The 51125-nt window shown below is 64.3% G+C and carries 47 protein-coding genes and 1 tRNA gene; 39 read left to right on the top strand and 9 right to left on the bottom strand.

From position 1 onward, the window contains the following. Positions 1-244 precede the first annotated feature (244 nt). Both RAD16_RS39150 and ruvX read right to left on the bottom strand, forming a co-directional pair. Positions 245-1168 carry an AEC family transporter gene (locus RAD16_RS39150; protein WP_458163221.1) on the bottom strand — a complete coding sequence of 308 codons (924 nt, stop codon included), beginning with the start codon at positions 1166-1168 and terminating at the stop codon, positions 245-247. A 4-nt stretch (positions 1169-1172) separates the two neighbouring features. Then, positions 1173-1652 carry a Holliday junction resolvase RuvX gene (gene ruvX / locus RAD16_RS39145; protein ID WP_458163219.1) on the bottom strand — a complete coding sequence of 160 codons (480 nt, stop codon included), beginning with the start codon at positions 1650-1652 and terminating at the stop codon, positions 1173-1175. A gap of 46 nt (positions 1653-1698) precedes the next feature. Between ruvX and RAD16_RS39140 the strand changes: the two genes are divergently transcribed. Continuing rightward, positions 1699-1914 carry a hypothetical protein gene (locus tag RAD16_RS39140; RefSeq protein WP_458163217.1) on the top strand — a complete coding sequence of 72 codons (216 nt, stop codon included), beginning with the start codon at positions 1699-1701 and terminating at the stop codon, positions 1912-1914. A gap of 70 nt (positions 1915-1984) precedes the next feature. Here RAD16_RS39140 and RAD16_RS39135 read toward each other — a convergent pair whose 3' ends face one another. Both RAD16_RS39135 and RAD16_RS39130 read right to left on the bottom strand, forming a co-directional pair. Continuing rightward, positions 1985-2920 carry a cyclase family protein gene (locus RAD16_RS39135; protein ID WP_458163215.1) on the bottom strand — a complete coding sequence of 312 codons (936 nt, stop codon included), beginning with the start codon at positions 2918-2920 and terminating at the stop codon, positions 1985-1987. 323 nt (positions 2921-3243) lie between these two features. Beyond that, the gene (locus tag RAD16_RS39130; RefSeq protein WP_458163213.1) at positions 3244-4134 is read right to left on the bottom strand and encodes a LysR substrate-binding domain-containing protein; all 891 of its coding nucleotides are present in this window, start codon (positions 4132-4134) and stop codon (positions 3244-3246) included. Between the two features lie 114 nt (positions 4135-4248). On the opposite strand from RAD16_RS39130, the gene RAD16_RS39125 reads away from it, so the two are divergent. From RAD16_RS39125 to RAD16_RS39085, 9 genes are all read left to right on the top strand, one after another. Further along, on the top strand, positions 4249-5274 hold the full coding sequence (locus RAD16_RS39125) for an NAD(P)H-dependent flavin oxidoreductase (protein ID WP_458163211.1): 1026 nt from the start codon (positions 4249-4251) through the stop codon (positions 5272-5274). Between the two features lie 126 nt (positions 5275-5400). Continuing rightward, positions 5401-6477 (top strand): NAD(P)H-dependent flavin oxidoreductase, encoded by a 1077-nt coding sequence (locus RAD16_RS39120; protein ID WP_458163209.1) that lies wholly within the window; start codon positions 5401-5403, stop codon positions 6475-6477. Positions 6478-6553: 76 nt separating this feature from the next. Beyond that, the gene (gatC, locus tag RAD16_RS39115; protein ID WP_007611211.1) at positions 6554-6841 is read left to right on the top strand and encodes an Asp-tRNA(Asn)/Glu-tRNA(Gln) amidotransferase subunit GatC; all 288 of its coding nucleotides are present in this window, start codon (positions 6554-6556) and stop codon (positions 6839-6841) included. Positions 6842-6862: 21 nt separating this feature from the next. After that, positions 6863-7075 (top strand): hypothetical protein, encoded by a 213-nt coding sequence (locus RAD16_RS39110; protein WP_458163207.1) that lies wholly within the window; start codon positions 6863-6865, stop codon positions 7073-7075. Then, positions 7072-8547: an Asp-tRNA(Asn)/Glu-tRNA(Gln) amidotransferase subunit GatA gene (gatA, locus tag RAD16_RS39105; RefSeq protein ID WP_458163205.1), complete on the top strand. Its 1476-nt coding sequence runs from the start codon at positions 7072-7074 to the stop codon at positions 8545-8547. Before RAD16_RS39110 ends, gatA begins: the two co-directional genes overlap by 4 nt. Further along, positions 8538-8840 (top strand): hypothetical protein, encoded by a 303-nt coding sequence (locus tag RAD16_RS39100; protein WP_458163203.1) that lies wholly within the window; start codon positions 8538-8540, stop codon positions 8838-8840. Before gatA ends, RAD16_RS39100 begins: the two co-directional genes overlap by 10 nt. Continuing rightward, positions 8837-10315 carry an Asp-tRNA(Asn)/Glu-tRNA(Gln) amidotransferase subunit GatB gene (gene gatB / locus RAD16_RS39095; protein WP_458163201.1) on the top strand — a complete coding sequence of 493 codons (1479 nt, stop codon included), beginning with the start codon at positions 8837-8839 and terminating at the stop codon, positions 10313-10315. Before RAD16_RS39100 ends, gatB begins: the two co-directional genes overlap by 4 nt. A 1528-nt stretch (positions 10316-11843) precedes the next feature. Beyond that, on the top strand, positions 11844-12110 hold the full coding sequence (locus RAD16_RS39090; protein ID WP_128951400.1) for a hypothetical protein: 267 nt from the start codon (positions 11844-11846) through the stop codon (positions 12108-12110). 195 nt (positions 12111-12305) lie between these two features. Next, positions 12306-12527, top strand: coding sequence for a hypothetical protein (locus RAD16_RS39085; RefSeq protein WP_458163199.1), 222 nt, complete (start codon positions 12306-12308; stop codon positions 12525-12527). 134 nt (positions 12528-12661) lie between these two features. Here the strand turns inward: RAD16_RS39085 and RAD16_RS39080 are convergent. Beyond that, positions 12662-12754 (bottom strand) — tRNA-Ser (locus RAD16_RS39080). Positions 12755-13618: 864 nt separating this feature from the next. On the opposite strand from RAD16_RS39080, the gene RAD16_RS39075 reads away from it, so the two are divergent. Further along, positions 13619-15208 (top strand): porin, encoded by a 1590-nt coding sequence (locus RAD16_RS39075; RefSeq protein WP_458163197.1) that lies wholly within the window; start codon positions 13619-13621, stop codon positions 15206-15208. Between the two features lie 371 nt (positions 15209-15579). Here RAD16_RS39075 and RAD16_RS39070 read toward each other — a convergent pair whose 3' ends face one another. Continuing rightward, positions 15580-18003, bottom strand: coding sequence for a transglycosylase SLT domain-containing protein (locus RAD16_RS39070; RefSeq protein WP_458163195.1), 2424 nt, complete (start codon positions 18001-18003; stop codon positions 15580-15582). Positions 18004-18298: 295 nt separating this feature from the next. Here RAD16_RS39070 and dapA point away from each other — a divergent pair, with 295 nt between their 5' ends. The 4 genes from dapA to RAD16_RS39050 all read left to right on the top strand — a co-directional run bounded on the left by dapA (position 18299) and on the right by RAD16_RS39050 (position 20789). Continuing rightward, entirely contained in the window at positions 18299-19189 is an 891-nt protein-coding gene (dapA, locus tag RAD16_RS39065) for a 4-hydroxy-tetrahydrodipicolinate synthase (protein ID WP_458163193.1), read from the top strand. Between the two features lie 26 nt (positions 19190-19215). After that, entirely contained in the window at positions 19216-19656 is a 441-nt protein-coding gene (gene mscL, locus RAD16_RS39060; protein WP_458163191.1) for a large conductance mechanosensitive channel protein MscL, read from the top strand. A 73-nt stretch (positions 19657-19729) separates the two neighbouring features. Beyond that, complete coding sequence (gene smpB, locus RAD16_RS39055) at positions 19730-20203, top strand: SsrA-binding protein SmpB (RefSeq protein ID WP_326900012.1); 474 nt, start codon at positions 19730-19732, stop codon at positions 20201-20203. Positions 20204-20207: 4 nt separating this feature from the next. Continuing rightward, positions 20208-20789, top strand: coding sequence for a peroxiredoxin (locus tag RAD16_RS39050; protein ID WP_458163189.1), 582 nt, complete (start codon positions 20208-20210; stop codon positions 20787-20789). On the opposite strand, the gene RAD16_RS39045 is transcribed toward RAD16_RS39050, so the two are convergent. Both RAD16_RS39045 and RAD16_RS39040 read right to left on the bottom strand, forming a co-directional pair. Continuing rightward, complete coding sequence (locus RAD16_RS39045) at positions 20786-21460, bottom strand: uracil-DNA glycosylase (RefSeq protein ID WP_458163187.1); 675 nt, start codon at positions 21458-21460, stop codon at positions 20786-20788. The two genes, RAD16_RS39050 and RAD16_RS39045, sit on opposite strands and share 4 nt — an antisense overlap. Then, the gene (locus tag RAD16_RS39040; protein ID WP_018644573.1) at positions 21441-22088 is read right to left on the bottom strand and encodes a LabA-like NYN domain-containing protein; all 648 of its coding nucleotides are present in this window, start codon (positions 22086-22088) and stop codon (positions 21441-21443) included. The genes RAD16_RS39045 and RAD16_RS39040 overlap by 20 nt, the downstream gene beginning before the upstream one ends. 329 nt (positions 22089-22417) lie before the next feature. Between RAD16_RS39040 and rpoZ the strand changes: the two genes are divergently transcribed. The 10 genes from rpoZ (at position 22418) to RAD16_RS38990 (ending at position 30939) form a co-directional block, all read left to right on the top strand. Further along, positions 22418-22810, top strand: coding sequence for a DNA-directed RNA polymerase subunit omega (rpoZ, locus tag RAD16_RS39035; protein ID WP_008133017.1), 393 nt, complete (start codon positions 22418-22420; stop codon positions 22808-22810). Between the two features lie 211 nt (positions 22811-23021). Continuing rightward, positions 23022-25307 carry a RelA/SpoT family protein gene (locus tag RAD16_RS39030; RefSeq protein ID WP_458163184.1) on the top strand — a complete coding sequence of 762 codons (2286 nt, stop codon included), beginning with the start codon at positions 23022-23024 and terminating at the stop codon, positions 25305-25307. Between the two features lie 45 nt (positions 25308-25352). Beyond that, positions 25353-26105 carry a pyridoxine 5'-phosphate synthase gene (locus RAD16_RS39025; RefSeq protein WP_458163182.1) on the top strand — a complete coding sequence of 251 codons (753 nt, stop codon included), beginning with the start codon at positions 25353-25355 and terminating at the stop codon, positions 26103-26105. Then, positions 26102-26521 (top strand): holo-ACP synthase, encoded by a 420-nt coding sequence (gene acpS / locus RAD16_RS39020; RefSeq protein ID WP_458163180.1) that lies wholly within the window; start codon positions 26102-26104, stop codon positions 26519-26521. The genes RAD16_RS39025 and acpS overlap by 4 nt, the downstream gene beginning before the upstream one ends. 249 nt (positions 26522-26770) lie before the next feature. After that, a complete protein-coding gene (gene lepB, locus RAD16_RS39015; protein WP_326900025.1) occupies positions 26771-27535 on the top strand; it encodes a signal peptidase I in 765 nt (254 codons plus the stop codon). After that, positions 27532-28353: a ribonuclease III gene (rnc, locus tag RAD16_RS39010; protein WP_458163179.1), complete on the top strand. Its 822-nt coding sequence runs from the start codon at positions 27532-27534 to the stop codon at positions 28351-28353. Before lepB ends, rnc begins: the two co-directional genes overlap by 4 nt. Continuing rightward, positions 28343-29269 carry a GTPase Era gene (gene era / locus RAD16_RS39005; RefSeq protein WP_458163178.1) on the top strand — a complete coding sequence of 309 codons (927 nt, stop codon included), beginning with the start codon at positions 28343-28345 and terminating at the stop codon, positions 29267-29269. The genes rnc and era overlap by 11 nt, the downstream gene beginning before the upstream one ends. Positions 29270-29290: 21 nt before the next feature. Continuing rightward, positions 29291-29671, top strand: a complete 381-nt coding sequence (locus tag RAD16_RS39000) for a hypothetical protein (protein ID WP_458163177.1) — start codon at positions 29291-29293, stop codon at positions 29669-29671. A gap of 138 nt (positions 29672-29809) precedes the next feature. After that, complete coding sequence (recO, locus tag RAD16_RS38995; protein ID WP_458163176.1) at positions 29810-30562, top strand: DNA repair protein RecO; 753 nt, start codon at positions 29810-29812, stop codon at positions 30560-30562. A 98-nt stretch (positions 30563-30660) separates the two neighbouring features. Continuing rightward, positions 30661-30939: a hypothetical protein gene (locus RAD16_RS38990; RefSeq protein WP_458163175.1), complete on the top strand. Its 279-nt coding sequence runs from the start codon at positions 30661-30663 to the stop codon at positions 30937-30939. A 120-nt stretch (positions 30940-31059) separates the two neighbouring features. Here RAD16_RS38990 and RAD16_RS38985 read toward each other — a convergent pair whose 3' ends face one another. After that, positions 31060-32043, bottom strand: coding sequence for a helix-turn-helix domain-containing protein (locus RAD16_RS38985; RefSeq protein WP_458163174.1), 984 nt, complete (start codon positions 32041-32043; stop codon positions 31060-31062). Between the two features lie 502 nt (positions 32044-32545). Between RAD16_RS38985 and RAD16_RS38980 the strand changes: the two genes are divergently transcribed. The 14 genes from RAD16_RS38980 (at position 32546) to RAD16_RS38915 (ending at position 50974) form a co-directional block, all read left to right on the top strand. Continuing rightward, a complete protein-coding gene (locus tag RAD16_RS38980; protein WP_458163173.1) occupies positions 32546-33559 on the top strand; it encodes a formylglycine-generating enzyme family protein in 1014 nt (337 codons plus the stop codon). Positions 33560-33569: 10 nt separating this feature from the next. Further along, positions 33570-35378: an arylsulfatase gene (locus tag RAD16_RS38975; RefSeq protein ID WP_458163172.1), complete on the top strand. Its 1809-nt coding sequence runs from the start codon at positions 33570-33572 to the stop codon at positions 35376-35378. Positions 35379-35453: 75 nt separating this feature from the next. Continuing rightward, positions 35454-36470 carry an HAD family hydrolase gene (locus RAD16_RS38970; RefSeq protein ID WP_458163171.1) on the top strand — a complete coding sequence of 339 codons (1017 nt, stop codon included), beginning with the start codon at positions 35454-35456 and terminating at the stop codon, positions 36468-36470. A gap of 351 nt (positions 36471-36821) precedes the next feature. Beyond that, the gene (locus RAD16_RS38965; RefSeq protein WP_458163170.1) at positions 36822-37046 is read left to right on the top strand and encodes a hypothetical protein; all 225 of its coding nucleotides are present in this window, start codon (positions 36822-36824) and stop codon (positions 37044-37046) included. 33 nt (positions 37047-37079) lie between these two features. Continuing rightward, a complete protein-coding gene (locus RAD16_RS38960) occupies positions 37080-37319 on the top strand; it encodes a DUF3302 domain-containing protein (RefSeq protein WP_458163169.1) in 240 nt (79 codons plus the stop codon). Then, the gene (locus RAD16_RS38955) at positions 37319-38260 is read left to right on the top strand and encodes an HlyD family secretion protein (protein WP_458163168.1); all 942 of its coding nucleotides are present in this window, start codon (positions 37319-37321) and stop codon (positions 38258-38260) included. The genes RAD16_RS38960 and RAD16_RS38955 overlap by 1 nt, the downstream gene beginning before the upstream one ends. A 13-nt stretch (positions 38261-38273) precedes the next feature. Beyond that, a complete protein-coding gene (locus tag RAD16_RS38950; RefSeq protein WP_458163167.1) occupies positions 38274-39293 on the top strand; it encodes a DUF1254 domain-containing protein in 1020 nt (339 codons plus the stop codon). A 17-nt stretch (positions 39294-39310) separates the two neighbouring features. After that, positions 39311-40738, top strand: coding sequence for a DUF1254 domain-containing protein (locus RAD16_RS38945; protein ID WP_458163166.1), 1428 nt, complete (start codon positions 39311-39313; stop codon positions 40736-40738). Between the two features lie 77 nt (positions 40739-40815). Further along, a complete protein-coding gene (locus tag RAD16_RS38940) occupies positions 40816-41832 on the top strand; it encodes a SphA family protein (protein WP_458163165.1) in 1017 nt (338 codons plus the stop codon). Between the two features lie 23 nt (positions 41833-41855). After that, a complete protein-coding gene (locus tag RAD16_RS38935) occupies positions 41856-43961 on the top strand; it encodes an adenylate/guanylate cyclase domain-containing protein (RefSeq protein WP_458163164.1) in 2106 nt (701 codons plus the stop codon). Then, entirely contained in the window at positions 43958-44965 is a 1008-nt protein-coding gene (locus RAD16_RS38930; protein WP_458163163.1) for an ABC transporter substrate-binding protein, read from the top strand. Before RAD16_RS38935 ends, RAD16_RS38930 begins: the two co-directional genes overlap by 4 nt. A 229-nt stretch (positions 44966-45194) precedes the next feature. After that, complete coding sequence (gene parC / locus RAD16_RS38925) at positions 45195-47453, top strand: DNA topoisomerase IV subunit A (RefSeq protein ID WP_458163162.1); 2259 nt, start codon at positions 45195-45197, stop codon at positions 47451-47453. 421 nt (positions 47454-47874) lie between these two features. Then, complete coding sequence (locus RAD16_RS38920; RefSeq protein WP_458163161.1) at positions 47875-49425, top strand: ABC transporter substrate-binding protein; 1551 nt, start codon at positions 47875-47877, stop codon at positions 49423-49425. 4 nt (positions 49426-49429) lie between these two features. Continuing rightward, positions 49430-50974: a GMC family oxidoreductase gene (locus tag RAD16_RS38915; protein WP_458163160.1), complete on the top strand. Its 1545-nt coding sequence runs from the start codon at positions 49430-49432 to the stop codon at positions 50972-50974. Positions 50975-51125: the final 151 nt, after the last annotated feature.

Here is a 51125-nt window from a genome sequence, read left to right as displayed (position 1 = left end):
CGGTCTTGACCTGATCTGCGCGCGCCATCCCAAACTTCCCGCGGTCGGGACGAAGAGCTGGCCTGCAATCGAACAAAAAGCTGACCATAAACCTTGACACACCAAATCCCCATGTGAGCAATCCAGAGCCTTTCCATAGAGGCAGTCTGGATTGCTTCGTCGCAAGCGCTCCTCGCAATGACGAGGGGAGAGAGCTGCGCTCGCAAGGGTAATGGTGGGGGAGATGGGCTCGTAACGACGAGCTCTACGCTACCAGCGCGATCGCGATCGGCATGGTGATCGCCGCCAAGATCGTCTGCAGCGTGATGATCTGCGCCAGCAGCGGCGCATCGCCGCCCATCTGGCGGGCCAGCACGTAGGCGCTGGGCGAGGTCGGCACCGCCGCGCAGATCGCGACGATCGCAAGGTGGATGCCTGACAGCCCGAACCAGACGGCGAGCGCCACCCCGAGCACCGGCATCAGCGCCAGCTTGAGCGCGACGCCGATCGCCGCCCCTGTGCTCGGGCGGAACAGGCCCTTGAGCTGCAAGCCGGCACCGGTGACGAGCAGGCCGATGGCGAGCGAGGAGCGGCCGAGCGCGTCCGCGACCTCGTGCCAGATCCTAGGCAGCGGCAGATGGATGACGTTGATGACGACGCCGATGACGCAAGCCCAGATCAGGGGATTGCGGATCACCGTCATGACGATGGCGCGCGCGGACTGCTTCTTGGGCGAGGCATATTGCGCGAGCACAGCGACGCTGAACACGTTGACCAGCGGAATGATCGCGACCATGGCCACGGAGGCCAGCGCCAATCCGACGTCGCCATACAGATTGGCGGAGACGGAGAGCGCCACATAAGTCTGCCAGCGCGTTGCGCCCTGGAAGATCGAGGTGAAGGCGGGGCCGTCGATATCGAGCCGCGACAGGGCCGGGCGCAGCGCCAGGCAGAGCAGCGACATCGCGAGCGCCGACAGCAGCAGCGCGCCGCCGACGCCGGCAACCGGCACCTTCGAGAGGTCCGCCTTCACCAGCGTCTGGATCAGCAGCATCGGAAACAGCACGAAATAGGTCAGCCGCTCCAGCCCGTGCCACTGCGTATCGAGCCGCATCAGGCTGTGCCGGAGCACCACGCCGAGCACGATGAGGATGAAGACCGGCAGCAGTGCCGCGATCACGACGGCCATGGGATCAGCCGGCGCGCAAATTGGCGAGGCGGTCGAGTGCGCCTTGCAGGATGAAGATCGCGGCGTGCTCGTCGATCACCTCGGCGCGCTTGGCGCGGCTGACATCCATGCCGATCAGTTCGCGCTCGACCGCTGCGGTCGACAGGCGCTCGTCCCAGAGCCCGATCGGGAGCCCGGTCAGGTTGGCAAGATTGCGGGCGAAGGCGCGGGTGGATTGCGCGCGCGGGCCCTCGCTGCCGTCCATGTTGATGGGCAGGCCGAGCACGAAGCCGGCCGCCTTGCGCTCGGCGGCGATCGCGAGCAGCCGGGCGGCGTCCTGCTTGAACTGCTTGCGCTGGATCGTCTCGACGCCGGTCGCAAGACGCCGGTCCGGGTCGGACACGGCGACACCGATGGTCTTGGTGCCCAGATCAAGCCCGACCAGCGCACCGCGTTCGGGCCAGTGGGTTGCAGCATCGACGAGAGGCAGGATAAGAGCCGGCATGGATTTAGCGCATATCATGCGTCGCGCTGCGGAGTGAACCCGGAACATGGATGCGCTGACACTATTCGGCCTGTTTGCCGTGACGGCGATGCTGGTCTGCTATGCCCTGGAGGATCGCAGCCACTGGTTCGTGCTGATGTTCGCTGTGTCCTGCGCGCTCGGCTCGGCTTACGGCTTTCTGCAGGGCGCCTGGCCGTTCGGCCTCGTCGAGGCGATCTGGGCTTTGGTTGCGCTGCGGCGCTGGCATCTCAGGCCGCGATGACTGAGAGATCGGGCGAGGGGCCGCAGCGGCTCCTCGCCCGGGTCTTGAGATCAGCGGAGCGCGATCGGGATCAGCGGATCGCGATCGGATTGATCATCGCCTGCACGCCGCCGCTCCAGCGCGGCTGTCCCAGCACGAACAGGAATTCGTAGCCCTTGTCCCTGGCGAGCGCGGCCGTGTCCATGTTCTCGAGGATGTAGGTCCCGTTCATGGCGAGCAGGATCTGGTGCACCTCGAACACGTTCTTGGACTCGAACGGCAGCACCTCGAGCGCCCAGGTGTCGGCGCCGATGGCGACGACGCCCTTGCCGGTCAGGTACTTCGCGCCTTCGACGCCAAGGCCGGGCTCGCCAGCCGAGTAGCGCTTATCGTCCTTGCCGATCAGGCTGAGCCAGCCGGTGTGGAAGAGCACGACGTCGCCCTGGCGGATCTCGACGTTCTGCTGCTTGGCGGCTTCCTCGATCTCCTTGACGTTGAAGGCGGTGCCTTCCTTCACGATGTCGGTCTTGAAATAGGCCGCCATGTCGAGCAGCACACCGCGCGTCACCATCGGCGGCACCTTCTCGATGCCGAGCTTCTTCAGCCCGTTCGGATCGGCGAAGTCGGCGAGCTTGTTGCCGTTGTAATAGACGTGCTCGACGCCGAGATGGCCGAGGCCGTCGAGCTGGCTGCCGATGCCGACCCAGGTGTCGAGGATGTCATCGTTATAGGTGGCTTTGTTGGGGCCGAGGCCGGGGCTGCCGGCCTGTCCGGGTTGCACGATGGTCAGCTTGAATGCGCGCGGCGGATAGGCGGGCGTCTGCGGCGTGACGGGAATGCCGAGGGCGTAGGTCTTGCCGGTCTTCACCAGCGACGCCGCTTTCACGACGAGTTCGGGCGTCATGTAGTTGGCGGCACCGATCTCGTCGTTCGGTCCCCATTTCGATTTGGTCCAGTCCTGTGCGCTTGCAGTTCCTGAGATCGCCGACAACGCGGCGACGCAGCACAACACGAGCGTATTGCGCATCGATAGTCCTCCCGATGTTTTTGCCGATGTTCTGGCTTCGTTGTGGTTTCGCGCTGGCCAGTCACTCATCCTAACGTAGAAGCGTGACGGCCTTCAAAGCTTTTCGATATGCTGCGCCGCGGCGGCTGAATGCGGCGCGGATCGGTCCAATTACGATTGCGCCGCCTTCGTGGCGCGGATGGAGCGAAGCGTAATCCGGGACCGCTGCATCATCAGCACGAAGATCCCGGATTGCGCTGCGCTCCATCCGGGCTACGCACTGAATGCAGATTCAAGCGCGATGGATTTGTGACGAATTTCGCGGCGTGGAACGCTGCGTTGCGTCAGGCCGCGATGACGTCGTCGTCTCTCTTCAGGCAGGAGATGAAACCTTGCAGCGCGCTGTATTGATGTCCGGCGCCGCGCTGGATGAAGAGCGTCTCGACGCGCGCGTGCGAAGGGCTCAGCGTGTGGATCGACACGCTGCCGGTCATCGCGCTGCGTTCGACCACGGCACGCGGCAGCAGCGTCACGCCCATGTCGGCGGCGACGCAACCGATCATGCCGTCGAGCGTGCCGAGCTCGAAGCGCGCGGCTGACGGCCAGCCGAACTCGACGAAGATCTGTTCGAGCCGCTGGCGATAGGTGCAGCCGGTGCGGAACACCAGCGCTGTCGGACCGGATTCCGGCGTGCCGGCGCGCAGCTCGGCAAGCGAGCTCCAGCGCCGCGCGCTGACCAGCACCAGCTCCTCGCGGAAGGCGCTGGTCGCGGCGAGATCGGCATGGGCGATGGGACCGGCGACGAAAGCGCCGTCGAGCGTGCCTTCGAGCACGCCGGCGACGAGGTCGGCCGTGGTCGCGGTGCGCAAGGAGAGGCGCACCGCCGGGAAGCGGCGGTGGAAATCGGCGAGCAGCGGCGGCAGCCGGACGGCCGCCGTCGTCTCCATCGAGCCGATTGCCAGCGGTCCCTTCGGCTCGCCATCGTCGCGCGCGGCGAGCACGGCCTCGCGCGACAGCGCGGCCATCCGCTGCGCGTAGGGGAGGAGGCGCTTGCCGGCGCCGGTCAGCGTCATGCCGCGGCTGTGTCGTTCGAACAGCGGCGTGCCGATTTCCGCCTCCAGCGCCTTTACGCGCTGGGTGACATTGGACTGCACGGTGTTCAGCTCTTCGGCGGCCCGGGTGATGCCGCCGGTGCGGGCGACGGCGGCGAAGGTCTGGATGTCGCTGAGTTCCATGGTGTCGTTTCGCTTTTGTGATGGTAGCGTTCGCAATAATTCATTTTTCGAGAATGCTAGTCGCGCCTAGTGTCGCTGTCCAGATCAGGGAGAAGCCATGGTCAGGGAGGAGTCATGCCGGTTGCGACATCGCTGACCACGCTGCTGGGGATCACGCATCCCGTCCTGCTGGCGCCGATGGACATCGTTGCCGGCAGCCGACTGGTGACGGCCGTGAGCCGTGCCGGCGGATTCGGCATTCTCGGCGGCGGCTATGGCGAGAGGGCGTGGCTCGCACAGGAGACCGCCAAGCTCGGCTCTCTCTCGGCGCCGTTCGGGATCGGCTTCATCACCTGGAGCCTCGCCAGGCGGCCCGAGCTTCTCGATGTCGCGCTCGCCGCGAAACCGTCCGCGATCATGCTGTCGTTCGGCGATCCCGCGCCGTTCGCGCCAAAGATCAAATCGTCAGGCGCACGGCTGATCTGCCAGGTGCAGGACGAGGTGATGGCGCGGCAGGCGCTCGATGCCGGCGCCGACATCCTGATCGCGCAGGGCACGGAGGCGGGCGGTCACGGCGCCTCGCGCACCACCGTCGATCTCGTGCCTGCCATCGTCGATCTCGCCGCGGGCCGCGTGCCTGTCGTTGCGGCCGGCGGCATCGCCGACGGACGCGGGCTCGCCGCCATGATGATGCTCGGTGCCAGCGGCGTGCTGCTCGGTACGCGTTTCTATGCGAGCCAGGAGGCCGACGGCGCGGAGGAGGCCAAGCGGCGCATCTGCGCGGCGAACTCCGGCTCGACCGTGCGCGGCATTATCTTTGATCTCTCGCGCAACAATGTCTGGCCGGCGCCATTCACGGGAAGGTGTCTGGTCAACGACCACGCCAGGCGCTGGATCGGCCGCGAGGTCGAGCTGATGCAGAATGTTGCCGCAGTCGCGGCGGAGTATGGCGCGGCAAAGGCCGCCGGCAATTTCGATGTCGCAGCTGTGATCGCCGGCGAGGCGGTCGGGCTGATCCATGATATTTCACCGGCGGCCGAGATCGTCGAACGGATCGTAACCGAGGCCGAGCAACTTTTGGCCGGCCGTCGAAACTCCAGTGCTTCTTTCCCTTCTCCCCCTGTGGGAAAAGGTGGCGCGGATGCAATCCGCACCGGATGAGGGGTTCTATCCGCGGCGAGCGAATTCAAATCCGGAGAGGTCTGCGTCCGCGGAAGCAAACCCCTCACCCGTCTCGCCGCTATCGCGGCGATCCACCCTCCCACAAGCGAATACGAGGCAAGAACCATGTGGCCTGACCGTCGACTGATCGATCTGTTCAAGACCGAATTCCCGATCGTGCTGGCGCCGATGGCCGGCGTGATGGATGCGGAGCTGGTGATCGCGGCCGCGCAAGGCGGCGCGCTCGGCTCGCTGCCTTGTGCGATGCTGTCGGCGGAGAAGATCCGCGAGCAGGTCAACATCATCCGCCAGCGCGTGACGGCGCCGGTCAATCTGAACTTCTTCTGCCACACGCCGGTTGAGCTCACGGCGCAAGCCGAGGCGCGCTGGAAGCGTCGCCTTGCCGGCTATTACGGAGAGCACGGCCTCGATCCGGCGGCGCCGGTCAACGCCGCCAACCGGGCGCCGTTCGATGCGGCGACCTGCGCGGTCGTGGAAGATTTGAAGCCGGAGGTCGTGAGCTTCCATTTTGGCTTGCCGGAGAAGGCGCTGCTTGACCGCATCAGGGCGGCGGGCTGTCTCGTGATCGCCTCGGCGACCACGGTGAAGGAGGCAGTCTGGCTCGATCAGCGCGGCGTCGATGCGGTGATCGCGCAGGGCTTCGAGGCCGGAGGCCATCGCGGCATGTTCCTCACCGAGAACCTCGCCGAGCAGCCCGGCTTGTTCGCGCTGCTGCCGCAGATCGCCGACGCGGTGAAAGTGCCGGTCATCGCGGCCGGCGGCATCGCTGACGGGCGCGGCATTGCGGCCGCTTTCACGCTGGGCGCGTCCGGCGTGCAGATCGGCAGCGCCTATTTGCGCTGCCCGGAGTCCAAGCACACGGCGGCGGGACGGGCCGCACTTGCGGAGGGACGGGACGATTCCACCGCGGTCACCAATGTCATGACCGGGCGGCCGGCGCGGGGCATTCAGAACCGTGTGATCCGCGAAGTCGGACCGATCTCGCCTGATGCCCCGCCATTTCCCCATGCCGCAACGGCTCTGGCGCCGCTGAAGGTGGCCGCCGAGAAGCAGGGCAAGGTGGACTTCACCAATCTCTGGGCCGGGCAGGCGATTGGCATGGGAAGGGAGCTTCCGGCCGCCGAATTGACCCGGGATCTGGCCAAATCGGCCTTGGCGCGCCTGCGCCAGATGGCCGGATAGCGCCCAGCGCCGGTTGCGGCGCAAAACCGGCCTCTGCTATACGGCACATAGGTTTTGCCGTGAGAGGCCTTATATAATGTCCGTCGACGCCGCTACCGTCCGCCGCATCGCGCATCTGGCGCGCATTGCGGTTTCCGAGGGCGAGGTTCCGCATCTGCAGGGCGAGCTCAACGCCATGCTCGCCTTTGTCGAGCAGCTCTCGGAGGTCAATGTCGAGGGCGTGGAGCCCATGACCTCGGTCACCCCGATGCAGATGAAGAAGCGGCAAGACGTGGTCAATGACGGCGAGATCGCCGACGATATCGTTGCCAATGCGCCCGCGACCGAAGGTCACTTCTTCCTGGTGCCCAAGGTTGTTGAGTAGTTCAAGTCAGGACGCCGTCCGATGTGCATGCTTTGCGACGATGAGAAGGCCTATCAGGCCTACATGAATTACCTCGACAAGATGGAGCGGCAGGGCAAGGCTGCCGATCCCAATGTCGCCGTCAATGCCGTGCTCGACGAGCTCCAGGCCGCCGCCAATGCGGCCGCCAGAAAAGACGACCCGGCCAACGACAAGACCCTGTCTCCGTTCTTCTGCAGCCCGATCAATAAATGACCGATTTGACATCGCTGACGCTCGCCGAGGCCCGCAAGGGTCTCGCCGACAAGACTTTCACGTCACTCGAGCTGACCGACGCGCATCTTTCCGCGATCGAAGCCGCGCGCGTGCTCAATGCCTTCGTGATGGAGACGCCGGACCAGGCGCGCAGCATGGCGCGTGAGGCGGATGCCAAGATCGCCAAGGGCGACGCAGGCCCGCTCGCCGGCATTCCGCTCGGCATCAAGGACCTGTTCGCGACCAAGGGCGTGCGTACCACGGCGTGCTCGAAGATCCTCGGCAATTTCGTGCCGACCTATGAGTCCACCGTCACCTCGCAGCTCTGGCGCGACGGTGCCGTGATGCTCGGCAAGCTCAACAATGACGAGTTCGCAATGGGCTCGGCCAACGAGACCTCGTGCTTCGGTCCCGTCGGCAATCCCTGGCGGCGTGAGGGCAGCAACACCACGCTGGTGCCGGGCGGCTCGTCCGGCGGTTCGGCCTCGGCGGTGGCGGCGCTGCTCTGCATGGGCGCGACCGCGACCGACACCGGCGGCTCGATCCGCCAGCCGGCGGCGTTCACCGCGACCGTCGGCATCAAGCCGACCTATGGCCGCTGCTCGCGCTGGGGCATCGTCGCCTTTGCCTCCTCGCTCGACCAGGCGGGGCCGATCGCGCGCAGCGTCCGCGACAGCGCGATGCTGCTGCGCTCGATGGCCGGCCACGATCCGAAGGACACCACCTCGGTCGACATTGCCGTGCCGGATTACGAGGCCGCGATCGGCAAGTCCGTGAAGGGCATGAAGATCGGCATCCCCAAGGAGTATCGTCTCGACGGCATGCCGGCCGAGATCGAGAAGCTCTGGAGCGAGGGCGCGGCGTGGTTGAAGGCGGCCGGCGCCGAGCTCGTCGAGGTGTCGCTGCCGCACACCAAATACGCGCTGCCGGCTTACTACATCGTGGCGCCCGCGGAGGCCTCGTCCAACCTCGCGCGCTATGACGGCGTCCGCTACGGCCTGCGCGAGCAGGGCAAGACCATCATCGAGCAGTACGAGAACACCCGCGCCGAAGGCTTTGGCGCGGAGGTGCGGCGCCGCGTCATGATCGGCACCTACGTGCTCTCGGCCGGCTATTACGACGCCTATTACCTGCGCGCGCAGAAGGTGCGCACGCTGATCAAGAAGGATTTTGAGGATTGCTTCGCCAAGGGCGTCGACGCGATCCTGACGCCGGCGACGCCGTCGGCGGCCTTCGGCATCGGCGAGAAGGGCGGCGCCGACCCCGTCGAGATGTATCTCAACGACATCTTCACGGTGACCGTGAACATGGCGGGCCTGCCCGGCATCGCGGTGCCCGCCGGCAAGGACGCGCAAGGCCTGCCGCTCGGCCTGCAACTGATCGGCCGTCCGTTCGAGGAGGAGACGCTGTTCTCGCTCGGCGAGGTGATCGAGCAGGCCGCAGGCCGCTTCACGCCCGCGAGGTGGTGGTGAATGTCGCTGGCTTCATCGCAAGCCTCGACGGCGCGGCGCCCGCGCCGGAGCTGAACGCGCCGCTCGCCGGTCTCTGGTGGGCAGCGAAGGGCGACTGGGACCAGGCCCACAGGATCGTTCAGGACGACAATGGCCGGGATGCGGCCTGGGTGCACGCCTATCTGCATCGCGTCGAAGGCGATCTCGGCAATGCGGGCTACTGGTATCGCCAGGCCGGCCAGGTCGCGGCAAAGGATTCATTGGAAGCGGAGTGGCAGCGGATCGTTGCTGCGCTGCTCGGGAGCACAACATGAGCACGGCCACGCACAAGCTTCTCAAAGGCGCCACCGGCGATTGGGAGATGGTCATCGGCATGGAGATCCATGCCCAGGTAACCTCGAACTCAAAGCTGTTCTCGGGCGCGTCGACCACGTTCGGCGGCGAGCCGAACTCTCACGTGTCGCTCGTGGATGCCGCGATGCCGGGCATGCTGCCCGTGATCAACGAGGAATGCGTCAGGCAGGCTGTCCGGACCGGGCTCGGTCTCAACGCAAAGATCCATCTGCGTTCGGTGTTCGACCGCAAGAACTACTTCTATCCGGACTCGCCGCAGGGCTACCAGATCAGCCAGTACAAATCGCCGATCGTCGGCGAGGGCGAGGTCGTCGTCGAACTGGACGGCGGCAAGACGGCCACCATCGGTATCGAGCGGCTGCATCTGGAGCAGGATGCAGGCAAATTGCTGCATGACCAGTCGCCGACGATGTCCTTTGTCGACCTCAATCGCTGCGGCGTGGCGCTGATGGAAATCGTCTCCAAGCCCGACATCCGCGATGCCGAGCAGGCCAAGGCCTATGTGACCAAGCTGCGCTCGATCCTGCGCTATCTCGGCACCTGCGACGGCGACATGGAGAAGGGGTCTCTGCGCGCCGATGTGAACGTCTCCGTGCGCAAGCCGGGGGCACCGCTCGGCACCCGCTGCGAGATCAAGAACATGAACTCGATCAACTTCATCGGCCAGGCGATCGAGTACGAGGCGCGCCGCCAGATCGAAATTCTCGAGGACGGCGGCCAGATCGACCAGGAAACGCGGCTCTACGACCCCAACAAGGGCGAGACGCGCTCGATGCGGTCCAAGGAAGAGGCGCACGACTATCGCTACTTCCCCGATCCCGACTTGCTGCCGCTCGAGTTCTCACAAGGCTTCGTCGACGAGCTGAAGGCTGAGCTTCCCGAGCTGCCGGACCAGAAGAAGACGCGCTTCGTCGCCGATTTCGGCCTGTCGGGCTATGACGCGGGCGTGCTCGTCGCCGAGCGCGAGAGCGCTGTGTTCTATGAGACCGTGCTCGACAAGCTCGGCAATCGCGCCCGCGACGGCAAGATGGCGGCGAACTGGGTGATCAACGAGCTGTTCGGCCGTCTCAACAAGGAAGGCCAGGGTATTACGGACTCTCCCGTCAATGCCGAGCAGCTCTCAGGGATCATCGACTTGATCGGCGAGGGCACGATCAGCGGCAAGATCGCCAAGGATCTGTTCGAGATCGTCTGGCAGGAGGGCGGCGATCCCCGCGCGCTGGTCGAAAGCCGCGGCATGAAGCAGGTGACGGATCTTTCGGCGATCGAAAAGGTTGTCGACGACATCATCGCGGCCAATCCCGACAAAGCCGCGCAGGTCAAGGACAAGCCGCAGTCGCTCGGCTGGTTCGTCGGCCAGGTGATGAAGGCGTCCGGCGGCAAAGCCAACCCGCAGAGCGTCAACGACCTGCTCAAGTCCAAGCTCGGTATCTAGCTTCACGCGTTCGAACGAGGTGACGGACACACGTCGTCACCTCGCGCGACGTCGAGATGAGACGCGCGCACGCATCGCCGACAGCGAACTTCATCCCGCCCGGTCACGGTGCACATGCGAATCGCAGGTCGCGCGATTCGCAAAAAACGGCGACTTGCACACGCTCCGACGAGCGCTTCCGCCGTTAAGCATGAAAATAATTTCGTTGCCAAAATTCGCGACTCAGAGTCCGCGACTCGCCTCTGCGGCACGGTCGCGCGCTTTGCAGCGCGCTTCATCGCTCTGATCATGCGCGATGTGCGCGCGCAGAATAATACTTGCTGCATAGGGTTTTCTTGCAATCGCTGCGCTTGCCGACGTCGATGCTGCGCGAAGCATTTGCAATCGCCGCCGCGTGTCTCTGCGCGTCCGCAAATCAAGCGCGGCTGGCGCACGCGCACCGCGTCGTCAACACTTCCTTAAGTGGGAAGATGTTTTTTTTGTCGTGTTGGTGTATTCGGGGTGAGTGCACATTCGATCCCCGAATGCGCGCAGCGATTAAAGCCATCTCACACATCGGAGGGCAACATGGCCAAGAAAGCGAAGAAGGCGAAGAAGGTAAAGAAGGCGAAGAGCGCAGTGAAGAAGACTGCGAAGAAGACCCGCAAGGTCGCGAAGAAGAAGTAACTTCGCTTCTGAAGTTGCCGGCTCCTAGCAGCCGGCACGTCATCAGCACCCCCTAGAGGTTCTGGTCGACGATAGAGGGTGTCGGCGAGACATCAGGTCAACGGTCGGGTCGTTCTCTTTGGCGGCCCGGCAGAAGAAACAAGTTTTCTTCGTTCGGTGCGGTTCTCCGCGAGGGGCTCCGCAATTTCACAAGCGGCCTTCGGGCCAACGTGGAATCTGATCCTGACGTGTTCGCCGACGCCCTCGTTCCCTAAGGCCGGGGTATTGCCGGCATTCCCTTTCCCCACATTGCTGATCTGACCGCGACGTCGCCGCGCTGACGTGGCCGCACTGCCTTTTGGGGCAGGCGAGGGCTGCGGCAAGTTGTCGTTTTGCTGCGACGGCGTTTGCGCGGGCGCGGTGCCGAGGCGCCACCGATTTCCTAGTCGCGATCTCCGTGCCGGCCGACATGATCGCCGCGAGGCGTCGCCGCGCGAGGCGGCCATGCGGGCTCTTCGAGCGATCCGCTCCCACAAATTGTAACCGCAGCACGCGCGCCACTGCGCGCGATGGTTATCGATGTCCCAAAATCCCAAGGTAAACCGAATCTGACGAATCGCAGAAGTGCCTGCAAATCAGGGACTTCTTGAATTCCGCGCACAGGCGCCGCGCGCTCGCGTTTACGTCTGCTTCATCGCGATACTTAAACTGCCATTCAAATTTGCCCGCCATCATCACCTCCAACAAGCCGGCAAACGGCTTGGGCAAAAAGACTTCGGGGATGAGTTGAACAGCGCACGGTCCAGAAGGATCGCGCACATCAGAGTTGGACGGGAGCCGCGCTCGGGGGAACGAGGCGGCATAAGAAAAAAGGGGATGCGTTATGTTTCAGGGTACTTTTGATCTCGATACGGCAACGCCGATCGATGCGAGCGCGCTGTCGGACGTCCTGTTCGAGCGCGGGATCTATTGGGCGAGCGGCCGCTCCGGCCTCGTCGATCTCGTCGCCGCGCATAAATGGTTCAACCTCGCCGCCCTGAAGGGCCGCAAGGACGCCGTGGCGCTGCGCCAGGAAGTCGCCGGCCAGATGTCCGATGCCGAGATCTCGGCCGCGCAGCGCGACGCGCGGGCCTGGGTCTCCGCTCACTGAGCCATTTCCGTTCCGATGACATCGGAACGGGGCTCCGGATTCTTGCTTTGACGCGTTTGGCCACGCGAACCGGTATCCACCTCGTTCGAACGCGCATTGAGCCGGGAATCGCATCCACACCCGTGTTTTCACGGGTACGCATGGTTGCGCTGAATCAAGTTCCTGCGTCTTGCCGCCACTTAAGACCCGTGCGGCATGAGCGACATCGACAAGAATGACTCAGGAGCGAGTCAATGGCTGCCGATTCAGATCGCGCCTGACGATTGCGATCTGGAACTCGGACGGCCGCACAAGACCGGCATTTTACCGTTGACCTTTCCATGCCGCCGCAAGGCCGGCGTCTGGTTCAATGTCTGGGCCGGCGAGGCGGTGCTGATATCGCCCTCGCACTGGCGGATATGGCGATCCCGCATCTAGGCGCGCGGACACTCATATAAGAAGAATGCGAATCGGGTTGAGCTCGGCCGCGCTGATCCTTGCGCCAGGCTTTCGCGTCCGTTGGCTCGTCGTGCTCAGGTGAAGAGCGAACAGCTATCGATTCTGCTGCTGGATGGCGGAGAGGGAGGGATTCGAACCCTCGATACAGCTTGAGACCGTATGACGCTTTAGCAAAGCGTTGCCTTCAGCCACTCGGCCACCTCTCCGGTGCGAGCCTTATGCATCTAATTACTTGGGCCGGTCAATTTGGAAGCGCGTGTTTTTGTTCGAATATTCCCAGCGATCTTCCAGGCAAAACGGGTTTGCTTTGAGAGCGAGACCATAATGCGGTGAGAACGGGCGCTGAGTTTGGACGTCCAAGTGCATGTCGTTCGGTCTGGGTTTCACGCGCCAAACGTTGCCTTTCACGTAAGCGACTGATTACGCTTGAAAATTAAACGGGTGACGCGCATCGGAGGGCCGGTCGAGGTTCGAACTCGAAAAGTTCGCGCCAGCGGAGCTGCCGGCGGGGATGGCCGGCCATCCCCGCCATCCATATAGAGTGTCTGCGACGCGTCCCGGGCTCGTTCCGCGACCGCGGCTGAAACCGGCCGGAATCGCGAAGGGAAGGGCGCCAGCCTTCTCCTTGAGTCTCCTTCCGATTCTACGATTCGAACGCGTCAAAGCCGCTTCAGATTGATGTCCCTTCCGTGCTGCCTCATGTGAGGAACTTTGAGGGCGAACGGAACCGCCTCGAAAACGTAAATGAAAACAGTATGTTGCGAAGGCGTGCTGATCACATCTGCGTGTTATTTGTGCAACACCCGTCGGAAAACGAGCTTCTAGGCCCGCTGCGGAGCGTTCTCTTGTTGTGTGTGCAAGGACGTTCGGTAATTGTGACTGAGCGACGGAGGGGGGCATCCCGAGGTCGTCCCGTTTTAGGTGGTTCGCTTAAGTCCCTCGCGTTCAGCGGGTGTGTCCGAAGGCGCGAAGCGACTAGGCGGTGAGTTAAGGGACAAGGGAACCAACCTTAGGGTGTTTCACCCAGCGGATCCGGAACCTTCCCTATAGAGCAAACTTGGAGGTTTAACATGAAGTTGGTTAAGAGCCTTTTGCTCGGTTCAGCGGCGGGTCTGATCGCCGTTGGCGGAGCGCAGGCAGCCGATCTCCCCGTGAAGGCCAAGGCGGTCGAATACGTGAAGATCTGCTCCCTGTACGGTGCGGGTTTCTACTACATCCCGGGCACCGACACCTGCATCAAGCTGGGTGGTTATCTGCGCGCTGAAGTCGCGCTGAACACCAACTCGGACTTCACCCTGAACCAGAACGTTTCGACCCAGGGCGCCAACGGTGCACGCAACCGTCTGACGAACTACTACACGATGCGCGCTCGTGAAGACTTCAACATCGACACGCGCACCGCGACCGAGTACGGCGTCGTCCGTACCTTCTTCGACGGCGTGTTCTCCTGGACCACCGGCAACTATGTCGGCACCGGCAGCGCAACTGGTGGGACCCAGTACAGCGGCACGATCGGCATCAATACCCCGGTCGGTGCAGCTGCTCCGGCTCTCTTCGGCTCGGGCGGCGGTTCGGTGAACGCCACCGACGGCAACACCTCGGGCGGTTCGCTCGGCGTGTACTACGCCTTCATCCAGTTCGCTGGCTTCACCATGGGTAAGGCCGTGTCGCAGTTCGACGCGCCCTGGACCAACTATCCCGGCAACAACTTCGACGGCCTCGTCGGCGGCAGCGGCACGGTCACTGGTATCAACCAGTTCTCCTACACCGCTGACTTCGGTCAGGGCATCACGGCGGCGTTCTCGGCGGAAGATCCGACCCAGTACATGCAGGCTGGTAACATCAACCTGACCGGCGCAACTGCGGCTGGCATTTTCGGCGGTGCTGTCGGCAGCAATGCCATCGGCGGCAGCCGGTCGCCGAACCTCGTCGCTATGGTTCGTGTCGACCAGGCTTGGGGCCTCTTCCAGGCGTCGGTCGCTGCGCATGACAACCACGTTGGCTACTACGGCCCCGCCGAAACGTCCGGTCACCCCGACGACAAGTGGGGTTGGGCGGTTCAGCTCGCTTTGTCGATCAAGAACATCCCGACCGGTGCGGGTGACGTGATCAACATTTCGGGCGTCTACACCGACGGCGCGACCCGCTACAACTTCCAGAACCTGGCGGGTAGCACGTACGTGCTGTTCGGCAGCTCGGGCCTGGCCGGCGCTTACGGCAGCCTCGCTGCTGTCACCGCTCCGGACACCGTGTACACCACCGGCAGCAACCAGGAGTCGGTCAAGACCTGGGGCTTCCGTGGTGCTTACACCCACAACTGGGATCCGTACTGGAACACCGCGATCTACGGGGCCTACGCTCAGGCTCAGTTCGGTTCTCTGGGCACGGGGGCAATCTGCGCGCTGCTCGCCGCCGGGCAACCTGGTGTTACGACTTGTAACCCCAACTTCAACATCGGGCAGGTGGGTATCATCACCCGCTGGACTCCGGTCAAGAACCTGACGTTCTCGGCCGACTTGGCCTGGACCAACGTCGACCAGAAGTACGCAGGTACGGTGGCGACGGGGCTGTCCGCTGTTCCCGCCAAGCCGGCTGCGACCTACGAGCTCAAGGACCAGAACTCGCTCGTTCTGCTCCTCCGCGCTCAGCGCAACTGGTAAGTTTGGTCTAACGACCTGACAGAAGCCCCGGCGGGAAACCGCCGGGGCTTTTCTTTTGCGCTTCGTGTGCGTGGTGTTGTCTCTGGCGACTGCGACGGGCAGGCGGTGACGCCAGGCATGAGGCGCGGAGGCGCTCCCGGTGGCTCCCGGCTCGAGTGGCCTTGAAACGAATGAGGCCGCCAACTGAGGCGGCCTCCTGCAGTCCCCGTCGAGACTGTCCTTATTTCAGGTCGATGGCCCGGCAGTAGTAAGAGCTCTCAACGCTCGTCCAGCCTCATTCCATTCTGTTGGTCTGGCACTCGTAGAATGTCTTGAAGTTGAGGACGTTGCGCTGATTGAGGAGGCGGGGGTCCGCTGTGGGAAGAGGGCAGTTACTCGACGCTGCCGGCGCCGCGGCGCAGATCAGCTTCGATCTGTAACCGCGTGCCGCCGCCGAAGCGGGCGCGGTAGACCTGCAGGTTCTCCATGATCCGCTGCACGTAGTTGCGCGTCTCGGAGAACGGAATCAGCTCGACCCAGTCGACCGCGTCGACCTTGGGGTCGCGCGGATCGCCGTAGCGGTCGACCCACTTCTTCACGCTGCCGCGGCCGGCATTGTAGGCGGCGAAGGTCATGATGTAGGAGCCGCGATAATCCTCGAGCAGCCCGCCGAGCTCGGCCGAGCCGAGCGTGGCGTTGTAGACCGAATCGTTCTTCAGCCGCGACAGATCGTAAGTCGCGCCATGCCGCTTGCAGACGTAGCGCGCCGCATCCGGCGTCACCTGCATCAGCCCGTAGGCCTGCGCCGGCGAGACCACCGAGGGATTGAACGCGCTCTCCTGCCGCGCAATGGCGTAGACGATGCTGCGCTCGACCTCGGGGCCGATCGGCGTGAACTGCGGAATGCCATTGACGGGATAGGCATAGAAATCGAACGGCAGGCCGCGGTTGAGCGCGGCCTTGCCGAGCAGCAGCATGCCGCGCGCATCGCTGTAGCGCTGGGTCAGCTCGCCGAGGCCCACGAGCGCTTCGGGATCGCCGTTCTCGCCCATGTCAGCCAGCAGCGGTATCGCCATTTCGCGCTCGTCGAGCTCGTAGAGCAGTTGCGCGGCGCGCACGATCTCGAGCCGTTCGGCGCCGCGGCCGCGCGGCTGGCTGTTGAGCTCGATCTGCGGCAGGCCGAGTTTTGCGCGCGCGAGCTGGCCGTAATAGCTGGTGGATTGCTCGGCGGCGCGCGCGTAGGCGTTGCGCGCCTCCTGCTGGCGGCCTGAGGCTTCCGCCGCGCGGCCCTGCCAATAGCCGGCGCGCGCCAGCGTGGTCGGATTGACGCTGCCGACGCCGATGCGGGCGAAATGCTGGGCGGCGGTGGCCGGATCGTTGAGGAAGCGCAGCGCGATCCAGCCCGCGGTGAACTCCTGCTCGGTCTTGTAGATGTCGCGCGAAGGCAGCGCCGCGTCGCGCGCGATCAGATAGGCGCTGCGGAATTCTTCGGTGTCGATCATCTTGCGCGCCAGCAGGCGCCGCTCGATCCACCATTCGTCGAGATTGTAGAGCCGGTTCGGATCCTTCGGCGCGGCCAGCATCAGTTGCGCAGCTTCGGCAAACTTCTCCTCGCGGCGGAGCAGCTGGATCTTGCTGAAGATGAAGCCGGGATCGTTGTGCAGCTCGCGCGGCACCGCCTCGATCAGCGCGCGCGCGTTCGGTGCTTTCTTGACGGACGCGATGCGGGCCTTGGCGAGCGCGACATAGCCGGCGCCGAGGCGCTTTGCGGCGCGCAACGCCGCTTCGTTCTCGCTGCCGTAGAGCAGCGTGTCCATCCGCGCCTTCTGGTCGCCCGGCGTGAGCAGGGCGCCGAACTGGTCGAGCGCATTGTTCTCGGTGTCTTCCGACATCGGATCGCTGCGCCAGGCCTCGCGCACCAGCCGTTCGGCATTGGCGCGATCGCCGCGCGCCAGCATCGCCTTGGCGAGCGTGAAGCGGCCCTTGGCGGACACCGGGGATTCGCTCTCGAACCAGGACCAGGCGACGCTGTCGTCGCGCCTGTCGTCCCACATCGCCGCCTCGAGGCGGCGGCGCAGGAAGGTCTGCGACGGCCAGCTCGGATTTGCGGAGAGGAAGGCGCGATAGCGCTCGACGGTGGCCCCATTGTCCTCGCTGCGCAGGATGATCCATTCCGCAAGCTTGCGCGCGACCGGATCCGAGATCGAGGCGGCGTAATTGGTGGCATCGCCCGACTTGCGCTTGCGCACGAGCTCGATGACGGTCTCCAGCGTGTCCTTGTCGGCCTGCGACGTCGACGAGGTCGCGGCGACCGCAGCGGGCGTGACCGGCTTGCGCGGCGCGGCGTGCTGGCGCGTCGCCGGCGCCAGCACGGGCGCGGGGATCGGTTTGGCGGCGGGCGCCGAGGCGGTCGGCCTGACCGTGGCCGTCACGGCCGGGGCGGGCGCGGCCTTGGGCGACGCGCCATTGACGGCCGGTTGCGGTTTCGGCGCGGCGGCCGCAGGCTTGGGCTTGTCCTTGGGTTTATCCTTCCCGGGTTCCTTGCCAGCGCTCTTGCCTGCGTCCTTACCAGCATCCTTGCCGGCGTCCTTGGCCGGCTTCTTCGCGGCATCCTTGTTCGCGGCATCCTTGGCGGAGGCGCCAGCCGCCCCCTTGCTCGCGCCCTTCGTGGCGTCCTTGCCGGTTCCCTTGGCTGTGTCTTTGGCCTTCGCGGCGTCTTTGGCCGCAGGTTTCGCCGTGGCGCTGTCCGCAGGCGTCTCGTTGGACTTGTCGTTTGACTTGGCCAGCGCGGCGCAGCCGACCGACAGCCCTGCCATCAGGCTTACAACCAGACCCGCGGATCGCCAGGCGGCACGAGGAGAGGAGGTCACGGCGTTTCGTCGCCCCGAATCAGTGAATTGGCTCAAGACCTAGCTGTACAGGATCTGGCTGTATTTGATTGAATATGCGGACAAAATACCAACAGCGGCTTACCTCGGGCGGGTTTGCACCAGCACCGCGGCAAAATCGCGGCCTAAACGGTGCGTCACGCGGCAGCGGCCCTTTTACCGGCGGGATAGACCCGATATGTATGGGGCTTGCTCGCAAGATTGCCGCGTACGGAGGAAGTCCATGGCAGCCAAGACGAAATTCCGGGGTTCGTTCACCGCCTTGGTCACGCCGTTCAAGAACGGCTCGCTGGACGAGGCGGCGTTCCGCTCGCTCGTCAACTGGCAGATCTCGGAGGGCACCAACGGCCTGGTCCCGGTCGGCACCACCGGCGAGAGCCCGACGCTCAGCCATGACGAGCACAAGAAGGTCGTCGAATGGTGCATCGCTGAAGCCAAGGGCCGCGTGCCCGTGATCGCCGGTGCCGGCTCCAACTCGACCAAGGAAGCAGTCGAGCTCTCCCAGCACGCCGAGAAGGCGGGCGCGGATGCCGTGCTGGTCGTGACGCCGTACTACAACAAGCCGACCCAGGAAGGCATGTATCAGCACTTCAAGGCGATCAACGATGCGATCGGCATTCCGATCATCATCTACAACATCCCGCCGCGCTCGGTGATCGACATGTCGGTCGACACCATGAAGCGGCTGTGGGAGCTGAAGAACATCGCCGGCGTCAAGGACGCCACCGCCAGCATGGTGCGCGTGTCGCAGCAGCGCGCCGCGATGGGCGAGGACTTCAACCAGCTCTCCGGCGAGGACGCCACCATTCTCGGCTACATGGCGCATGGCGGCCACGGCTGCATCTCGGTGACCTCGAACGTCGCGCCGCGCCTGTGTTCAGAGTTCCAGGCCGCGTGGGCGAAGGGCGACACCAAGGCGGCGCTCGCGATCCACGACAAGCTGATGCCGCTGCACAACAACCTCTTCATCGAAAGCAATCCGGCGCCGATCAAGTACGCGATGTCGCTGATCGGCAAGCTCGACGAGACGCTGCGGTTGCCGATGGTTCCGGTCTCCGAGCCGACCCGCGCTGCCGTGCGCAGCGCGATGGTGCACGCTGGGCTGATCAACTGATGGGTTAGCCGACCGGGGAGCCGTTCATGAGCGTCGAGGAAAAGGGCACGCGGATGCTCAAGGAGTTTCGGGAATTCGCCATGAAGGGCAATGTCGTCGATCTCGCGGTCGGCGTCATCATCGGCGCGGCCTTCGGCGCCATCGTCACGTCGCTGGTCGGCGACATCATCATGCCGATCATCGGCGCTGCGACCGGCGGCCTCGACTTCTCGAACTACTACGTCCCCTTGTCGAAGGCGGTGACCGCCACCAACTTAGCGGATGCGAAAAAGCAAGGCGCAGTGCTTGCTTACGGCAGCTTCCTGACGCTAACGATCAACTTCATCATCGTCGCCTTCGTGCTGTTCCTGGTGATCCGCGCCATGAACACCTTGAAGCGCAAGGAAGAGACCAAGCCCGCGGAGCCGGCTAAGCCGTCGGAGGAGGTCGTGCTGCTGACCGAGATCCGCGATCTCCTCAAGAAGTGACGCGCGCGCTTCATCCAAACTGTTAGCTTTGCCGCGCAACTCGATCAGGTTTGTTGTCCAGGTTTTGTAGGTCATGGCCGATAAGAACGAACGTCCGATCAAGGTCATGGCGGAAAATCGCAAGGCCCGCTTCAACTATGCGATCGAGGATACGATCGAGGCGGGCATTGCGCTGACCGGCACCGAGGTGAAGTCGATCCGCACCGGCAAGAGCACGATCGCGGAATCTTACGCCGACTCCAAGGACGGCGAGATCTGGCTGATCAACGCCACCATTCCCGAATATCTCCAGGGCAACCGCTTCAATCACGAGCCCAAGCGGCCGCGAAAGCTGCTGCTGCATCGCCGCCAGATCAACAAGCTGATGGGCGCGGTCGACCGCGAGGGCATGACACTGATCCCGCTCAAGCTCTATTTCAATGAGCGTGGCCGGGCCAAGCTGCAGCTCGCGGTTGCGAAGGGCAAGAAGCTGCACGATAAGCGCGAGTCCGAGAAGAAGCGCGACTGGAGTCGCGAGAAGGGCCGCCTGCTGCGGGCAAGGGGATAGCGAGATGAATCAGAAGAACCTGTTCGAGGTCGATTGGAGCCAGATCCCCGCACCCGCTGACGATGGCGGCGCTGCGCATCTGAAAGGCCTGACGCTGCCTGCGATCAGCCTGCTCGCGACCGATGACACCTCGGTCGATCTGTCGGCGCTCCCGGGCCGCACCGTGGTGTTCGCCTATCCTCGCACCGGCGAGCCCGGAAAGATCTCGCTGGTCGACGACTGGGACATGATCCCGGGCGCACGGGGGGGCACGCCGCAGACCTGCGCGTTTCGGGATCTGTTCGCCGAGCTGAAGGCGGCCGGTGCTTCGCAGGTGTTTGGTCTCTCGACCCAGAGCAACGAATACCAGACGGAGATGGCCTCGCGGCTGCATTTGCCGTTCCCGGTGCTGTCGGACGAGAAGCTGGCGCTCACGCGCGCCCTCAATCTGCCGACCATGGAGGTCGCGGGCCTCACGCTGATCAAGCGCCTCGCGCTGATCGTCGACAACGCCAGGATCACGCAGGTGTTCTATCCGGTGTTCCCGCCCGATCGGAACGCCGGCGACGTGCTCGACTGGCTCAAGGCCAATCCAGCCAAAGCCTAGTCGAGATCGGCCTTCACCTTCGCGAACACCGAGCGGAACATGTCCGGCGTCAGCACGCCGGTGTTCGTGTTGTAGCGTGAGCAATGATAGCTGTCGTAGAGCTTGAACGGGCCGGCCTGATGCACTGCGCCGTGGCCGAAGGGGGCTTGCGAGGCCTTCAGCTTCAGCGGCTTGAGCACGCTGTCATGCGCAATCCGCCCGAGCGCAATGATCGCGCGCAGCTTTGGCATCGTCTCGAGATTGGCGACGAGGAACTGGCGACAGGTGTTGATCTCGACCGGCAGCGGCTTGTTCTGTGGTGGAACGCAATGCACGGCATTGGCGATGCGGCAGTCGACCAGCTTCAGGCCGTCGTCGGGCCGCGCCTGATAGCTACCCTTGGCGAAGCCGTATTCGAGCAGCGTGGCGTAGAGCAGGTCGCCGGCATAGTCGCCGGTGAAGGGGCGGCCGGTGCGGTTGGCGCCCTGCATGCCGGGCGCAAGGCCGACGATCAGCAGCCGCGCCTTGATATCGCCGAAGGGGGCGACCGGAGCATTATGCCATAGCGGCTCGCGCGCGCGGTTCGCCTCGCGAAAGGCGACCAGGCGCGGACAGAGCGGACAGTCACGGTCGGGAACGAGAGTGGGGGCCGGGTGGCTTGACCGGGCCGCCTCACTCCTCGAAGTCGTCATCGCCCCTCGGCGCCATCGTGGTTGCGCGCTGGAGGAACTGCGGAGCGTGATGGCGTCCCTCGCCACGCTCGCCGCGGTCACGCGGGGCGGGGCGTTCGGAGGGGTCGCGGCCGAGCTTGGACTGCAGCTCGACGAGATCGGTGAAGACGTCGGCCTGGCGGCGCAGCTCGTCGGCGATCATCGGCGGCTGGCTGGCGATGGTGGAGACCACGGTCACCCGGACGCCGCGGCGCTGGACGGCCTCGACCAGGGAGCGGAAGTCGCCGTCACCGGAGAACAGCACCATCTGGTCGATGTGCTCGGCGAGCTCCATGGCGTCCACGGCGAGCTCGATGTCCATATTGCCCTTGACCTTGCGGCGGCCGGAGGCGTCGATGAACTCCTTGGTCGCCTTGGTGACGACGGTGTAGCCGTTGTAGTCCAGCCAGTCGATCAGCGGGCGGATCGAGGAGTATTCCTGATCCTCGATGATGGCGGTGTAGTAGAACGCCCGGAGCAGGGTCCCGCGGCTCTGAAACTCCTTCAGCAGGCGCTTGTAATCGATATCGAAGCCCAGAGTTTTCGCCGTCGCGTAGAGATTGGCCCCGTCGATGAAGAGCGCGATCTTGTTGGTAGGAGAAGGTGACATTCAGTTTGCTCGCGTAGTGGTCGTGATTGATCGTTTATTGTTGGCACGGCCATAGCAAGCCGCGCAGTCCTAAATTGCCGCCGAAGCCCGTCGAAACCGCAAATCCGGAGAAGTCGGGGCAATCAAGGTATAGTTATGGCGGACCTGCATACACCCGGCCGCGGCCACAATGGCCCCCCGGGAAACCACCCATCCCAGCCCCAATGTGGAGGTAGCAGAGCCGTTTGGCGAGGCCAAATCACAAATTAGCCTTGCGAAACCGCCCCGGCCCCTATAACTAGCCCCAATCATCCACATATTTCGTCCCACCCACAACGGAGCGACAGTCCATGGCTCGCGTCACCGTAGAAGATTGTATCGACAAGGTCGACAACCGGTTTGACCTGGTCCTGCTGGCCGCCCACCGTGCCCGCATGATTTCGTCCGGTTCACAACTAACGGTTGACCGCGATAACGACAAGAACCCTGTTGTGTCTTTGCGTGAAATTGCTGACACGACCATCTCGCCGGAGGACCTCCGCGAGGAGCTGGTGCACTCGCTCCAGAAGTTCGTCGAGGTGGACGAGCCCGAGCCCGACACCGTGCCGCTGATCGGTTCCGCCGGCGCCAGCGTCGATGCGGACGATACCGAAGTTGCCGTCGAGCGCATGACCGAAGAGGAGCTCCTGAAGGGTCTCGAGGGCCTCGCGCCGCCGGAAGAGCAGCCCGAGGAAGACGAGTAAAAATCGTCCATCGCAGTCGTCGACTTCTTGTGATCTTATCAAAGGCCCGAACCCGCGTTCGGGCCTTTGCTTTTGTTGGCGTTTTCGTGGTTACCATAGCGTTGCCGCTTCGCTGCGTGCACCTGTCATCGAATTGATCGGACGCACGCGCGATCGGCGCTAAGATGTATACAACGGACCGACTGGTGGTCCGTTTGAAGGCAGGAATGGCATGGTGTATCGGCGCCGGAGATCAACGCAGATGCTGGCCGCAACCGAATCGGTTGCCGTGGCCCCGACTGCGCCGGTAACCCGTCCGGCCAAGCCGCGCGCGCGTATGATGCGGCAATATGACCTCGTCGAGCGCGTCCGGTCCTACAATCCCAACACCAACGAAGACCTGCTGAATCGCGCCTATGTCTACGCCATGAAGGCGCACGGCTCGCAGACGCGCGCCTCGGGCGATCCGTACTTCTCGCACCCGCTCGAAGTGGCGGCGATTCTCACTGACCTCAAGCTCGACGACGCCACCATCGTGGCCGCGCTACTGCACGACACGATCGAGGACACCGAGGCGACGCGGGCCGAGATCGACCAGATCTTCGGCTCCGAGATCGGCGCGCTGGTCGAGGGCCTGACCAAGCTGAAGCGGCTGGAGCTGGTGTCGCGCGAGGCCAAGCAGGCCGAGAACCTGCGCAAATTGTTGCTGGCCATTGCCGACGATGTCCGCGTGCTGCTGGTCAAGCTCGCCGACCGCCTGCACAACATGCGCACGCTCGACTTCGTGCCGACCGAATCGCGCCGCCGCATCGCCGAGGAGACGCTCGACATCTACGCGCCGCTGGCCGGGCGCATGGGCATGCAGCAGATGCGCGAGGAGCTGGAGGATTTGTCCTTCCGCACCCTCGATCCCGAAGCCTATTCGGTGGTGATGCAGCGCCTCGATGCGCTCGCCGAGCGCAACCGCAATCTGATCGGCGAGATCGAGGACCAGCTCTCCAACAATCTGCGCCACCGCGGCCTGGGCGCGCGGGTCTATGGCCGCCGCAAGAAGCCGTTTTCGATCTGGACCAAGATGGAGCGCAAGTCGGTCGGCTTCGAGCAGCTGTCCGACATCTTCGGCTTCCGCGTCGTCGTCAACGACATCGAGGCCTGCTACCGCGCGCTCGGCATCGTCCACACCACCTGGCCGGTCGTGCCGGGGCGCTTCAAGGACTACATCTCGACGCCGAAGCAGAACGACTACCGCTCGATCCACACCACGGTGATCGGTCCCGGCAACCAGCGTGTCGAGCTGCAGATCCGCACCGAGGCGATGGATCAGATCGCCGAGCGCGGCATCGCTGCGCACGTGTTCTACAAGGAAGGCGTCGGCTCACCGACCGAATTCCTCAAGCGCGAGTCCAACGCGTTCGCCTGGCTGCGCCACACCATCGGCATCCTCTCGGAGAGCGCGAACCCGGAAGAATTCCTCGAGCACACCAAGCTCGAGCTGTTCCACGACCAGGTGTTCTGCTTCACCCCGAAGGGCAAGCTGATCGCGCTGCCGCGCCATGCCAACGTGATCGACTTTGCCTATGCGGTGCATACCGACGTCGGCAACAGTGCCGTCGGCTGCAAGATCAACGGCAAGTTCGCGCCGCTGTCCTCGGAGCTGCAGAACGGCGACGAGGTCGAGGTGCTGACCTCGGAGGCGCAATCGGCGCCGCCGTCGGCCTGGGAGACGCTCGCGGTCACCGGCAAGGCGCGCGCCGCGATCCGCCGCGCCACGCGCACCGCGGTGCGCGACCAATATGTCGGCCTCGGCCGGCGCATCGTCGAGCGCCTGTTCGAGCGCGCCAAGATCGAATACGCCGACGACAAGCTCAAGGGCGCGCTGCCGCGGCTCGCGCGCACCTCGATCGAGGACGTCATGGCGGCTGTGGGGCGCGGCGAGATCAAGGCCTCCCACGTCGCGCGTGCGATGTATCCCGACTACAAGGAAGAGCGTATCGCGCGCTACGGCGTCAAGAAGGGGCTTGCCGCCAAGCTCAAGGAGAAGGCGCCGGAGCCGTCGCGCAGCCCGGTTGCGATTCCCATCGGTGGCAACAATGCCGACCTGCCGGTAAAGTTCGCCCCGAATGGCGGCGCCGTGCCTGGCGACCGCATCGTCGGCATCGTCACGCCGGGCGAGGGGATCACGATCTATCCGATCCAGGCGCCGGCGCTGAAGGATTTCGAGGAGGAGCCGGAGCGCTGGCTCGACGTCCGCTGGGACATCGAGGACTCCGCGCCGCAGCGCTTCCCGGCACGCATCAAGGTCGAGAACGTCAACGAGCCCGGCGCGCTGGCGCAGATCGCCACCGTGATCGCCGAGCACGACGGCAACATCGACAATATCAGCATGCAGCGCCGCTCGCCGGACTTCACCGAGACGACGATCGACCTCGAGGTCTATGATCTGAAGCATTTGAGCGCGATCCTGGCCCAGTTGCGCGCCAAGGCGGTCGTCGCCAAAGTCGAACGTGTTAATGGATAGGCGTCTATCGTAGTCGTCTGTCTCTCCGATTTCGTGAGTCCTGAAATGCCCGCTTCTCCGCTCCGCCTCGGCGTCAATATCGACCATGTCGCAACCGTCCGTAACGCACGCGGTGGCCGCCATCCCGATCCGGTGCGCGCCGCGCTGCTGGCGATCGAGGCCGGCGCCGACGGCATCACCGCCCATTTGCGCGAGGACCGCCGGCACATCCGCGACGAGGACATGGCGCGGCTGAAGGCCGAAATCTCCAAGCCGCTCAATTTCGAGATGGCGGCGACCGACGACATGATGCGGATCTCGCTCGCGACCAAGCCGCATGCGGTGTGCCTGGTGCCGGAGCGCCGTCAGGAGGTGACGACCGAAGGCGGGCTCGACGTGGTCGGCCAGCACAATGCCCTCGCGCCCCACATCGCGCGGCTGAACGATGCCGGTATCCGGGTCTCGTTGTTCATCGCCGCGGACCCTGCGCAGATCGAGATGGCGGCGCGGCTGCGTGCGCCCGTGATCGAGATCCACACCGGCGCCTGGTGCGACGCGGTGGTCGACGGCCACACCGACAAGGCCGAGGCCGAGTGGAAGCGGATCGTTGCAGGCGTGAAGCTGGCGAAGGCCGCGGGGCTGGAAGTTCATGCCGGCCACGGGCTCGACTACGCCACGGCGGAGAAGATCGCAGGCCTGCCCGAGATCATGGAACTGAACATCGGCTACTACATGATCGGCGAGGCGCTGTTCGTGGGTCTTGCCGAGACCGTCCGCAGCATGCGCGCGGCGATGGACCGCGGCCGGAGCCGGGCATGATCATCGGCATCGGTTCAGACCTGATCGACATCACCCGCGTCGGCAAGGTGATGGAGCGCCACGGCGAGCGCTTCCTGGACCGCATCTTCACGCCGGCCGAGCGCGCCAAGGCGGAGCGGCGGGCCAAGAACGAGCGGATGGTGGTCGCGACCTACGCCAAGCGCTTTGCCGCCAAGGAGGCCTGCTCCAAGGCGCTCGGCACCGGCATCAGGCAGGGCGTCTGGTGGCGCGACATGGGGGTGGTCAACCTGCCCGGGGGCCGGCCGTCGATGCGGCTGACCGGGGGGGCGCTGGCCCGGCTCCAGGCCATGACGCCGGAGGGATATGAGGCCCAGATCGACCTGTCGATCACCGATGACTGGCCGTTGGCGCAGGCCTTCGTGATCATTTCCGCCGTCCCGCTGGCCAAGCCCTGAGGGTTTGATGGTCGTTTTATAATTTGTATTGAAAATCAATGGTTTACAGGTTTTTGATGCGATCCTTGATTGCGTGGCTTGCGACAACCGTCTAAAAGTCCGCGGACGCAAATCAGGCTGGGCGAATTCGGCTTTACGCCGGAATTGGCCCTCACTATCAGAATCAGGACAAACTCCTTGAGCCGCGAGCCGGTGGGCCGTTCGCGGGAGGAGGGCGTTCTGTGATCGCCGGCCGGAATTGAGAGAGCAATGAGCGTGACTTCGGGAACGAAAACTGAGAGCGGCGTCGGCGAGACGATCCGGGTCGTGATCCACGCTCTCCTGATCGCGCTGGTAATCCGCACCTTCCTGTTCCAGCCGTTCAACATCCCGTCCGGCTCGATGAAGGCGACACTGCTGGTCGGCGACTATCTGTTCGTCTCGAAATACTCTTACGGCTACAGCCACTACTCGATCCCGTTCTCGCCGCCGCTGTTCTCGGGGCGGATCTGGGGCTCGGACCCGAACCGCGGCGACATCGTCGTGTTTCGTCTGCCCAAGGACGACTCGACCGACTATATCAAGCGCGTGATCGGGCTGCCGGGCGACCGCATCCAGATGCGCGACGGGCTGCTCTACATCAACGACACGCCGGTCGAGCGGCAGCGCATGAGCGAGTATGTCGGCGAGGACCCCTGCGGCGCCGAAAGCGGCGCGATCTCGCGGGTGAAGCGCTGGAAAGAGACGCTGCCGAACGGCGTGTCCTACGAGACGCTGGATTGCGCCGACAACGGCTACATGGACACCACCAACGTCTACACGGTGCCGGCCGGCCATTTCTTCATGATGGGTGACAACCGCGACAACTCCACCGACAGCCGCTTCCTCGGCCAGGTTGGTTATGTGCCGCAGGAAAATCTGATCGGTCGCGCCCAGATGATCTTCTTCTCCATCGGCGAAGGCGAGCATGCCTGGATGTTCTGGCGCTGGCCGTGGTCGGTGCGCTGGAATCGCTTCTTCAAAATCGTCCGATGAAAGACGAAGCCAAGGATATCGCAACCCAATCGATCGAGGCGCAAGCCGCTCCTGAGAGCGAAGCTGCAACAAAGACACCTGCGAAGAAGAAGCGGGCGCGGGGCAGCAAGGCCAAGGCGGCGGACGCAAATGCCGCGCTCGAAGCGCGCATCGGGCACAGCTTTGCCGATCCCAACCTGCTGATGCAGGCGATCACGCATGTCTCGGCGCTGAAGTCCGGCCGTAAACGCGGCGACAGCTATCAGCGGCTGGAATTCCTCGGCGATCACGTGCTCGGGCTCGTCGTCTCCGACATGCTCTATCACGCCTACCCGAACGCCGATGAGGGCGAGCTGTCCAAGCGCCTTGCCGAGCTCGTGCGCAAGGAGAGCTGCGCCGACGTCGCCAAGTCGCTCGGTCTGCTCGACGACATCAAGCTCGGCTCGGTCGGCTCCAGCGCCGATGCCCGCCTGCGCAAATCCATCCTCGGCGACATCTGCGAGGCCGTGATCGGCGCCATCTTCCTGGACGGCGGCCATGCGGCGGCGGATGAGTTCGTCAAGCGCAATTGGACCGAGCGCATGCACAAGCCGCGGCGTCCGTTGCGCGATCCCAAGACCGTGCTGCAGGAATGGGCGCAGGGGAAGGGATTGCCGACGCCGGTTTACCGCGAGGTCGAGCGCACCGGCCCGCACCACGATCCGCAGTTCCGCGTCGCGGTGGACCTGCCGGGACTGGCGCCGGCGGAAGGTGTCGGCGGCAGCAAGCGCGCGGCGGAGAAGGTGGCGGCCTCGGTGATGATCGAACGTGAAGGCGTTGGCGGCGGCAATGACGGCTGAATCAAGCGGTGAGGCACCCGCCGCGACGCGCTGCGGCTTCGTCGCGCTGATCGGCGCGCCCAATGTCGGCAAGTCCACGCTGGTCAATGCACTGGTCGGCGCCAAGGTCACGATCGTCTCGCGCAAGGTGCAGACCACGCGCGCGCTGATCCGCGGCATCGTCATCGAGAACAACGCGCAGATCATCCTGGTCGACACGCCCGGCATTTTCTTACCCAAGCGCCGGCTCGATCGCGCCATGGTCTCGACAGCCTGGAGCGGGGCGCATGACGCCGACCTCGTCTGCGTGCTGCTCGATGCCAAGACCGGGATTGACGAAGAGGCCGAGGCGATCCTCACCAAGGCCGCCAGCGTCAATCACGAGAAGATCCTTGTCATCAACAAGGTCGACCTGGTCCAGCGCGAGAAGCTGCTGGCGCTGGCGCAGGCCGCCAATGAGCGCATGAAGTTCGCAAGGACCTTCATGATCGCTGCGATCTCGGGCGACGGCGTCGACGATATCCGCACGACGCTGGCCGAGATGGTGCCGCCGGGTCCGTACCTCTACCCCGAGGACCAGATGTCGGACGCGCCGATGCGGCAGCTGGCGGCCGAGATCACGCGCGAAAAGATCTATCAGAAGCTGCACCAGGAATTGCCCTACCAGTCCACGGTCGAGACCGACAAGTGGGAGGAGCGCAAGGACAAGTCGGTGCGGATCGAGCAGACGATTTTCGTCGAGCGTGAAAGCCAGCGCAAGATCGTGCTCGGCAAGGGCGGCGCCACCATCAAGTCGATCGGCGCGGACTCGCGGAAAGAGCTGATGCAGATCCTGGACGTCCCGGTGCATCTGTTCCTGTTCGTCAAGGTGCGCGAGAACTGGGGCGATGATCCCGATCGCTACCGCGAGATGGGCCTGGACTTCCCCAAAGAATAACCAAGAAAAGATCGGTCACCGATGAGCGTACCCAGCAATGTCCGGCGCTTCGAAGCGCTGCTCTATGCCTCGTTGATGCTGGATGCCTTGTCGGTCGCGGTGCAGGACCGCACGCCCAATGCCGAGATGACCGAGCAGATGATCATGACGGCGACGCTGCTCGCCGGCGGGATGATCCTGCTGCTGGTCTATTTCGTCTGGCTGGCCGCGCATTGGCGTAAGAACTGGCCGCGCTGGGTGCTGGCGGCAGCCCTCGTGCTGTCGGTGATCTCGCTCGGCCAGATCATCGGCGAGAAGGGCATGGAGCTCGACAGCGCCATCGAGATCGTCTCCTGCGTGCTGACATCATTGGGCCTGTATTTCTCCTTCACCGGCGACGCCCAGGGCTGGTTCAACGCGTGAGATTTAACGCGGTGCCGTAGGGTGGGCAAAGGCGCGCTCTTGCGCGCCGTGCCCACCGCGATCGCGATGGATCAAATTGGTGGGCACGCTTCGCTTTGCCGACCCTACGGCCTCTCGGAATGCGCTAGACTTCCTCCCATGGAATGGACCGACGAAGGCATCGTGCTGGGTGTGCGGCGGCATGGCGAATCCAGTGCGATCGTCGAGCTCCTGACGCGCGCGCATGGCCGGCACCTCGGTCTTGTCCGCGGCGGGGCCAGCTCGCGGCTGCGGCCGCTGCTGCAGCCGGGCAACAGCGTCAGCGCGGTGTGGCGGGCGCGGCTCGACGAGCATCTCGGAACCTATGCGATCGAAGGTCTGAAGCTGCGTGCGGCGACGCTGCTGGGATCGTCCCATGGCGTCTACGGCGTCACTCATCTCGCTTCGATCGCGCGGTTGCTGCCGGAGCGCGACCCGCACGAGGCGATCTTTTCGCTGCTCGAACATTCGCTCGACGATTTCGACGACATCGGCAGCGCCGCCGTGCATCTCATCCATTTCGAGCTGGCGATGCTCGCCGAGCTCGGCTTCGGGCTCGCGCTGGAGAATTGTGCGGTGACGGGGGAGACCACGGATCTGATCTACGTCTCGCCCAAATCCGGCGGCGCGGTATCGCGCGGCGCCGGCGAGCCGTGGCGCGACCGGCTGCTGCGGTTGCCACCCTTCCTGCGTCACGGCGAGACCGCGACCGAACTCACCGAGCAGGATCTCCAGGACGGCTTTCGGCTGACCGGTCTGTTCCTGCTGCGCCATGTGCTGGAGCCGCGGGGCCAGGGCCATTCCGACGCGCGCGCCGGCTTCATCAACGCCCTGACGCGACAGCAGGCCAAGGCGGCACTTCCGGCGCCGTGAACGCCTCTCTGCCTTGCCTGACGGCATACCGTTCCCCCGGAAACAAATCTACCCATTCGCGTTGGCGCGGGGCAGGTTCCACAACGGGGACAGTCTCAATGATGATCCGGGGATTTGCGCTCTCGGCAGCGCTGCTTGCATTTGCGCCTGATGCGACGGCCGGTGAGCCGCAGCCGGGCCTGTTTCGTCGCGCCTCCTGCACCGTCGTGCGGTACTATGTTGCCAAATATTCCGCCGCGGCCGCAGAGACATGGGCGCGATCCCACGGAGCCACCGAGGCCGAGATCGAGGCGGCCCGCCGCTGTGTGACCAATATGCCGGCGCCGGCGCAGGCCAAGACTCAGCCGCCCGTGACGGCGGGTTGGGCCGGACAATAGCCGCCGCGAGAGATCCGCAGATCTCCATCGATCGTCCCCAACGTTGAGCCAGGCGGCGCGGTGGAGATCATTGTGCGTGGGCATGTCCGCTCGCCGCTTCATCTGCGGACGCGAACGGAGCTAGGCTTGGGCGCGTCTGCCTTCCGCGAACGGGAGCGATATACCCAAGGTCTGCGACGGGTGCTCCCCAAACATTGTAAAGTAATACTGGGAGAAGCGTCCGAGCTCGTAAAAACCCTGCTGCATGGCGACCGCGGCCACCGTGGTCGAGCCTGGCGCGCTCTGCCGCAAGATGGAGTGGATGGTGCACAGGCGCTTGTGACGCAGGAAGGTGACCGGCCCGAGCCCGAACACCTCCTGAAACGCGCGATGCAGCGTACGGCGCGACACGCCGAACGTGGCGCAGATCTCGGACACATGCACCGGCCGCGATCCGGCCTCGTCCAGATATTCCTCGACCCTGCGGATCAGGCGCCTCGCTGAAGGAAGCCAGCCGCTGTCGTCGGGCGGCAATGACGAGATGACGTTGGCCGCCATGCATTCGACGATCATTCGCTTCCAGAAATCAGCGGTCGACGGCGTCAGGCTGAGCTTGTGGGTGCGCAGATGGGACATGATCTGGACGAGACGGCGCGAGGCCGCCGAGCCGGTGACGAGATCCGCCCGGAAATGACCGCGGCTGCGCCACGTGTCGGGATCGCTCAGACGCGCTTCCCCGCCGAACAATGACGTCACCTCATCGAGGTCGAAGCGCATCGCCGCGTAAGCGGATGCGCCGTGAAAGACGCCGTCATGCTCGAGCAGCGGCGGAATCACGAGCACGTCGTTGAGCTGCATGTCGAACGACCAGTGCGCGACGCGCTGCTCGGCCGCCAGCAGCATCCCGATGATGAGCTTGTTGTCGCTGGAGGTGCGCTGCGTGCGCATGCCGACGTTGAAGGCACCGATGCTGAGCGAGAAGTCGCCGATGCCGACATGCGACAGTGTCCCGCGCAGGCGCCCGCGTCCAAGCTGCATGACATCGACGTGAGAGCCGTGCACGGCCTGATGAAGGCCCTCGAACCCGTCGAGCTTCCGCGAATCGACCAGAAGGAACTGCCCCATGGCTGTACCCTGTTACTCAAGCGCGACAATTCTGGGGCAGGTGACAGTAACATACCACCACAACGCGAAGTGGGAGCGAGAGTTTGACTTCGCGTTTTGAGGCAAATGATCGCCGAATTTGACCCGAGCCGGGCGCACGCAACGCTGGGGATTGAGAGACTTCTGACATGTGTCGTTAAGCCTCACCGATCGGGGCGGCGTGCTGGCACAAACTGCACATCACAGCCGACCATTCTTCGGATACCGTTTGCAACCTTAGCGATATCAAGCGGATGCGCCCTGCGGATGGCAGGCGCGCACGGTGGGTTCTGCCGTGTGCTCGAGAACGTGCGCCCGAAGGGAAAGTGATACTGACGCAATGAGGCGTCTGCGTCTCCCGCAGCGCCAAAAAAATAGGGGACCGGACAATGCGTCCAATGCGCCGGGCAATAAATTGCCGTCGTCGGCCGCTGCCAAATCCGCGCCGTAGCACTGGTTGAATGCGCGCATCGGAGTTTGCACCATGCTGCGGGCGAGCACGGGTCACTGCGAGTGGTTGCCGGATGATGTGAAGACCGGCGAGATGGTCTTCATTTCCGGCGGCACTTTCCGCATGGGATCCGATCATCATTATCCCGAGGAGGCGCCGAGCCATCGTGTCGGCGTCGACGGCTTCTGGATCGACCGCACGCCGGTCACCAACCGGCAGTTCAAGCAATTCGTCAACGCGACCGGCCATGTCACGGAAGCGCAGATCGTCCCCGACCCCAAGGACTATCCCGGCGCGCTGAAGGAGATGCTCTACGCGGGATCGCTGGTGTTCTCGCCGCTGCCGCGCATCACCGATCTCACGGATTGGAGCCAATGGTGGTCCTTCATGCGCGGCGCCAATTGGCGCCATCCTTACGGCCCCGGCAGCAACATCAAGGGTCTCGACGATCACCCCGTCGTCCACGTCTCCTTTAGCGACGCATGTGCCTACGCGCGCTGGGCCGGCAAGGAGCTGCCGACGGAGGCGGAGTGGGAATTCGCCGCGCGCGGCGGTCTCGACGGCGAGGAGTTCGCCTGGGGCGACGCACTGATGCCGGGCGGCAAGCATATGGCCAATATCTGGCAAGGGAATTTTCCCGTCCAGAATCTCGGCGAGGATGGGTTCGAGCGTACCTCGCCGGTCATGGCCTTTCCGCCCAACGGCTACGGCCTCTACGACCTGATCGGCAATGTCTGGGAGTGGACCTCGGACTGGTGGTCGTCGAAGCACCATGCGGACGCTGCAAAGCCGTGCTGCATTCCGCGCAATCCCCGCGGCGGGCGCGAAGAGGCGAGCTTTGATCCATGTCAACCCGACATACGAATCCCGCGGAAAGTCTTGAAGGGCGGCTCGCATCTTTGCGCGCCGAACTATTGCCGCCGCTATCGCCCCGCCGCCCGCCACGCTGAGCCGGTCGATACCTCGACGAGCCATGTTGGATTCAGGTGTGTGGTGCGCATGCCTCCCGCCAACCGTGATCAACAAGAAGGATTTGCTGCAACGTAGGGAGTATCGCATGAGCAGCGAGTTGGAGAACAATAACAACCAGTCCGCAACTGACCAGCCGATCAATCGTCGAAACCTCCTGTTGGGAACATCCTCCATCGTCGCCGCAGCGACATTGACCTCGGAAGCATTGGCGCAAGCGCAGAAGGCCGCGCCATCTCCAGCACCGGCAGCAAGTCCTGCGGCGGCCGGAGGAAAGCCCAACATCCTGATCATCTGGGGCGACGATATCGGCATTGCCAATATCAGCGCCTATTCCAACGGACTGATGGGCTACGAGACCCCGAACATCGACCGCATCGCCCGCGAGGGCCTGAAGATGCAGCATTACTACGGCGAGCAGTCCTGCACCGCCGGCCGCGCTGCGTTCCTTACCGGCCAGCACGGCATCCGCACCGGGCTGACCAAGGTCGGGTTTCCCGGTGCGCCGATGGGCATGAGCCAGCTGGATCCATCGATAGGTGGCCTGCTCAAGAACCTCGGCTACGCCACCGGCCAGTTCGGCAAGAACCACGTCGGCGATCGCAATGAATCATTGCCGACCGTCAATGGATTCGATGAGTTCTTCGGCAACCTCTACCATCTGAACGCGGAGGAAGAGCCGGAACTGCCGGACTATCCGAAGGACCCGGCCTACAGGGCCAAGTTCGGTCCACGCGGCGTCCTGCGCTGCAAGGCGACCGATGTCGACGACCCCACGGTCGATCCGCGCTTCGGCAAGATTGGCAAGCAGACCATCGAGGATACCGGCGCGCTCACCAAGAAGCGCATGGAAACCATCGACGACGAGACCTCGGCCGCAGCGATCGATTACATGAAGCGGCAGCAGGCCGCGGGCAAGCCGTTCTTCGTCTGGTTCAACTCGACCCGCATGCATCTGCGCACCCATGTGCGCACCGATCACCGCGGCCGCTACACCCATGGCAACAGCGAATATATCGACGGCATGATGGAGCACGACGACATCGTCGGCAATCTGCTCAAGGCGCTCGACGACATGGGGATCGCGAACAACACCATCGTGGTCTATTCCACCGACAACGGTCCCCACATGAACACCTGGCCCGATGGTGCCATGACCTGGTTCCGCTCGGAGAAGAACACCAACTGGGAGGGCGCTTTCCGCGTGCCGTGCCTGGTGCGCTGGCCGGGCAACGTCAAGCCCGGCACGGTCAGCAACGAGCTGATGAGCCACAATGACTGGATTCCGACCCTGTGCGCGATCGCCGGCGAACCCGACATCGTCAACAAGCTGAAGGCCGGCTACACCGCCAACGGCATCAACTACAAGGTCCATCTCGACGGCTACGACCAGTCGGCGTTCCTGCGCAATGTCAGCGGCAGCGCCGCCAACAACAACGGGACGAAGAGTGCTCGCCGGATCTTCTTCTACTCGGACGACGACGGCCTGCTCGTCTCGATGCGCAAGGGCGACGAGAAGTACGTTTTCTCCGAGCAACGGTTGCAAGGCACGATGGGCGTGTGGGCCGAGCCGTTCACGACGCTGCGCCTGCAGAAGATCTTCAACCTGATGCAGGACCCGTTCGAGCGGGCGGATATCACCTCCAACACCTTCTGGGATTGGCAGATCAATCATGTCGGTGCGGTCTACGGCGCGATGGATGACGTCTTCCAGTTCGTCGCGACCTTCAAGGATTTCCCGCCGCGCTCCTTCCCGCCGAGCTTCAATCCCGCGAACATCATGGAAAGCATGATGGACGGCATCAAGCAGAAGAAGGCGCTCGTCGAGGGCATCGACATGGAGAAGGTCCGGACCAATCTGAACCGGATCATTCTGGAGCAGACGCAGGGCCGCTGACACTGGCCCTTCGTGATGGCCGGTCCGCCCCGGGCGGGCCGGCTCGATCCACCTTCGCTTCACGAGAGGACTGGAATGTTTCGGGCCGTTGTCGCCCTCATCACGTTCCTGACCATCGGCACTGCGGTCCCCGAAACCGGTGCGTTCGCCCAAACCGACCCGCTCCCGTCCTGGAATGACGGCGCGACCAAGACGTCGATCACCGCCTTCGTCGCGCGGGTCACCAGGGACGGCGGACCGGACTTCGTGCCGCCCGCCGAGCGTATTGCCGTGTTCGACAATGACGGCACGCTGTGGTGCGAGCAGCCGGTCTATTTCCAACTCGCCTTCAGCTTCGACAGCGTCAAGGCGATGGCGGCCGCGCATCCGGAGTGGAAGCAGCGGCAGCCGTTTAGGGCGTTCCTCTCCGGCGATCGGGAGGCACTCGCTGCGCAAGGCGAGAAGGGCTTGCTGACGCTGGTCGTCGCCGCCCAAAGTGGCATGACAACGGATGCGTATGCGACGTCGGTGGCCGACTGGCTCGCCAAGGCGCAGCACCCGCGCTTTCATCGCCCCTACAACGAGCTCGTCTACCAGCCGATGGTGGAGCTGCTCGCTTATTTGCGCGCGAACGGCTTCAAGACGTTCATCGTCTCCGGCGGCGGCGTCGAGTTCATGCGGGTCTGGGCGGATAAGGCTTACGGAATCCCGCCGGAGCAGGTGGTCGGCTCGTCCGGCGTCACGCAGTTCAGGATCGGGCCCGACGGCAAGCCGTTCCTGATAAAGCTGCCGAAGGTCGAGTTCATCGACGACGGCCCCGGCAAGCCGGTAGGCATCAACCGCTTCATCGGCCGCTGGCCGATCCTCGCCTTCGGTAATTCGGATGGCGACTACCAGATGCTGCAATGGACCGCGGCCGGCCCCGGCGCGCGCTTCCTCGGCATCGTCCATCACACCGATGCGGCGCGCGAATACGCCTACGACCGGCACTCCAAAATCGGAAAGCTCGACAAGGCCTGGGACGAAGCGGTGCAGCGCGGCTGGACCGTCGTGGACATGGCCAAGGACTGGAAGACGGTGTTCGCGTTCGAACGCGGTGGAGCATCGCAATGAGGGAACGCAGACGAATTCGGTGACGGAGCTGAAGGGCAATAAGCAGAAGAGTCGGAGGTACGATAATGTCTGCTCATACTCATACGGCGCGACTGGTAAGCTGCATTCTGGTGTTGGCGGGGGGCATATCAATTCCATCGCGGCCGACATCGGCGGCGCCGCTCCAGCCGAACGCAATCCAGCATGAGGCCACCACACCACCGGACCTTATCGAGGTTCGTGCAGCCGGCCGCCGCGGCGGCGTTGCTGTTGGCCCGCGCGGTGGAGCCGTCGCTCATCGCGGCGGCGCTGCCGTCGGGCCGCGGGGGGGCGCCTATCGCGGCACAACGGTCGTCAGGGGCCCTCGCGGCAATGTTGCGGTACGGTCCACCACCGCGGTGGCCCGGACGCGGCGGCTGGGCGCGGCCCGGCTGGTACGGCTGGCCGCGCGGCGGTGCGATCGCCCCGGGTGCCGCGATCGGCGTTGTGACGGCAGCAACGGCTGCGGCCTGGGCAGGCGCCGCGCCCGCGCCCGGCATGTGCTGGTACTACACCGATCCGTCCCGTACCCAGGGCTTCTGGGATTACTGCCAGTGACGGCGGCGCTCCGCTGACAACGAGGCAACCGTCATGAGCGGTTACGACATCTTCGCCTGGATCGTGCTGGTGATCCTGATCGCCAGCGCGATCGCGGTGGTCTGCATCGCCGGATGGCTGCCCGGACACATCGCGAAATCGCGCAACCATCCGCATGCGCAGGCCGTGACGGTCGCCGGCTGGATCACGCTGTTCTTCGGTTTCGCGCTGTGGCCGATCGCCTTCATCTGGGCCTATCTCGACGTGCCCGCGCGCAAGGCAGGGGATGCGTGATGGGCGTCGCGATCTTCAACACCTATCTCGTGCTGCTCTTCCTGCTGGTGCACTTCGGAATCGTGCGCTTCAACCTGTTCTGGAAGGCTTCGCCCGCGATCGTCATGGTGCTGCTGCTGTTCGGGCTCTTGATCCCGATGGGGTGGGGCGCACCGCAGGGCAATGCGCTGGTGGTGCGCAACGCGGTTTCGATCGTGCCCGACGTGGCGGGTGAGGTGACGGATGTCCCCGTTATCGCCAACGTGCCGCTCAAATCCGGCGACGTCCTGTTCAAGATCGACCCGACGCCTTACGCCGCGCAGGTCAAGGCGATCGAAGCCCAGTTCAAGCTCGCCAGGACGCGCCTCGGCCAGATGACGCAGCTCTACGAACGGGACGCCGGCCGCGGCTTCGACGTCGAGCAGCGCCAGTCCGAAGCCGACCAGCTCGCCGGCCAGCTCGAGTCGGCGCAGTGGAATCTCGACAAGACGGTCGTGCGCGCGCCGACCGACGGCTATGTCACCAATCTTGCGCTACGCAAGGGCGCGCGCGTCGCCAACCTGCCGCTCTCGCCGGTGATGGCGTTCATCGATACCTCCAACACCATCATCGGCGTCGAGATCAACCAGATCGACGCGCGCTACGTCGCGCCGGGGCAGGAGGTCGAGGCCACCTTCAAATTCGCACCCGGTCAGATTTTTGCCGGCAAGGTCGAGAGCGTGCTCCAGGCCATCGCGCCGGGGCAGGCGCAGACCTCGGGGGTAGCCGTCATGCCGAAAGCGATCGAGGCCGCGCCCTTCATCGTGCGCGTCAGGCTCGACGATGCCGAGTTCGCGAGGCGCCTGCCGGCTGGCAGCGCGGGCACGGCGGCGATCTACACCGACCACGTCGTGCCGACCCACGTCGTCCGCCGCGTGATCCTGCGCCAGCTTGCGATCCTGAATTACGTCAATCCGTTCTGAGTGAGAGGAAGCCATGAGACCAGCCGCACTGTCCGTTTCGATCCTGCTCCTGACGATCCCCTGTGCCTTCGCTCAATCGCCGACCCCGGTGACGGTCGACAACTTCATACGTGCCGAGTCCGACACCTATATCGGCAATCTCGCCAGGCAGTCCGGGGGGCTGGGCAAGATCCTTCACCACCGTGAGCCGGCGTCGATCGATGACCAAACCATCATCAGGCTCAATCGTGACACCCTCTACAGCTTTGCCGTCGTCGACCTCGATGCCGGACCGGTGACGGTGACGCTGCCGGATTCCGGCGGACGCTTCATGTCGCTGATGTCGATCAGCCAGGACCATTATGCGTCCACCGTCTACGGCAAGGGCGAGCATACGTTCAGCCGCGACAAGGTCGGCACGCGCTACGCCGTGCTTGGCGTCCGCACCTTCGCCGATCCGGCCGACCCGGAGGACTTGAAGAAGGTCCACGCGCTGCAAGACAAGATCAAGCTGACGCAGAAGGACAGCGGCAAGCTGGAATTGCCGACCTGGGATCCGGCTAGCCAGAAGAAGGTCCACGACGCCCTGCTGGTGCTCGCATCGACCATCACGAGCTTCGACAGGGCATTCGGCACCAAGGCGGAGGTCGATCCGGTCCGTCATTTGATCGGGACTGCTGCAGGTTGGGGCGGCAATCCCGACCGGGATGCGAAGTACCTCAACATCATTCCGGCGAAGAATGACGGCAGAACGGTCTACCAACTCAAGGTCAAGAACGTGCCGGTGGATGCGTTCTGGTCGGTCAGCGTCTACAACGCCGCAGGCTTCTACGTGAAGAATGCCTACAACGCCTATTCGCTGAACAGCGTCACCGCCAAGAAGGATAGCGACGGCACGTTCGCCATCCAGTTCGGCGGCTGCGACGGCAAGATTCCGAATTGCCTCCCGATCATGAAGGACTGGAACTACACCGTTCGGCTCTATCGGCCGCGTGCGGAAATCCTGAGCGGCAAGTGGAAATTCCCGGAGCCGCAGCCGGTGAACGGAACGTAAGGCATGGGGAGGCTGTGATGAGACGATCAATCCTCGGAGCCGTTGCCATCGTGCTTTCGACGATGTGCGCGGATGCGCAGACCATGTCGGCCGACGACCTCGCTACCCGCAACATCCAGCGCCGCGCGGTCGAAGCCATGATCTGGAGCATGCCGGCGGTGAACGCCGACCTGATGCTGCAGGCGATGCTCAAGAGCACGAGGGCCAAGATCAACGAGATCGTCTACTGGTCGAGTCCCGTGAACTGGAAGAACCAGACGCTGACGCCCAATCCGGATTCGATCTATTTTATGTCGTTCTGGAACGTGAAGGATGGTCCGATCGTGATCGAGATTCCGCCCGCGCAAGGCGGGTCGATCGCGGGCAACATCGTCACGGCATGGCAGATGCCGCTGGAAGATGCCGGGCCCGATGGCGCCGACAAGGGGCAGGGCGGCAAGTACCTGATCCTGCCGCCGGGCTACAAAGGTGAAGCGCCCACAGGCTACATACCGCTTCAGTCCGATACCTTTAGCGGCTTTGCGCTATTGCGCTCCAACCTGGCTAGCCACGCCGACGCCGACGTCGCGAAGTCCGTCGCCTATGGCAAGCAGATCAAGATGTACCCGCTAGGGCAAGCGCAGAGCCCTCCGCCGACCAATTTCACCGATGCTTATGACGTCCTGTTCGACTCCACCATTCCCTACGACGCCAGCTTCTATCGCACCCTCGACCGCGTCGTGCAGAACGAGCCCTGGCTCGACCGCGACCGCGCGATGATCGACCAGCTTCGGTCGATCGGCATCGAGAAGGGCAAGCTGTTCAATCCTGACCAGAAGACGGTTGCGCTGCTCGATCAGGCCGCGCGCGAGGCGCATGCACGGCTGGCGGATATCTATGATGCCGGTTTTCCGGTGATCAATCCCGGCATCCGTTGGTTCCCCGCCGCGGTCGCCGAGATGGTGAAGGCGGCAAGCGGCGGTTACAGCGATCCGAATGCGTATCCGATCGATGCGCGCGGGGTGACCTACACGTTGGGCTATACCGGCATCAAGCGGCTCGGCACCGCGCAATACTATCTGATGGCCAATAAGGACAGGGATGGCCAGGATTTCGACGGCAACGTCACCTACCGGCTGACCGTGCCGGCAAATGTGCCCGTGAAGCAATACTGGTCGGCGACCGTCTACGACCGCGAGACGCATGCGCTGGTGCGCAACATGCCGAGCGCCAGCCGCGCCTCGATCAGCCCGGGCATCCAGACAAACGCGGACGGCTCGGTCGATGTCTATTTCGGCCCGAAGGCACCCGAGGGCAAGGAAGCCAATTGGGTGCCCACTGACCCCGCGCGGAAGTTCGAGCTGCTGTTCCGGCTCTACGGGCCGGAGACGCCGCTGTTCGACCACAGCTGGAAGCTGCCGGACGTCGAACGCGTCGCAACGACCGTTGGAGGTGCCACGAAGTAGCGAGATAATGACGGCGGCTTCGAAGGGCAGGCGCGACCTGTTCGGGTGGACGATTTGATGGGACCATGGGACGCGACATGACGGGACATCTTCGCAAGGCCACGCTCGCAACCGCATTGGCGATGGCGAGCTTCGGCACGCAGCCGGCGCTCGCTGACGCCGGTGGCGTCAGCTTCTGGCTTCCCGGCATCTTCGGCAGCCTTGCCGCGACACCGGCGGTGCTGGGCTGGGCCTATTCGACCATCTACATCCATGTCCAGGACAATGCGGGGAAGGGCCAGAACTTCGTCACCCCCGGGGGCGGTACTGGGGCGGTGACCGCAGGCCTCAGCGCGCATGCAGACGTGCTGGTGCAGGGCCTCACTTACACCTCGCCGATGTCGGTGATCGGCGGACAGGCCGCCTTCACCGTGCTCGCAGTGCCCGGCAATATCGGCGTCGGGATCGACGCGACTCTGACCGGACCGCGTGGCAACACCGTCTCCGGCAGCGCGTCGGACAATCGCACCACGTTCGGCGACGTGTTCTACCAGGGCACCTTGAAGTGGAATCAGGGCGTCCACAACGAGATGATCTACGTCACCGGCAACATCCCGAGCGGCACTTATGACGCGAGCCGTCTTGCCAATCTGAGCTTCGGCTTCCCGGCCGTCGATGCCGGCGTGGGGTATACCTATTTCGATCCGAAGGCCGGACACGAATTCTCGGTGGTCAGCGGCCTCACCTACAGTTTTATGAACGGCGCCCTTCAATACCAGAACGGCATCGACTTCCACATCGACTGGGCCGCATCGCAGTTCGTCACCAAGACGATCCAGGTTGGCCTCGCCGGCTATTACTTCCAGCAGGTTACGGATGACAGCGGACCGGGTGCGAAGCTCGGCGGCTTCAGAGGCATGTCGGTCGGCATCGGCCCGCAGATCGGCTTCATCATCCCGATGTCCAATGGCTACCAGGGCTATCTCAACCTCAGGGGCTATAAGGACCTCGAGGTCGAGAACCGTCCCAAGAGCTGGACAGGCTGGCTCACCTTCCAGATCTCGCCGCCGGCACCCGAGCCGGCCACGACCAAGCCGATCGTGCGGAAGTACTGAGAGGAGGCGTTCACGCAGCTCCGATGACAGGAGAGAACACCAGCAAGCGCGTCTTTCGCATCGGCTTCCAGACATCGATCATCACGGTGTTCGTGGGTGTGGTGCTGCTTGTGGGCCTGACGCTGGTCTATCTCAGCTTCGAGCGCGTGACTGTCATCACCAGGACGGCAGCCAGCAGCTTTATCGAGAAGGTCGCGCAACTCGGCGCCGATCACGTCGACGAGCAGTTCAGGAACGTCCGCGACAGCCTCGAGATCCTGTCCGCCCTGACGCCGATCCAGGAGGCCGATATCGCCGACAATACGCGGCTGTACAGCCTGATGGCGGCGATGCTGCGCAACAATCCGCAGCTCTTCAATCTCTATGTCGGCTACGAGGACGGCTCGTTCATCGAGATGGACGTGATTGATCGGGCCAAGCCAGGCTTCAGGGTGGGCCTGAATGTCGATCAGGATGCGGCCTTTCGCCTGGTCGTGATCTCACGGACCACCGGCGCCAAGCCCGTCGTCCAGTTTCTCTCGGAGAACCTCATCGCCGTCGCCGAAGCCGCCGGTCCCGACAATTACGATCCGAGGACCAGGCCCTGGTATATCGATGCGTTCAGGAACGACAGGACGCTGCTCACCGGCCCCTACATCTTCTATGCAACGGAAGAGCCGGGCTATACGCTGCGAATACCCCTGAAGGAGGGACGGCGCGGCGTGGTCGCGGGCGACATGCTGCTGAACCGGTTCGAGGACATGCTGACGCAGCAGAAGCTCGGGCAGTCCGGCGTCGCCTTCCTGTTCAACGAGGCCGGACAGATCGTCGCCCATCCGGACATGAGCCGGCTGGTGGCCGGGATCCCCGGGCGCCACGACGACCTTCCGCCGGTGAGCGCGCTGAAATGGCCTGGCTTCGAGGGCATCGTTCGCTCCTGGCGGGAGGGCGGGGCGGCGCAGCAGTTCTTCGCGGACGACACGGGGCGAACTCATGTCGCGGCGATGCATCAGCTGGTGACGACCGGATCGGCCGATGTGCGTCTTGCGATCGTCGCGCCGCTCGACGAGTTCTACGCCCGGATCATCAACGAACGCCGCACGCTGTTTGCGCTGGCGCTCGCCTTCGTCGGCGCGACGCTGCCATTCGCGTTCTGGCTGGGGTCGCTGATGGCGCGGCCACTGAGCAAGCTGGTCGATGAGACCGATGCGATCCAGCGGTTCGAGATCGCGGAGCGGCCTCGCATCCATTCCGCCATCGCCGAGATCGAGGAGCTTGGCCGCTCGGTCTTCACCATGCGCAGCGTAGTGCGCAGCTTTGCCAGCTTTATCCCGCGCCAGATCGTGCGGCAGTTGATCGAGACCGGCTCCTCGCTCAGCCTCGGCGGAAGCAGGCGCGAGGTGACGGTGCTGTTCACCGATGTCGCCGATTTCACCGCCAAGACGGAGCGGGCCGATCCGTCGCAGGTGATGATCCACACCTCGCGGTATTTTGCGGCACTGTCGGACGAGATCATGCGGCACCAGGGCACGATCGACAAATATATCGGCGATGCCGTGATGGCGTTCTGGAACGCGCCGGCGGATGACCCCGATCACACCGTCAATGCCTGCCGCGCCATTCTCGCCTGCCTTGCCGCGAATGACGCGCTCAACAAGGACTTCCGGCGCGAGGGCTGGCCACCTTACGACACGCGTTTCGGCCTTCATGTCGGCGACGCCGTGGTCGGCAACATCGGCTCCAGCGACCGGATGAACTACACCGCGCTCGGCGCCACCATCAATCTGGCCTCGCGGCTGGAGGGATTGAACAAGAATTACGGCACGCGCGTGCTGGTCAGCGCGGCCGTCCGCGCGCGGGCAGGGCACGCATTCCTGTTTCGCAGCGTGGACAGCATCAGGCCGAAGGGGTTTGCCGAGGCGATCGAGGTCAGCGAGCTCAGGGGCGAGCTCGCGCAGGCAGACGAAGTCGAGATCGTGATGTGCCGGCGCTGGGACGAGGTGTTCGCCTCGATCGCGCAGGAGGGAGCGAGCGAGACCACTTTGGTCCGGCTTTCGGGCTTCCTGCTCGACTATCCCAGGGATGGCATTGCGCAATATCACGCGGGCCAGTTTCGCCGTGCGGCCCACGACCCGGGAGAAGCGGCGTGAGTGCCCGCGACGTCAGCCGCCGGCGATTGCTGGAGACCGGCGCTGCGTTCGCGGCCGCAGCGGTGCTCGGCGCGCCCGCGATCGCGCAGGGCCGCAGCAGAATCCGGCTGGGTTATCTCCATGTGGTTGCCGTGGACGGACATCTGTGGACTGGGCTGGATCGCGGCGCGTTCGATCGGGAAGGGATCGATTTCGAGCTGCATGAATTCAGTACCGGGCCCGAGATCTTCGAGGCGATGGGGAAGGGACAGCTCGACGTCGTGTCGGCGGGCGGCGTCATCTCGAACTATCTGGCGCTCGGCCGCGGCCGTGGTTTTCTCATCAACGACATCGAGATCGCGACGGCTCAGCTTTGGGTCCGGCCGACCCTTGGCGTGAGAGCGTTTGCAGACCTCCGCGGCAAGCGGATCGCGACGACCGCGAAGACGACGGCGCACATCTTTCTCGACAGGGCGCTGCGCGCCAACAACATCAAGCCGTCCGAGATCGAGATCGTCAATCGCAGCATGCCTGCGGCGGTCCAGGCGTTCATTGCCGGCGAGGTTCCGGCCGTGGCGCTCTGGGTGCCCTTCAACATTGCCGTGCGTCAGGCGGTGCCGGACGCGATCAAGCTGGTCGATGCCTCGGCCTTCTATCCGCAGTCGGCGGCGTTGGGCGGATGGGCGGCGAGGAGCGATTACTATGCGGAGCACAGGGAGGTGCTGAGCCGGATCATCCGCGCCTGGACGGACGCGAACGACCACATGGTCCGCAACCCGGCCGCGGCCGCGGAGGCCTTGCAGCGGTCGCATTATCAGCAGTCGCGCGCCGAGGACCTCGCCGAGGCTTTCAAGGCGCAGAAGCTGTATTCCTCGCGCGAATGGCGGCGCCTCTATTCGGACGGGACCGTCGTGAGGTGGCTCCAGCAGGTCAGCGACTTCTTCATGGCGGATGCCGGCGTCACCGGATCGCTGCGGGCGTCCGACTATTTCGACACGCAGCTCTATCTTTCGACCGTCGCCTGAGTGACCGGGCCTGTGGACGTTTCGACGACACCGGCACCGCATACCGTCCACAGCAACAGCGGGCCCTGTGGATAATTCACGCAGCGGCCCTGGCGCAGGGCAGGGGGCGCATGTCGGGGTCCAGCCTGCTATATATCCGCCCGAATCGCGCCCCAGCGGGGGAGAATTGGCTACGCTTCCGGGCGATCCGCCCGAAGCTTGACCGTAAGTCTTTGAGAGTAAAGGCCTAATGGGCAAACGAACAGTTCCGCCGGAAGAGCCGGCCGAAATCCACGAGGTGCGGCTGCAGGAGGCGCTGGAAGAGCGCTATCTCGCCTATGCGCTCTCCACCATCATGCACCGCGCGCTGCCCGACGCGCGCGACGGCCTGAAGCCGGTGCACCGGCGCATCCTCTACGGCATGCGGCTGCTCCGGCTCGATCCCGGCACGGCCTTCAAGAAGTCCGCCAAGATCGTCGGCGACGTGATGGGCTCGTTCCATCCGCATGGCGACCAGGCGATCTACGACGCCATGGTGCGTCTCGCGCAGGATTTCTCCTCGCGCTACCCGCTGGTCGACGGCCAGGGCAATTTCGGCAATATCGACGGCGATAATCCCGCCGCCTACCGCTACACCGAAGCGCGCATGACCGATGTCGCGCGGCTTCTGCTCGAGGGCATCGACGAGGACGGCGTCGAATTCCGCGCCAATTACGATGGGCAGTCGAAGGAGCCGGTCGTGCTGCCCGGCGGCTTCCCGAACCTGCTCGCCAACGGCGCGCAGGGCATCGCGGTCGGCATGGCGACCTCGATCCCCCCGCACAACGCCGCCGAGCTGTGCGACGCCGCGCTGCATCTGATCGAGAAGCCCGACGCCAAGTCGAAGGCGCTGATGAAATGGGTTAAGGGGCCCGATTTTCCGACCGGCGGCATCTGCGTCGACTCCAAGCAGGCGATCGCTGAGGCCTATACCACCGGCCGCGGCTCGTTCCGCGTCCGCGCCAGATGGCAGCACGAAGAGGGCGCTCGCGGCACCTGGGTCGTCGTCGTCACCGAGATCCCCTTCCTGGTGCAGAAGTCGCGGCTGATCGAGAAGGTCGCCGAACTGCTGGACCAGAAGAAGCTGCCGCTGGTCGGCGACATCAGGGACGAGTCGGCCGAAGACGTCCGCATCGTCATCGAGCCGAAATCGAAGAACGTCGATCCGGCGCTGATGATGGAATCGCTGTTCCGGCTGACCGAGCTGGAAAACAAGATTCCGCTGAACCTCAACGTGCTGATCAAGGGCCGCATCCCGAAGGTGGTGGGGCTCGCGGAGTGCTTGCGCGAATGGCTCGACCATCTCCGCGACGTCCTGATCCGCCGCAGCAATTACCGCAAGGCGCAGATCGAGCACCGGCTGGAAGTCCTCGGCGGTCATCTGGTCGCCTATCTGAACCTCGACAAGGTGATCAAGATCATCCGCACCGAGGACGAGCCAAAGCCCGCCCTGATCAAGGCGTTCAAGCTCACGGAGATCCAGGCGGAGGCCATCCTCAATATGCGTTTGCGCAATCTGCGCAGGCTCGAGGAAATGGAGATCCGCAACGAGGACAGGGATCTCCGCAAGGAGCTGAAGGGCATTGAAGGCGTGCTCGCTTCGGAAGCCGAGCAGTGGAAGAAGGTCGGCGAGCAGGTCGGCAAGGTCCGCGACATGTTCGGGCCGAAGACGCCGCTCGGCAAGCGCCGCACCACCTTCGCCGATGCGCCCGAGCACGATCTCGCGGCGATGGAGGAAGCCCTCGTCGAGCGCGAGCCAGTGACGGTGGTCGTCTCCGACAAGGGCTGGATCCGCACCATGAAGGGTCATGTCGAGGACCTCTCGGGGCTGGCCTTCAAGCAGGACGACAAGCTCGGCTTTGCCTTCTTCGCGGAGACGACGTCGAAGCTCTTGCTGTTCGCGACCAACGGCAAGTTCTACACGCTCGATGTCGCAAAACTTCCGGGCGGCCGCGGTCATGGCGAGCCGATCCGCCTGTTCATCGACCTCGAGCAGGAGGCCGCGCCCGTGGCACTGTTCGTCAACAAGGGCGGACGCAAGTTCCTGGTCGCGAGCAGTGAGGGCCAGGGCTTTGTCGTCAACGAGGACGATTGCGTCGGCACCACCAAGAAGGGCAAGCAGGTCCTCAACGTCGATATGCCGAACGAGGCGCGCTCGGTCACCGAGGTGATCGGCGACACCGTCGCGGTCATCGGCGAGAACCGCAAGATGCTGATCTTCCCGCTCGACCAGGTGTCCGAGATGGCGCGCGGCCGCGGTACGCGGTTGCAGAAGTACAAGGACGGCGAGCTGTCGGACGTGGCTGTCTTCGAGGCCAAGGCAGGCCTGACCTGGAAGGACTCCGCGGGCCGCGAATTCTCCGCGACCATGAAGGAGCTTGCCGAGTGGCAAGGCAATCGCGGTGATGCCGGCCGCCTGCCGCCGAAGGGATTCCCGAAGTCGAACAAATTCGGCAAGGTGATCGGGTAGGGGCAGCCCTTGTCCCGGACGCGCAGCGACGCTGTCAGCGTTGCTGCGCAGAGCCGGGACCCAAGCTGCACGGGTACTCCTGGAGGCATGGGCCCCGGCTCTGCAGCGCACCGCACCGGACGATGCTTCGCATCGCCGGGGGCGCTGCGCTGCGTCCGGGGCACGAGAGAGTGTGTAGCCCATAGCTGTCTCCTCATCGTCATTGCGAGCGCGGCGAAGCAATCCAGACTGCCGCCGCGGAAAGACTCTGGATTGCTTCGCTGCGCTCGCAATGACGGGCTGTGAAAGCGGTGCCCTCCAACTCAAAGTATGTGCATTCCCGGAAACGCGTGGCAGATAGCCACGGGCGCATACGTGGGGGCACGAACATTGCTTTTTGCTGGCGCGTGCAAACGTCACGTCAAAAGGCAAAAACACACCAATGTTCAAACTGAAGGCTCTCATTCCGGCGCTGCTCGGGCTCGCGATTGTCGCAGCACCAGTGCATGCGGCGGGCAATCTCGTCGCCGTGCTCGAGGCGGAGATCGTCACGCTCGATCCGCATTTCTCCACGGCCTATATTTCGCGCACGTTTGGCTACATGGTGTTCGACACGCTGTTTGCGAAGGACTCCAAGGGCGACGTCAAGCCGCAGATGGTGCAGGACTGGAAGGTCTCCGCGGACGGATTGACCTACAGCTTCACGCTGCGCGACGGTTTGAAGTGGCATGACGGCCAGCCGGTGACCGCGGCGGATTGCGTCGCCTCGCTGCGGCGCTGGGGCACCCGCAGCGCGCTCGGCCGCCGCATCTTCGCGATCACGGCTTCGCTCGAGCCGACCGACGCGAAAACCTTCGTGCTGACGCTGAAGGAGCCGTCCGGTCTCGTCATCGACGCACTCGGCAATCCCGTCAGCCCCGTTGCCTTCATGATGCCCGAGCGCATCGCGAAAACGCCCGGCGACCAGCGCATCACCGAGATCATCGGCTCCGGCCCGTTCGTCTACAGCAAGGCCGATCACCGCACCGGCGATCGCATGATCCTGAAGAAGTTCGCCGACTATGTGCCGCGCCCCGAGCCGGCCGACTTCCTCGCCGGTGGCAAGCGCGTCAACGTCGACACGCTCGAGATCCGCGTCATTCCTGATGGTGCGACCGCCGCGTCCGCACTGCAGGCGGGCGAGATCGACTTCATGCAATATGCGCCGTTCGATCTTTTGCCTCAGCTCGAGAAGAACTCCCGCGTCAAACTCGTCAATTTCACCGGCGGCAACATGTTCGCCGGCGCCTACCGCCTCAATGCCGCGTCAAAGCCATTCGATGATCCCGCGATCCGCCGCGTGCTGTGGAAGCTGGTCGACCAGCGCGAGGTGCTCGATGCGCTTGGCCTCGATGCCAAGTACGCCGCGCCGTGCGCGACGTTCTTCACCTGCGGCACTACCTATGAGAGCAAGGCCGGCACGGATGCGGCCGCCAAGCCCTCGATCGAAGCGGCGAAGGCCGCGCTGAAGGCGACCAAATATGCCGGCGAGCCCGTCGTCGTCATGGAAGCCAACGATCTCGAAGCGCCGCGCGTCTCGGCGCAGGTGCTGGCCGAGCGGCTGAAGGCCGCCGGCTTCAACGTCGATCTCCAGGTGATGGATTGGGCGAGCGTGCTGGCACGCCGCGCCAAGAAGGAAGGCTGGAGCGTCTATGGCGTCCACGCCGGCGGCTTCGACCTCGGCTCGCCGCTCACCAACGTCATGGTCGCCTTCAACTGCGCCGACTTCACCGGCTGGCAGTGCGATCAGCGCATCACGCCGTTGATGGAGGCCTTCGCCAAGGCGCCGGCCGAGGAGGATCGCAAGAAGATCGCCGGCGAGATCCAGAGCGTGATGTACGATCAGGCGCCCGCGATTCCGTGGGGCCAGTTCGCGCAGCCGGCGCTTTATCGCGCGACGCTTCGCAATCTGATACCCTCGGCCATCCCGGTGTTCTGGAACGTTGAGAAGTAACGTGATGTACGATGTCATTGTTGTCGGCGGCGGCTCCGCCGGTGCTGCGGTTGCGGCACGGCTGTCCGAGGATCCCGCGCAGCGCGTGCTGCTGCTCGAAGCGGGCCTCGACTGGCGCGCCGATGAAGCGCCCTGGGAAGTGCGGACGCCGAACCCGATCCCGATCATCCACAAGCGCGAGTACCAGGAGAAATGGCAGTGGCCGGATCTGCTGACGCGCCGCGTGGCGGGGCAGGAGCCGCGCTTCTACTGGCGCGGCAAGGGGCTTGGCGGCTCATCGATGATGAATGGTCAGATCGCGATCCGCGGCGTTGCCGACGCGTTCGACGAATGGGCCGCCAATGGCTGCACCGGCTGGTCGGCGAAAGAGGTGATGCCGCTGTTCTCGGTGATCGAGGACGATCTCGAGTTCGGCGATGCCGAGGGCCATGGTCGCGGCGGGCCGTTGCCGGTCTACCGCGCGCCGCCCGAGAAGTGGGGCCCGATCGATCGTGGCTTGCGCGATGCGGCGCTGGCAAGCGGCTATCCCTGGTGCGCCGACGTCAACGGTGCTGACGGCGAGGGCGTCGCCTGCTATCCCATCAACAGCCGCGACAGCCGCCGCATCACCACCAATGAGGGATACCTCGAACCCGCCCGCGGCCGCGCCAATCTGGAGATCCGCGGGCATACGCTGGTCGATCGCGTGATCATTCGGGACGGCCGAGCCACGGGCGTTCGTGTTCGCGCCGAAGGGCAGGGCACCCAGGAGATCAGCGCGCGCCAGATCGTGCTCTGCGCCGGCGCCATCCACAGTCCGGCGATCCTGCTGCGCTCGGGCATTGGACCCGCCGACGAGTTGAAGGCGATGGGGATCGCAGTCGAGCGCGATCTGCCGGTGGGTAAGCACTTCTTCGACCACCCGCTGTTCCGCGCCACGATCCAACTCCGCGAAGACCTGCGGCCGACCGATCCTGATACCCGCCACACCAATTGCTGCGTGACCTATTCCTCGGGCCTCGCCAATGGCGGCAAGCGCGACATGATCCTGATCGCGTTCAATCACCGTGGTGTCGGCGTACCCGGTGCGATCGGCGCCGGGCTGTTTAACGCCTATTCACGTGGCACGCTGAAGCTGGCCTCGATCGATCCGTCGATCGAGCCCATCGTCGAGGAAAACATGCTGGCCGATCCCCGCGACATGCTGCGGATGATGGATGCGGTGAAGCGGCTCGCGGTGATCACGTCGCAGCCGGCGCTCACTGGCATCGCCGACTGGATCAGGCTGACCGACACCGATCTGACATTGCCGCGGGCTGCCAGCCTGCCGGATCACGAGCTCGACGCGCTGCTGCGCCGCGAGACTGGCGACATCCAGCACGCAGCGGGGAGTTGCCGCATGAGCGGCGTCAACGATCCCGACGGGGTCGTCAATCCCGATGGCACGGTGAAGGGGATCAGCGGCTTGCGCGTCGCCGACGCCTCGATCATGCCGTCGGATTGCCGCGCCAATACCCACTTCACGACGGTGGTGATTGGCGAGGCGATCGCACGGATGATGATGCGGTAGTTTTACGCGTCATGTTCCACCCATTCCGTCATCCTCTTATGTCCCAAGTCAAGGGGGGAGGCATGAGGAAGGGTTGTCTCCCGGACGTCCGAAAGAAGTGTGAGTGGGATGATCGTGCAAGGGTGGAAGCAGAACCCTGAGACGTCGGTCA

This window comes from Bradyrhizobium sp. 18BD (assembly GCF_054185225.1).
The sequence above is the reverse complement of the archived record's forward strand: the minus strand, read 5'-3'. Positions and strand labels throughout refer to the sequence as shown.

Bases quoted from the DNA above. Each gene is read 5' to 3' on its own strand.
- RAD16_RS38945 (WP_458163166.1), top strand. From the start codon at position 39,311: ATGAGACGATCAATCCTCGGAGCCGTTGCCATCGTGCTTTCGACGATG.
- RAD16_RS38935 (WP_458163164.1), top strand. From the start codon at position 41,856: ATGACAGGAGAGAACACCAGCAAGCGCGTCTTTCGCATCGGCTTCCAG.
- rpoZ (WP_008133017.1), top strand. From the start codon at position 22,418: ATGGCTCGCGTCACCGTAGAAGATTGTATCGACAAGGTCGACAACCGG.
- RAD16_RS38975 (WP_458163172.1), top strand. From the start codon at position 33,570: ATGAGCAGCGAGTTGGAGAACAATAACAACCAGTCCGCAACTGACCAG.
- RAD16_RS39070 (WP_458163195.1), bottom strand. From the start codon at position 18,003: ATGGCAGGGCTGTCGGTCGGCTGCGCCGCGCTGGCCAAGTCAAACGAC.
- RAD16_RS39090 (WP_128951400.1), top strand. From the start codon at position 11,844: ATGTTTCAGGGTACTTTTGATCTCGATACGGCAACGCCGATCGATGCG.
- RAD16_RS39110 (WP_458163207.1), top strand. From the start codon at position 6,863: ATGTGCATGCTTTGCGACGATGAGAAGGCCTATCAGGCCTACATGAAT.
- acpS (WP_458163180.1), top strand. From the start codon at position 26,102: ATGATCATCGGCATCGGTTCAGACCTGATCGACATCACCCGCGTCGGC.
- RAD16_RS38950 (WP_458163167.1), top strand. From the start codon at position 38,274: ATGAGACCAGCCGCACTGTCCGTTTCGATCCTGCTCCTGACGATCCCC.
- gatA (WP_458163205.1), top strand. From the start codon at position 7,072: ATGACCGATTTGACATCGCTGACGCTCGCCGAGGCCCGCAAGGGTCTC.
- RAD16_RS39000 (WP_458163177.1), top strand. From the start codon at position 29,291: ATGAGCGTACCCAGCAATGTCCGGCGCTTCGAAGCGCTGCTCTATGCC.
- lepB (WP_326900025.1), top strand. From the start codon at position 26,771: ATGAGCGTGACTTCGGGAACGAAAACTGAGAGCGGCGTCGGCGAGACG.
- RAD16_RS39150 (WP_458163221.1), bottom strand. From the start codon at position 1,168: ATGGCCGTCGTGATCGCGGCACTGCTGCCGGTCTTCATCCTCATCGTG.
- dapA (WP_458163193.1), top strand. From the start codon at position 18,299: ATGGCAGCCAAGACGAAATTCCGGGGTTCGTTCACCGCCTTGGTCACG.
- RAD16_RS39135 (WP_458163215.1), bottom strand. From the start codon at position 2,920: ATGCGCAATACGCTCGTGTTGTGCTGCGTCGCCGCGTTGTCGGCGATC.
- RAD16_RS38980 (WP_458163173.1), top strand. From the start codon at position 32,546: ATGCTGCGGGCGAGCACGGGTCACTGCGAGTGGTTGCCGGATGATGTG.
- RAD16_RS38915 (WP_458163160.1), top strand. From the start codon at position 49,430: ATGTACGATGTCATTGTTGTCGGCGGCGGCTCCGCCGGTGCTGCGGTT.
- RAD16_RS38955 (WP_458163168.1), top strand. From the start codon at position 37,319: ATGGGCGTCGCGATCTTCAACACCTATCTCGTGCTGCTCTTCCTGCTG.
- RAD16_RS39050 (WP_458163189.1), top strand. From the start codon at position 20,208: ATGAATCAGAAGAACCTGTTCGAGGTCGATTGGAGCCAGATCCCCGCA.
- RAD16_RS39040 (WP_018644573.1), bottom strand. From the start codon at position 22,088: ATGTCACCTTCTCCTACCAACAAGATCGCGCTCTTCATCGACGGGGCC.
- recO (WP_458163176.1), top strand. From the start codon at position 29,810: ATGGAATGGACCGACGAAGGCATCGTGCTGGGTGTGCGGCGGCATGGC.
- RAD16_RS38990 (WP_458163175.1), top strand. From the start codon at position 30,661: ATGATGATCCGGGGATTTGCGCTCTCGGCAGCGCTGCTTGCATTTGCG.
- ruvX (WP_458163219.1), bottom strand. From the start codon at position 1,652: ATGCCGGCTCTTATCCTGCCTCTCGTCGATGCTGCAACCCACTGGCCC.
- RAD16_RS38920 (WP_458163161.1), top strand. From the start codon at position 47,875: ATGTTCAAACTGAAGGCTCTCATTCCGGCGCTGCTCGGGCTCGCGATT.
- RAD16_RS39130 (WP_458163213.1), bottom strand. From the start codon at position 4,134: ATGGAACTCAGCGACATCCAGACCTTCGCCGCCGTCGCCCGCACCGGC.
- rnc (WP_458163179.1), top strand. From the start codon at position 27,532: ATGAAAGACGAAGCCAAGGATATCGCAACCCAATCGATCGAGGCGCAA.
- mscL (WP_458163191.1), top strand. From the start codon at position 19,216: ATGAGCGTCGAGGAAAAGGGCACGCGGATGCTCAAGGAGTTTCGGGAA.
- smpB (WP_326900012.1), top strand. From the start codon at position 19,730: ATGGCCGATAAGAACGAACGTCCGATCAAGGTCATGGCGGAAAATCGC.
- RAD16_RS39140 (WP_458163217.1), top strand. From the start codon at position 1,699: ATGGATGCGCTGACACTATTCGGCCTGTTTGCCGTGACGGCGATGCTG.
- era (WP_458163178.1), top strand. From the start codon at position 28,343: ATGACGGCTGAATCAAGCGGTGAGGCACCCGCCGCGACGCGCTGCGGC.
- RAD16_RS39085 (WP_458163199.1), top strand. From the start codon at position 12,306: ATGAGCGACATCGACAAGAATGACTCAGGAGCGAGTCAATGGCTGCCG.
- RAD16_RS38985 (WP_458163174.1), bottom strand. From the start codon at position 32,043: ATGGGGCAGTTCCTTCTGGTCGATTCGCGGAAGCTCGACGGGTTCGAG.
- RAD16_RS39030 (WP_458163184.1), top strand. From the start codon at position 23,022: ATGGTGTATCGGCGCCGGAGATCAACGCAGATGCTGGCCGCAACCGAA.
- RAD16_RS38970 (WP_458163171.1), top strand. From the start codon at position 35,454: ATGTTTCGGGCCGTTGTCGCCCTCATCACGTTCCTGACCATCGGCACT.
- RAD16_RS39125 (WP_458163211.1), top strand. From the start codon at position 4,249: ATGCCGGTTGCGACATCGCTGACCACGCTGCTGGGGATCACGCATCCC.
- RAD16_RS39075 (WP_458163197.1), top strand. From the start codon at position 13,619: ATGAAGTTGGTTAAGAGCCTTTTGCTCGGTTCAGCGGCGGGTCTGATC.
- RAD16_RS38960 (WP_458163169.1), top strand. From the start codon at position 37,080: ATGAGCGGTTACGACATCTTCGCCTGGATCGTGCTGGTGATCCTGATC.
- RAD16_RS39025 (WP_458163182.1), top strand. From the start codon at position 25,353: ATGCCCGCTTCTCCGCTCCGCCTCGGCGTCAATATCGACCATGTCGCA.
- gatB (WP_458163201.1), top strand. From the start codon at position 8,837: ATGAGCACGGCCACGCACAAGCTTCTCAAAGGCGCCACCGGCGATTGG.
- RAD16_RS38965 (WP_458163170.1), top strand. From the start codon at position 36,822: ATGTTGCGGTACGGTCCACCACCGCGGTGGCCCGGACGCGGCGGCTGG.
- RAD16_RS38940 (WP_458163165.1), top strand. From the start codon at position 40,816: ATGACGGGACATCTTCGCAAGGCCACGCTCGCAACCGCATTGGCGATG.
- parC (WP_458163162.1), top strand. From the start codon at position 45,195: ATGGGCAAACGAACAGTTCCGCCGGAAGAGCCGGCCGAAATCCACGAG.
- RAD16_RS39045 (WP_458163187.1), bottom strand. From the start codon at position 21,460: ATGACGACTTCGAGGAGTGAGGCGGCCCGGTCAAGCCACCCGGCCCCC.
- RAD16_RS39120 (WP_458163209.1), top strand. From the start codon at position 5,401: ATGTGGCCTGACCGTCGACTGATCGATCTGTTCAAGACCGAATTCCCG.
- gatC (WP_007611211.1), top strand. From the start codon at position 6,554: ATGTCCGTCGACGCCGCTACCGTCCGCCGCATCGCGCATCTGGCGCGC.